The following is a 55391-nucleotide window of genomic DNA, read 5'->3' on the forward strand; positions in this document are numbered from 1 at the left end:
CCTCGATCCTTCGCGTGGTGCGTAGCCCGTCCTGAGTGGTTCGTCTGATTGTGTTCTTGACCTCGGTTGGGCGTGTTTCGTGGGCGCGTGTCGCTGCGTGCGCCGGTTCCGGCCGGGTCGTGCTGCCGCTCCTTCGGCGGGTCGTGGGGGCGTCGTTGTCCGGGTCAGGTCGTCAGCACGGCGAGCCGTTGCCAGGCGATCGCCACGGCGTGGGTGTGCGGGTGGTCGCGGTCGAAGCGGAGCCATCTTCGTCGGGCGTGGCGGGCCAGGCGGGCCGGGAGCCGGTAGACGAGCTCGCGCATCGTGACCGGTTCGGCCTTGGTTAGCAGGTCGTGGTCGTGGAAGCCGAGCAGGCGGGTCCAGCAGTCCAGGTCAGCAGCGGTCTGGGCGAGCAGGGTCCAGGCGACGTTGACTCGCCACGAGGCGGACGGCAGGTGCCCGAGTCCGGTCTGCTTGGCGACGCGGACACGGTCCTCGACCACGGCGTGGTGGCGGTGCAGGACGTCGAGCCACTGCGGGTGGTTCGTTCCTGGGATGCCGCGCATCCGTTGGATGTTCGTCGCGGTGATCGCGTATCTCCAGTCGGTCCGCAGCTCGAGGTCGGTGAGCTTGCCGGCCGCGCGATCGCGGTCGGTGATCGGGACGCGGCGGACGATCAGGCGGATGTCGTCGGGCCAGCCTTCGCGGCGGGGCAGGCCGGTGATCTCGGCGACGTGCCCGTAGCCGACCTCTTGTCCGTCGCCGGTGGTGATGGTGGCGGGTGTGCCGTCCTGGCGCAGGTAGGCGGTCCACACCTTCTCGGGCAGGGCCGCGATCGCGGCCTCCTCGACGTTGGTGATGGTCCAGCCGATGGTGAACGCGACCCGGCGCCGCTTGTGGTTGGCGGCGATGATCCTCTCGATCGTCTCGTGGCAGGCGCCTGCGCCGTCGATCCGCACGAGGATCTTGGAGTGCCGGCCGTGGTCGGGGATCTGGTCGAGCACCTCGTTCAGCACGGTGAGGTGGTCGGCGGCGGTGTTGGACCCGGCGTTGCCCGGGCGGGGCAGGATCGTCAGGGTCTCGCCGGTGTTCGCGACCCAGCCCCCGAGCGGGTGGTGGCCCCACCCGCCCTTGTAGGTGCCGGCTGCGTTCTCCTTGGCGGAGTGGGCCTCCACGAGGGTCGCGTCGAGGTCGACGACGATCCACCTGTCGAGCGTCTTGCCGCCGATCGTCAGCCACGGGAACCCGCCCGGCCGGGCCGCGATGAGCTGCCATGCCTTCTTCCTGGCGCGCTTGAGCCCGACCCGCAGTCTGCCAAGGCGCCGGTCGTCGACCGCGTCCAGGGTCCGCCACAACGTGGTGTCGCTGCCGCAGGGCCCGAGGGTGGCCGTGTGATGGGCGAGCAGCCGCTCGACCTGGGACAGGTTCCGTGCTCCGGCAGCGACCGCGGCAGCCGCCGAGGCCAGCACCGTGCCGCGGCAGATCCGTTCGACCCTGCCCGGGCCGAACGCCGCCGCGATGTGATCGGTCAAACCCACGACGTCAGCGGTCTTGCGCAGCAGCACCAGCCCCGCGTCCTTGACCAGCCCGCGACCGTCAGCGGTCACTTCCAAACGGTTGTCCCACGCGATACCCTCGCCCACCAGAAAGGTGCTCCGATCCTGCGCCCCGGATGCTGTCTCGACAACACCATCCTTGCAGGTCAGAGCACCTTTCCCATATCTTGGGTCACCTCACCGGCGAAGCATCGAGGCCAGCGGCACTTGTGGCGGAGTTGTCTAGTTCTGTGGCGAGTGCTGTCCAGGTCATTAACACACGCCAAGATCTGGTTGAGATCTTGATGAATAGGGCAGACGTTCGTCTTGGCGATATAAGAGTCTGGCTACCTCCGTCGACCTATCCCAATCGCTTGGTCCGTGCTCTCGCTATTGCGCAGGACCTGGGTCGAGACGACCTCGTTGAGAGGTTCGCTCGCTCGTCGACGACGCTCCTAGTGTTCGCGGCTTCGGAGGTCGTGCGCAACCAGGGCGTCAGGTGGTCGAGAGACTGGCGGGCAAACTCACGGTGCAACTGGGGCGGGCGATCCTCTGAGGGCGTCCCGGACCTGACTTCCGATCGCGTGTGGTGCTTTGGGGTTCACGCTCGTGGGCGCTGTCTCGGGGGCGATCGAGGGTGCGGTCACGAGCGTGGTCTCGCAGAAGCTGGCCAAGAACCCGGTCTCTTGGCGCAGTGTGGGGTCAGCGGCGGGCAAGGGCGCGGTCGCGGGTGCGATCGGTGGGCTGCTGGGTTGACCGCTGGCGGGCCGGCTCGGGTCCAAGGTTACGGGCTGGGCGGCCAGCGCGGGGCAGAAAATCGGTTCCAAAATCGGGCAGACCCTGGCCGCGTAGGCACTGGTCAGTGCCGTCAAGAAGATGACGGGAGACCAGTGCTCCTTCACCGGTGACACCCGCGTCCTGATGGGTGACGGGTCGAGCAGGCCGATCGAGGAGATCGTCCCGGGCGGCAAGGTGATCTCGACCGACCCCCAGACCGGGGAACGGGCCGAGAAGACCGTCGAGGCGACATGGGTGCACGACATCGTCGTGGACCTCGAGATCGACGGGCAGGTCATCCGGGCCGCGGTCCTCGTCCACAACTGCGGCGAGGGCTACGATCTTCGTGGTAAGGACCCGATGAGTGTCGTTCCCGACAATGCAAGTGTTCGGGAATTGACCCCACATTCGAATAGGGCTCCCAATACGGCCTGGAGCTCAAGTGGAAAAACGACTCAAATCAGACTGTTAGGCCCCGGATTCACGGGCCAGATGGCACCGCCCCGCCGGGATCAAACTCGGCGTCTGGCGAGACGTATCGCATTTCAATCGGGAAGAAGTATCAGGATGAGGCTGGAAACCTTTATCATCACCAGTTGCACAACCAGAACAGCCCAAACTACGACCCGGCCGCGGCAAACGACACGCATATTCCGTGGCCATCAAACTTTCCCGGGGCTATAGATGAGTGTTATGTCGGATGGGTTTGTGTCATTGCTTGTCAGGATCGTGTCCACATCCTCCGAGGTAAGGGAGGAGGGGGCTGAAATTGCAGCCGACTGGTCGGAGGCATTCTCTCGCGAGCAGGCGGATGTACTGACGCATCTACTTGCAAGTGTCGCTCTGCTCGAGAGTGAGGTTTCGGCGCGAGAGGCACAGTTGGGCGCGCTCGTGGAAGTGTTCGAACCCTACCGGATGAGTACACGCGCGGTGCGACTACTTCCTGCGCTGCGGCCGCGAGTCGATCCGCAGCAGAGGGCATATATCGACGAAGTTCTTGGCAGGATCTCCTGGTAACGTAGACGTACTGGAGAAATCAGTCAGGCTGTGGCGCAGTCACTTGAACGTACGATTCTGTATCTCCGGGAGTGGTCGTGGGCGCGGTCGAGGCGCTCAACGGCCTACGGCTGGAACCCATTCTATGGGCGTATCGCTGGCAGAGGCCTAAGCAAATATCTGACTGGACACCGGAACCGATCTAACGCGGCAGGAGGCTTCTGTGATTGACTTTCAGGTACGAAATGAACTCGGAGAGACGGTCGTGCACGGTCTCGTCGGTCTTGAGTGGTCCGAGGCGGTCAGCTCAATCGATATGAATAAGTTTCCGATGATAAAGGGTTTGCTTCCATATGCCGATACCATGTTTAACCATTATCAAGTAAACAGGTTGCGAGCCGAAATCTCCCACCCGACCGTGCGTGATGCCCTTGGTGAAGGTGTGGCTGCGGAAATTGAGCGACTCTGCATCGATGTTCAGCGCGGCACGCATCTTTACCTGTGGTTCCTCGGTGACTGAACCTCGTGCGAGGCGTTCGAGGGCGATGGAGCACAGAGTCATCAAGTCCAAACGCTGGATGCGCCCGCGGCTTGCGGGGTGCAAATGAAGTATGTGGAGCTGAGCGATGAGGATGGCGCCGTCGTGTTTGATGTCCTGCGCTACCTCAAAGCCCTGCCCGAGCTGGAGAAGCTTCTGCCGGAAGGGGCGCGGCGATTCGCCACGGACCCCGACCGCTACGACTTCTACAGCACGAGATGCGTGAAAGACCTCGTGATGGACCGGCAGACGTTCGACGCTGACTCGGGGACCTGCACGATCGTCTTCGCCCCCAACGTCCGCAAGCACGACCAAGGGCTTACGGTGACCTACACGGACGTCAGGTCAATCGAGGTTCGGATCAAGCCGTCGTCGGACCTTGTGCCGTGGCGTACCCACCTGATGCTCGACGAGATTCTCCCAGAGGCCGGCGGCGTCCAGCATGAGTACCAGTTGGGGAGTGGCACCGTGGTGATCCAGGCCGCTGACCTCGAAGCAAGGTGGGGCGCGATCGAACTGGAGTGATGCTGAGCAGGCCGATCACGGGCATCGTGACCCGCACGGCCCTACCGCCCGGCCCACGATGTCGGCGACGCCTGGGACAATGGTCCCGTGCCCCTGTACCGAGACGACGCGATCGTTCTGCGCACCCACAAGCTGGGTGAGGCAGACCGCATCGTCACGTTCCTCACGCGGGAGAACGGCAAGGTGCGGGCGGTCGGCAAGGGTGTGCGGCGCACGTCGTCCCGCTTCGGGGCGCGCCTCGAGCCGTTCATGGTGGTGGACGTCCAGCTCCACGTGGGCCGTAACCTCGACACCGTGACGCAGGTCGAGACCGTCGGGCCTTACGCGCGCGCCATCTGCGAGGACTACGGCCTGTACACCGCGGGCGCGGCCATGCTGGAGGCCGCCGACCGGCTGGTCGAGGCCGAGCGGGAGCCCGCCGTCCAGCAGTACTGGCTGCTCGCCGGTGGCCTGCGGGCGCTTGCCGAGCGGCACCACGACTCCGGCCTGGTCCTCGACTCGTACCTGCTGCGCGCGTTCTCGGTGGCCGGCTGGGCGCCCAGCTTCACCGACTGCGCCCGCTGCGGCGAGCCCGGACCGCACCGCGCCTTCAACGTGGCGCAGGGCGGCGCCGTCTGCCCGCGCTGCCGGCCCCCGGGCTCCACGGCGCCCGCCCCCGAGACCTTCGTCCTCCTCGCCGCGCTGCTGGCGGGGGAGTGGGACGTCGCCGACGCGTCCGACGCGCGGCACCGCAAGGAGGCGAGCGGACTCGTCGCCGCCTACAGCCAGTACTACCTGGAGAGAACGTTGCGATCACTGCGCATGGTCGAGCGGGACACGGCACCGGCCGTGACCGCCCCGGCTTCCGGTCCGGCGGCAGCATCCGCCGCCGCGGCATCCGCCGCCGCGGCACCCGCCGCCCCCGCGAGCACCCGCGAAGGCGAGGCGGTCTGAGGTGGCGACCACGTCGACGTCGGGCACCCGGACTCCCGTGCGGCCCTTTCCGCACCCCACGGGCGCCACGGCGCCCGCGATCCCGCTCGAGTTCGTGCCCAAGCACGTGGCCGTCGTCATGGACGGCAACGGGCGGTGGGCCAACGCGCGCGGCCTGCCGCGCACCGAGGGCCACAAGGCGGGCGAGGCGGCGCTCCTCGACGTGGTGGCGGGCTGCATCGAGGTGGGCGTCCAGAACATCTCCGCGTACGCGTTCAGCACGGAGAACTGGAAGCGGTCGCCGGACGAGGTCCGCTTCCTCATGCGCTTCACGCAGGACGTGATGCGCCGCCAGCTCGACACCATGGCCTCGTGGGGCGTGCGGGTCCGCTGGTCGGGGCGCCGGCCGAGGCTGTGGCAGTCGGTCATCCGCGTGCTGGAGCAGGCCGAGGTCGCCACGCGTGACAACGACGTCTGCACACTGACCATGTGCGTCAACTACGGCGGCCGGGCGGAGATCGCGGACGCGGCGGCGGCGATCGCCCGCGACGCGGCGGCCGGCACGCTCGACCCGCGCAAGGTCACGGAGCGCACCATCCAGAAGTACCTCTACGTGCCCGAGCTCCCCGACGTGGACCTGCTCATCCGCACCGGCGGCGAGCAGCGCACCTCCAACTTCCAGATGTGGGAGGCGGCGTACGCGGAGCTCGTGTTCCTGCAGGAGGCGTGGCCTGAGGTGGACCGGCGGCACCTGTGGCGTGCGGTCGAGGAGTACGCGCGCCGCGACCGCCGGTACGGCGGGGCGGTGGACGCGGTGGTGCCGAGCGTCTGACCGCCTGCCCGCCCGAGCGCCGCCCGCGGCGCATGCGGTTTTGGGGGGGGGGGGGGGGCTGCACCCAACACAACCAACGCATCACGGGCGACACGGGCCCGGCCGGCGCGCGGCCCGGGGGGGTTGGGTGGGGGGCGGGCCGTGCGCGCCGCCCCGCCCACAACCGCATGCTCGGCGGACGGCGCTCTCGGCGCCGTCGGGGTCTGCCTAGTCGGCGACGACCGCCGACAGGTCCTCCGCGAGCTTCGCGATGCCGTCCGGCCAGTCGTACGACAGGGCGGTGGGCGGCGAGACGGACGAGACGGGCACGTTGCCCACGACCTGCGCCACGTTGCCGGCGGCAACGGCCGGCAGGGCCTGGAGCGCGGGGCTGCTCGGCAGGGCGGCCGCGGCCTCCTCCGTGTACGTGTAGGCGACCACCACGTCGGCGTCGAGCTTGTCGAGCTCCTCGTAGGACAGCGTGTAGAAGAAGCCGCCGTCGGAGGTGTCGAGCTCGTCCACGGCCGGGGCCGTCGTGAAGCCGAGGGCCTCCAGGAAGGCGGCGCGCGGGTCGGCCGAGGTGTAGATGTAGATCAGGCCCTCGCTCGGCGAGTCGTTGATCGCGGCGATCGTCTTGCCCTCGAACTCCGGGTGCTCCTCAGCGATCCCACTCGTGAAGTCCTCGACGTCGGCGAGCACCTGCTCGCCGGCGGCGCTGCGGCCCAGGGCCTTCGCCGTCACGGTGATGGTCTCGTCCCACGGCGTGGTCCACGGAGCGTCGGCGTACGCGACGACGGGGGCGATCTCCGAGAGCAGGTCGTACTGCTCCTGGGTGATGCCGGAGTACGGGGCGACGATCAGGTCGGGGGCCGCCTCGACGAACTCCTCGTAGGGCACCGTGGCGCCGCCCTCGGGGTCGGTGAGCACGACGGGGTGCTCCACCCCGGCCTCGTCGTAGGCCTCCTCGACCCACGGCAGCAGGTTGCCCGCGCCGACGGTCCAGACCTGCTCGGCGACGGCAACCGGGAACACGCCCACGGCGACGGCGGCCTCGGTGGAGCCCCAGCCCCAGGTGGCGACGCGCTCGGGCTCGGCCTCGATCACGGTCTCGCCGAACGCGTGCTCGATCGTGATCGGGAACTCGTCGGTGGCGCCACCGGTGGCGGACTGCGAGGCCTCGGGCGCGGACTCGTCGGGGGACGAGCAGCCCGCGAGGGCGAGGGCGGTCGCGGCCACGAGGCCCGCGACCGCGGTGAGGGAACGGCGAGGACGCACGGGTTCTCCCAGCTAGAAGGTGTCAGGTGAGGAGAGCCTAACCTCAGCCCGAGCCCAATTACGTCACGACGGTGTTACGAAAATGCCACTGTGCTGCACGTCACGCGGAGTGGAACCGGCCTACCGGGACGACGAGGGGCGAACCGGACACCGGATCGGGGACGACCTGAGCCGTCAGGTCGAACGCCGACAGCACGACCTCGCTGGTCAGGACCTCCTTCGGGTTGCCTTCGGCAACGATCTTGCCCGCGCTCATCACCACGAGGTGGTCCGCGTAGCGGGCCGCGAGGTTGAGCTCGTGCAGCACCATGGCGACAGTGGTGCCGCGCGTCCGGTTCAGCTCCGTGAGCAGGTCCAGCAGGTCGAGCTGGTGGCGCACGTCGAGGAACGTGGTGGGCTCGTCGAGCAGCACCACGTCCGTCTGCTGGGCCAGCACCATCGCGATCCACACGCGCTGCCGCTGGCCGCCCGAGAGCTCCTGGACCGGGCGGTCGGCCAGGTCGCCAACGCCCGTGGACTCGAGCGCCGCGAGCACGACGGCGTCGTCGTCGGACGAGTGCCGCCCGAACCAGCCCTGGTGCGGGTAGCGCCCGCGGGCCACGAGCTCGGCGACGCGCACGCCGTCCGGCGCGATCGACGACTGCGGCAGCATGCCCACCCGTCGCGCGAGCTCGCGCCGCGGCATCCGCGAGACGTCCTCGTCGCCGAGCATCACCCGGCCCCCCTCGAGCGGGTGGAGCCGGGCGAGCCCGCGCAGCAGCGTGGACTTGCCGCACGCGTTGGGTCCCACGATCGCGGTCACCTTCCCGGGCGGCAGCGTGAGGTCGAGGCCGTCGATGACACGACGGCCGTCGTAGCCGAGCACGACCCCCTGCGCGCGGAGGGCCTCGCTCCGCGCGGCCCGGGGACCATCGCCGGCGGGCGTGGCGTCGGCGGGCGCGGCATCGCGGCCAGTCGTGGCGTCGGTGGCGGGGACGGCGGCGGTCATGCGCGGGACTTCCTCTCGTTCGTGGCGAGCAGCCACAGCAGGTACGGCGCACCGATGATGCCCGTCACGATGCCCACGGGGGCGGAGACGCCGAACAGGGCGTGCTGGCCCACCAGGTCGGCGGTGAGCACCAGCACGGCGCCCACCCCGGCCGACGCGAGCAGGGCGGCGCCGCCGTCGTTCAGCAGGCGGCGGGCGACCGCCGGGGCCACGAGCGCGACGAAGGCGACCGGGCCCGCGAAGGAGGTGGCGATCGCGACGAGCCCCACGGCGAGCAGCAGCGACCCCACGCGGGCGGCGTCGACGTGGACGCCGAGCGCCCGGGCGTTGTCGTCGCCGAGCGCGAGCGGGCCCTGGGTGCGGGCCACGAGCGCGACGGCGAAGGCCAGGACCGCCGCTACGGTGCCGAGCAGCGCGAGCTCCTCGCCGCGGATGTCGGACACCGAACCGACGGTCCAGAGCAGGGCGGACTGCGCCTCCCGCTCGTCCGCGTTCGCCAGGAGCCACGAGAGCAGGGAGGAGCACAGGTAGGCGAAGCCCACGCCGACCAGCACGAACCGGATCGAGTGAAGTCCCTGCCGCCAGGCGAAGAACCAGATCGCCACGGCGACGAGGAGCGCTCCGGCGAACGCCGCGCCTGCCACCGCGAGCCCGCTGAGCCCGGCGACGAGCAGCGCCCAGACGGCGCCGAGGCCAGCTCCGCTGGCGATGCCGAGGATGTCGGGCGAGGCGAGGGGGTTGCGCAGGGTCGACTGGAAGAGTGCCCCGGCGAGCGCGAAGCACGCCCCCACCACCATCGCCGCGACCACGCGCGGCAGCCGCAGCCGGTGGACGATGAACAGGTCCTTGGCGTCGCCCAGCCCGAACAGCGCGCCGAGTGCGCGGCCCGGCGGGAGGGAGGCCGCGCCGAGGGACAGGGCCAGGGTCGCCAGGGCGACCAGGAGCGCGGCGCAGACCACCAGGACCAGCACGAGGCGCCGGCGCCGGGCGGCACGGAGGTGCCGGACGGCGGAGCCCGCCGCCACCGCGTAGGTCGTCACCAGGTCGTTCGCCATCGTCACACCCCCGCCACGTTGCGGCCGCGGGCGACGGCGACGAGCACGGGAGCGCCGAGCAGCGCGGCGACGACGCCCGCCTCCAGCTCGGAGTGGGGCAGTACCAGCCGGCCGATGACGTCAGCGCCGAGCAGCATGACCGGGCCCAGGAGCGCGGCGAGCGCCATGACCCACCGGTAGTCGGTCCCGACGAGGCGGCGCGCGGCGTGCGGGACGGCGAGCCCGACGAGGGCGATGGGCCCGGCCAGCGCGGTGGCGGTGCCGGAGAGCAGCACCACGGCGACGCCCGTCATGGCCCGGGTGGTGCCGACGCTCTGGCCGAGGGCCTTCGCGACGTCGTCGCCCAGCGCGAGCATGTTGAGGCGGTGCGCGAGGATCGCCGCGAGGATGACCCCGAGCACGACGAACGGCCACAGGGTGGCCACGGTGTCGAGGCCGCGGCCTGTGAGCGAGCCGACCACCCAGAAGCGGTACAGGTTGAACGCCGTCACGTCGCGCAGCAGGACCAGCGTGATGAGCGGGGTGATCAGCGCGGTGACCGTGGCGCCGACGAGGGCGAGGCGGACGGGCTGGGCGGCGCCGATCGAGAAGACCAGCAGGGCCGCCGCCGCGGCGCCGAGGAACGCGAACCAGACGTAGCCGATCGGGGCGGTCACGCCGACGAGCCAGAACGCGCAGACCACGGCGAGCGACGCCCCGGAGTTGAGGCCGAGCAGGCCGGGATCGGCGATCGGGTTGCGGGTGACTCCCTGGACGAGCGTGCCGGCGAGGCCCAGGGCGACGCCCGCGGCGAGGCCCACGAGCGTGCGGGGCAGCCGCTGTTCCAGGACGACGCGGTGGTCCTGGTCGGAGGCCACGGGCGCCACGAGCGCGTTCCAGACGTCGGCCGGGGCGATGTCCCGCACGCCGAGCGCCAGGCTCGCGACGGCGATCAGCCCCAGAGCCACGAGGGCCGTGACCAGGGCCAGGGCTCGTCGTCGCGCGCGCCGGGCGACCGGGTTCGCGGCGTCGGCCGAGCGGGGACGAGTCACCTCACCCGAGGTCTCGCGTGGTGAGGTAAGCATTGCCTAAGTCTCGCACAGGGCGCGAGGTGCTAGGCGCGGCAGTCCGCGCAGGTGCCCCACAGCTCGACGGTGTGGTCGATGTCGGAGAAACCGTGCGTCGCTCCCACCGTCGACGCCCAGGACTCCACCGTGGGACCGTCGATCTCGACCGTGCGGCCGCACTCGCGGCACACCAGGTGGTGGTGGTGCTCGCGCCGCGCGCAGCGGCGGTAGAGGCTCTCGCCGTCCTCGTTGCGCAGGACGTCGACCTCCTGCGCGTCGGCCAGCGCCTGGAGCGTGCGGTAGACCGTGGCGAGACCGACGGAGTCGCCACGGGAGCGCAGCACCTCATGGAGCTGCTGGGCGGAGCGGAAGTCCGCCAGGTCGGCCAGGGCGTCCGCCACGGCGGTGCGCTGGCGGGTCATGCGGGGTGGTGCGTTCATCAGGCGCAGACCTCCTTCTCACCCGGACGGGTGGTGGCCGCGACCTCGACGTCGTCCGGGATGTCGGGGTGCGGGTCGGTGGCGGGCGCGCCCCGGGCCAGGAGAGGCCGGACGACGACCGCGACGACGTAGGCCGCGATGGCGAGCACCACGATCGTGGCGCCGGGGGAGACATTCTGCCAGTACGTGATCGTCAGGCCCGTCACGCAGACCACGACGCCCACCACGCTGGCGGTGAGCATGGTCCGCGTGAACGCGTGCGTGAGCTGTTGCGCCACCGCGACGGGCACGATCATGAGGGCGCTGACGAGCAGCAGGCCGACGACGCGCATGGCGACCGTCACGGTGAGGGCCGCCACCACCGCGACCGCGATGTTGAGCGCCCACACCGGCAGGCCCGAGGCCGTGGCGAACTCCTCGTCGTGGCTCACCGAGAAGAGCGCGGCCCGGAGGCCGATGCCCACGGAGAGCACCACCGCCGACAGCACCACCGTGAGCACCAGGTCGGTGCCGGACACCGTCGAGATGGACCCGAACAGGTACTGCATCAGGTTGCCCGACGTGCCGCCGGCCAGCCCGATGAGCAGGACACCGCCGGCGATGCCGCCGTAGAACATGATCGCGAGCGCCAGGTCGCCGGACGTCCGTCCGCGCCGGCGCACCACCTCGATCAGCACCGAGCCGGCGACCGCGGCGACGACCGCGCCGGGTACGGCCAGGACGTCGTCCTCGCGCAGGCCCATGGCCGCACCGACGAGCCAGCCCAGCGCGACGCCGGTGAGCGCCACGTGGCCGATGCCGTCACCCAGCAGGGCGAGCCGCTTCTGGACCAGGTAGGTGCCGACCACCGGGGCGCTGACGCCCACGAGGAGCGCGGCGATCAGCGCCCGCTGCATGAACGGGTCGGTGAGCATGTCGATCACGGCTGGACCTCCAGCTCGGTCAGGGGAGCGCGGCGCTGCTCCTCGTCGTCGTGCGGATGCACGTGCAGGTGCCCGACGGCGTCGTGGTCGCCCCGTGCGGCGGGCGGCGCCCCGTCGTGGACCACGCGTCCGTGACGCAGGACCACGGAGCGGGTGACGAGCGGTGCCAGCTCACCGAGCTCGTGGAGGACGACGAGGACCGTCAGGCCACCGTCGACCAGCGAGCGCATCGTGGCGGCGAAGGCCTCCTGACTCGGCCGGTCCACGCCCGAGACGGGCTCGTCGAGGATCAGCAGGTCCGGGCGGCGGACCAGCGCGCGGGCGATGTAGACCCGCTGCTGCTGGCCACCCGAGAGGACGTGCAGGGCGTCGTGGGCGCGGTCCGCGAGGTCCACCTGCTCCAGGGCGGCGCGCACCTCGGTGCGCCAGCCGCGCGGGAGCCGGAGGCGGCGGCCGTGCAGCAGGCCGGAGGCCACGACCTCCTCGGCGGTGGAGGGCACGCCCGAACGGGCGCCGACGCGCTGCGGTACGTACCCCACGCGCTCCCAGGGGACGGTGCGGCTGTCGCTCCCGCCGAGGACGCGCACCGTGCCCGCGCTGGGCGGGCTGACCCCGACCAGGGTCTTGACGAGCGTGGACTTGCCCGAGCCGTTGGCGCCGAGGAGCGCCACTACCTCACCCCGCCGGACCGTGAGGTCGATGCCGCGCAGGATGTGGCTCGCACCGGCCCGCACGTGCAGACCCGACACCTCGACGACGGTCTCGCCCGTCATCGGGTCGCGCGTCGCACGTTCTGAGGTCACGAGCACACCAGGCCTTCCTCCAGCGCTGCCAGGTTGGCGCGCATCACGGTCACGTAGTCGTCGCCGGCGGCCGTCGCCTCCTCGGACAGACCCTCCAGAGGGTCGAGCGTAGCGGTCCCGACCCCGAGGTCGGCGGCCAGGGTCTCCGCGACCTTGGGGCTCACGAGGGTCTCGGAGAAGATCGTGGTGACGCCGTGCTCGCGCACGATCGCGCCGATCTCGCGCAGGCGGGCGGGCGACGGCTCGGCCTCGGGGTCGAGCTCCGTGATGCCGTACTGCTCCAGCTCGTAGCGCTCGGCCAGGTAGCCGAACGCGGTGTGGCTCGTCACGAGGGTGGCGCCGGTGCAGGCGGCGAGCCCGTCGGCCAGCTCCTGGTCCAGGTCACCGAGCTGCTCCGCGAGCCGCTCCGCGCCCGCGGTGTACTCGTCGGCGTGCTCCGGGTCGGCGGCGGCCAGCTGCTCAGCGACCGCCTCGCCCACGACGGCGAGCCGGGTCGGGTCGAGCCAGAAGTGCGGGTCGAGGTTGCCGTGGCCGTGACCGTCGTCCTCGGTGTGCCCCTCCTCCTCGGCGTGCTCGTCCGCCGCCGCCTCGTCCGCCGCCGCCTCGTCCGCGTGGTCGGCGGCCTCCGCGCTGCCGGGGTGCTCCTCGAGCTCTGCCACCTCGGCGGCGTCCACGACGCGCTCCGGCTGCCGGGACTCGATGCCCTCGTCGACGGCGGTCTGGAAGCCGGACAGGTACACGACCACATCGGCCTCGCCGATGGAGCGGACCTGGGCGGGGGAGAGCTCGAGGTCGTGCGGCTCCGCGGCCGGGGGCGTGAGGTTCTGGACGGTGACGAGGTCGCCGCCCACCTGCTGCGCCACGTACTGGAGCGGGTAGAACGAGGCGAGCACCGTGACGCCGTCGTCCCCCGTACCGCCCTGGGCGTCGCCGTTCGAGCAGGCCGCGAGAGGCGCGACGACGAGGGCGAGGGCTGGGAGGGCAGCGCGGAGCGCGACAGGACGAGGCTTCATGAGAGTCATTCTCACTTCCGGTGAGAACCGTTGTCAAACCTGCGGTTCAGGGGCCTTCGCCGACCCGAGGGCGGCCGGGGGTAGACATGTGCCGCTCCAGCGCGGTCACCCAGAGTGACGTTGTGTACTCAGAGTGACAAGCGCAGGAGCAACTATGTTCTTCCCGGGCCGAGCCGGGCCGAGCCGGTCCCGCGGACCGGTGGAACGTGGGGTCCGCCGGCCCCGGCCGGGGCGTTGTCCACAGCCTGGCGCCCAGTCGCCGGGCGGCGGGGCTACGCACCCGGGACGATGGCGCGCATGGATGCGGCGGCACTCGTCCGGGCGGCGAGGGAGCAGAGCGGCGTGACCCAGCAGGACCTGGCGGACCGCGCGGGCCTCTCGCGCGCCATGGTGGCGATGGTCGAGACCGGCAGCCGTACGCCGTCGCTCGCCGTCCTGACCGGACTGCTGGCAGCGGCAGGGCTGCAGCTGCGGGTCGAGCTCGAGCCGCTGGACGAGGACGTGCGCCGCCTGCTCGGCGAGGTGGCGGACGGACCCGCGCCGGCCGAGCAGGTCGCGGTGCTGTGGAGCAAGTTCGCCGGACTCCCGGGAGTGGCCCATCGCGTCGAAGGGCTCGCCGCGGCGGCGCTCCTCGGCCTCCCGGTCCCCGTGCCTGTGTGCGAGATCGCGCTCGCCGACACGCCCGAGACGTTCGCGTGGCTCGCGGACGGGCTGGGAAAGGCGAGCTCCCGGTTCTGGTTCCGCCAGCCCTGGGACGACTGCCCGCGGCTCTTCGTCGAGTCGGAGGCACGGCTCCGACAGCTCGTGGACGAGTGCGACGAGGGCTGGTTCTGGCTCACCTACGTCTTCGACGAGGTCCGGGTGCGTCTCGCGCCCGCCGACGTGGTGGCGAGCCAGGTCACCGTGCTCACCGAGCGCGGACCCGTTCCCGTGCAACCGATGCACGAGATCTCGTGCGACGACCCGCGAGCCGAACGGATGCTCCGTGTCGCCCGCGCCGAGCTGGAAGGCCGATCCTCGGGGTGAGGGCAGCCCCCGGCTCGCGGGGCGACACGGAGCGACGCCGTCAGGCGTCAGGCGCCGACGAGGTACCCGCCGAGGTAGCTCACGACCTTGTCCAGAGCCACGCGCTCCTGCGTCATGGAGTCGCGGTGGCGGATCGTCACGGCCTGGTCCTCGAGCGTGTCGAAGTCCACGGTGACGCAGAACGGCGTGCCCACCTCGTCCTGGCGGCGGTAGCGGCGGCCGATCGCGCCGGCGTCGTCGAAGTCGACGTTCCAGAGCTTGCGGAGCTCCGCGGCGAGGTCGCGAGCCTTGGGCGAGAGCGCCTCGTTGCGGGACAACGGCAGCACGGCGGCCTTGACGGGCGCGAGGCGCGGGTCGAGCTTGAGCACCGTGCGCTCGTCCACGCCGCCCTTCGTGTTGGGCGCCTCGTCCACCGTGTAGGCCTCGACGAGGAACGCCATGAGGGACCGAGTGAGGCCGGCGGCCGGCTCGATGACGTACGGGTAGTACTTCTCGTTGGTCACCGGGTCCCGGTACATCAGGTCCTTGCCGGAGTGCTCCGCGTGCGTCTTCAGGTCGAAGTCGGTGCGGTTCGCGATGCCCTCGAGCTCGCCCCACTCGCTGCCCTGGAAACCGAAGCGGTACTCGATGTCCACGGTGCGGGTGGAGTAGTGCGAGAGCTTCTCCTTGGGGTGCTCGTAGTGCCGCAGGTTCTCGCGGGCGATGCCGAGGTCCGCGTACCAGTCGGTGCGGTAGTCGATCCAGTACTGGTGCCACTGCTCGTCCGTGCCCGGCTCGACGAAGAACTCCATCTCCATCTGCTCGAACTCGCGCGTGCGGAAGATGAAGTTGCCCGGCGTGATCTCGTTGCGGAACGACTTGCCGATCTGGCCGATGCCGAACGGCGGCTTCTTGCGGGCCGTGCCGGCCACGTTCGCGAAGTTCACGAAGATGCCCTGGGCGGTCTCGGGCCGCAGGTAGTGCAGGCCGGACTCGTCCTCGACCGGGCCGAGATACGTCTTGAGCATCATGTTGAAGTCGCGCGGCTCGGTCCACTTGCCACGCGTGCCGCAGCTGGGGCACGCGACCTCGGCCAGGCCGCCCTCAGGCGCGCGGCCCTTCTTCTCCTCGAACTCCTCGACGAGGTGGTCCTCGCGGAAGCGCTTGTGGCAGGAGAGGCACTCGGTCAGCGGGTCGGTGAACACGCCGACGTGGCCCGAAGCCACCCAGACCTGGCGCGGGAGGATCACCGACGAGTCGAGGCCGACGATGTCGTCACGGCCCGTGACCATCGACTTCCACCACTGGCGCTTGATGTTCTCCTTGAGCTCCACGCCGAGGGGGCCGTAGTCCCACGCCGATCGCGTCCCGCCGTAGATCTCACCCGACGGGAACACGAAACCTCGCCGCTTGGCGAGAGAGACGACGGCGTCGAGCTTGGCGGTCGCTGAAGGCGCACTGGCCACGTAGATCACTCCAGGTCGGGAACGGGCCCGCGCGTGGCGCCGGCATGCGCTCGCGAGGGTCGCGGGAAAGAATCAGGCCCAGCCTACCGGTCCGGCTCTCTTCGAACCTGCCCTTTCACCGGAGCGAGCTTTCCCGCGCCGCATCGGCTTCCAGCGGGCGAATTTGCGGTGAAGACCGCTTGTGACAGGCAAAGTTCCGGCGAAAGGCGCTGGGTGGACTCCCTTCGACCGCCCTCCCCGTGGCAGGATGCCGCCATGAGCACCTCGGCGCGGGCGAACGCGCGAAGCCGTGTCCCACTGCCCCGGCAGGCGGAGGTCGTCGTGGTCGGCGGCGGGGCGATGGGCACGTCCGTAGCCTTCCACCTCGCCGAGGACGGGGTGGACGTGCTGCTGATCGAGGCCGCCGACCTCGCGTCGGGCAGCTCCGGAAAGCCGGTCGGCGGCGTGCGCGCGCAGTTCTCCGACCCGGCCAACGTCGACCTCGGCAACCGCAGCCTGGAGCTCTACGAGGACTTCGCGCAACGTCCGGGCGCCGACATCGGGCTCCAGCAGCCCGGCTACCTCTTCCTCCTGCCCGACGACGCCGACGTGGCCCGGTTCACGGACGCCGTCGCCATGCAGAACTCGCGGGGCGTGGCGAGCCGCATGCTCACCACGGACCAGGCCTGGCACCTGAACCCCTACATCGACCCGGACCGGTTCGCCGGTGCCGCGTACGCCGCGCGCGACGGGTACGCCCTGCCCCACGCGGTCGTGGAGGGCTATGCCGCGGGCGCGGAGCGCTTCGGCGCGACGGTCCGCACGCAGTGCGCCCTGACCGACGTGGAGGTGCGTGGCGGCGAGGTGGCCGCCGTCTGGACGGAGGAGGGGCGCGTCCGGACCCGCGCGGTGGTGCTCTGCACGGGCGCGTGGACCCGCGAGGCCGGCCGGCGCGCGGGCCTGGACCTGCCCGTGGACCCGTACCGCCGCCAGATCGCGTTCACCCCGGCGCTCGACCCGGCACCCCCGCGCATCCCGTTCACGATCGACTACGGCTCCACCTTCTACTTCCACAACACCGAGCCGGACGGCCTGCTGCTGGGGATCGCCGACCCGGACACCCCCATCGCGTTCGACACCGAGTACGACCCGAGGTGGCTTCCGCTGCTCCAGGGCGCGGCCGAGCGGTGCGCGCCCGCCCTGGCCGACGTCGCCGTCGCCTGCGGCTGGGCCGGCCTGTACGAGATGACGCCCGACCGCAACGCCCTGATCGGCGAGGCGACGGACGCCCCCGGCCGCATCCTCTACGCCGCGGGCTTCTCGGGCCACGGGTTCCTCCAGGCCCCCGCGGTCGGCGAGGCCGTGCGCGACCTGTACCGCGGCCGCGAGCCACGGGTCGACGTGTCCGGCTTCTCGGCGGACCGCTTCAGCCGCGGCCTGACCACCACCGAGTCCCTCATCGTCTGAGACCCAGACGCCTGAGCCGAGAGAAGAGAGTGCCATGACGTTCCACGAGCCGTGGCGGCTGCGCGCGGCGTTCGCCCGCAGCCTGTCCGACATGTACGGCAACGAGGTTCCCGCCTACACCACGCTGCTGGAGGTGTCGCACGAGGTCAACGCCGACTTCGTCGCGGCGCACGGGGCCGACGCCGAGCGCCTGGGCTCCATCGACCGCGTGACCGCCGAGCGGCACGGCGCCATCCGGGTCGGCACCCCCACGGAGATCGCCCAGGTGGCGCGGATCTTCGGGGCCATGGGCATGCACCCGGTGGGCTTCTACGACCTGCGCGATGCGTCGTCGAGCTCCGTCCCCGTCATCTCGACGGCGTTCCGGCCGGTCGACCGCGCCGAGCTCGCCCGCAACCCGTTCCGCGTGTTCACGTCGATGCTCGTCACGGGCGACCGCCGGTTCTTCACCGCCGACCTGGAGCAGCGCCTCGAGCGGTTCCTCGGCGCCCGCACCCTCTTCGGCCCCGAGCTCCTGGCCCTCGCGGACCGCGCCGAGGCGGAGGGCGGGCTGGAGGACGACGACGCGCGGACGTTCCTCCGTCTCGCCACCGAGGCGTTCGAGCTCTCCCGCGAGCCCGTCGACCAGGCCTGGTACCGCGAGCTGGAGGCGGTCTCCGCCGTCGCCGCGGACATCGGCGGCGTCGCGTCCACGCACATCAACCACCTCACGCCGCGCGTCCTCGACATCGACGACCTGTACGCGCGCATGGAGGCCCGCGGCATCACGATGATCGACGCGATCCAGGGCCCGCCGCGCTGGGAGGGCCCGGACGTGCTGCTGCGCCAGACGTCGTTCCGTGCGCTCGCCGAGCCTCGCCGGTTCCGTACGCCGTCGGGAGAGGTCGTCGAGGACGCTCTCCGGGTCCGCTTCGGCGAGGTCGAGGCCCGGGGGATCGCCCTCACCCGTGCGGGCCGCGCCGCGTACGACGCCGCGGTGATCGAGGTCGACGAGCGCGCCGCGGGCCTGCCCGAGGCCGAGCGGCAGGAGGTCGCCCGAGACGTGTGGCGCTCGACCTTCCCGGCCACCGAGTCGGCGCTCGCCGACCAGGGCCTGGGCTACTTCACCTACGTGGTCGACGACAGCGGCGCCGTGTCCCGCGAGCCCGTGGTCTACGAGGACTTCCTGCCCCGCTCGGCGGCCGGCATCTTCCAGTCGAACCTCACCGAGGAGGGGTCGAAGGACGCCTCCCAGGAGGGCACCGACCGCGACGCCGACTGGATGTCGGGCGCGCTCGGCCGCGAGCTGAACGACCCCTTCGACCTGTATGCCCGCCAGGTCGAGGACTCCCTGTCGGCGGCCGCGCGTACGCTCGACGTCGACCCCCGGACCCTGACCGCAGCCACCACCACCCCCGGAGCGCTCGCATGACCAGCACCACCCAGCCCACCGACCTCGCCCCGTCCGCCTTGACGGCGGAGCTCCGTGACAGCGCCCTGGCGGCGCTGGAGCGCCTGGGCGCCACAGTGCCCGTGTCCGACGACGGGCAGCCGGGTCTTCCCGTCGTCTCACCGCTGTCGGGCGAGACTCTCCTGACGCTGCCTCGAGCCGGTGCGGCCGAGGTGGGCGCCGCCGTCGGGCGCGCCGCCGAGGCGTTCACGACGTGGCGCTCGGTGCCCGCTCCGGTGCGCGGCCAGGTGATCAAGCGCCTGGGCGAGCTGCTGACGGAGCACAAGGCCGACCTGGCCGAGCTCGTCACGCTCGAGGCCGGGAAGATCACGAGCGAGGCCCTGGGCGAGGTCCAGGAGATGATCGACATCTGCGACTTCGCGGTCGGCCTGTCGCGCCAGGTCGGCGGCCGCACCATGCCGTCCGAGCGGCCCGGCCACCGGCTCATGGAGACGTGGCACCCGCTCGGCGTCGTGGGCGTGATCAGCGCGTTCAACTTCCCCGTCGCGGTGTGGTCGTGGAACACGGCCGTCGCGCTGGTGTGCGGCGACGCCGTCGTGTGGAAGCCGTCGGAGAAGACGCTGCTGTCGGCGGTCGGCTCGGCCGCGCTGCTCGACCGGGCCCTTGCCGAGGCGGGGTTCCCGGCCGGGGTGTCCCAGCTCGTGCTCGGCGAGCGCGAGGCGGGCGAGGCCCTCGTGGCCGACCCGCGCGTCGCGCTCGTCTCCGCGACCGGCTCGGAGCGCATGGGCGCGCAGGTGGCGCCGGTCGTGGCGGCGCGCATGGGCCGCCTCCTGCTGGAGCTCGGTGGCAACAACGCGGCGATCGTGGCGCCGTCGGCCGACCTGGACCTCGCCACCCGCGGCATCGTGTTCTCCGCGGCGGGCACCGCGGGCCAGCGCTGCACCACGATGCGCCGGCTGATCGTGCACGAGTCGGTCGTGGACGAGGTCGTGTCCCGGCTGGTGCGCGCGTACGAGGGCCTGCCCGTGGGTGACCCCCGCACGGAGGGCACGCTCGTGGGCCCGCTCGTCGACACCGCGGCGCGCGAGCGCATGCTCGCCTCCCTGGAGGAGGCGGTGGCCGACGGCGGACAGGTCGTCGTGGGCGGCGCCGCGGTCGACGTGCCGGGCGCCGCGGGGGCCGCCTACGTGCACCCGGCCATCGTGCGGATGCCCGCGCAGACGGACGTGGTGCGCCGCGAGACGTTCGCGCCCATCCTCTACGTGCTGACGTACTCCACGCTGGCCGAGGCGATCGCGCTCCAGAACGACGTGCCGCAGGGCCTGTCGTCGTCGATCTTCACCATGGACGTGCGCGAGGCCGAGACGTTCCTCTCCGAGGCCGGCTCCGACTGCGGCATCGCGAACGTGAACATCGGCACGTCGGGCGCGGAGATCGGCGGGGCGTTCGGCGGCGAGAAGTCCACGGGCGGCGGGCGCGAGTCCGGTTCCGACGCGTGGAAGCAGTACATGCGCCGCGCCACCAACACCGTCAACTACTCGACGGAGCTCCCGCTCGCGCAGGGCGTGAACTTCGGCTGAGCGGCTGAGCGGCTGAGCAGGTCGAGCGGTGGCGGCCGCCGAGACCTGTGCCGCACCCGCGTGGTCACCCTGAGTACACAACGTCACTCAGGGTGACCACGCGGGAGGAGCAGGTGCCGCCCCGTCAGCCTCCGCTGACGCTCAGCTCCGCCTCCCGGAGCTTCGCCTCGAACTCCGCGTCGAGATCGCGCGACTCCAGCCAGCCGTACGGCAGGTGCGGCGTCTTGGGCGACCCGGCGCGCCCGCGCTGGCCCTCGGCGTCGGCGCCCGGGTACGGCTGGTCGAGGTCGAGGCCGTCGAGCAGGGTCCGCAGCTCCGCGAGGCTGGACACCATGGCCAGCGCCCGCCGCGCGTCGCCGCCCACGGCGTAGCCCTTGAGGTACCAGGCCATGTGCTTGCGCAGGTCGCGGACGCCCTTGTGCTCGTCGCCGTCGAAGTAGTCGATCATGAGCTCGCCGTGCCGGTAGATGGTCTCCGCCACGTGCCGCAGCCCAGGCCGCACGCGTTCGCCCGACCCGTTGAACGCTGCCGCGAGATCGGCGAACAGCCACGGGCGACCCTGGCAGCCGCGGCCGACCACGACGCCGTCGGCGCCCGTCTCGCGGACCATGCGCAGCGCGTCCTCCGCCGACCAGATGTCGCCGTTGCCGAGCACAGGCACTGTCCGCACGGCCTCCTTCAGCCGCGCGATCGCGGTCCAGTCGGCCTCGCCGGAGTAGTAGTCGGCCGCGGTGCGGGCGTGCAGCGCCACGGCGGCGACGCCGAGCGACTCCGCGATGCGCCCCGCCTCCAGGTAGGTGAGGTGCTCCGGGTCGATGCCCTTGCGCATCTTGACCGTCACGGGGATGCCGTACGGCTCCGCGGCGTCCACGGCGGCCTTCACGATGTCGGTGAAGAGCTGCTTCTTCCAGGGCAGGGCCGCACCGCCACCCTTGCGCGTCACCTTGGGCACGGGACAGCCGAAGTTCAGGTCCACGTGGTCGGCCCGGTCCTCGCCCGCGATGATCTTCACGGCGGCGCCGACCGTCGCGGGGTCCACGCCGTAGACCTGCGCCGACCGCGGCGACTCGTCCGCGCCGAACGTCACGATCCGGAGGGACTCGACGTTGCGCTCCACGAGCGCGCGCGACGTCACCATCTCGGCCACGTACAGGCCGGGGTCGAAGCCGCCCGAGGCCCCGGCCTCGCGGCACAGGGTGCGGAACGCCCGGTTGGTCACCCCGGCCATGGGCGCGAGCACCACGGGGGTCGTCACGGTGAGGGGTCCGATCCGGAGCGGGGGCAGCACGGGAATCACGCCTCCCATTGTCACAGACGGCCTCCCCGCGACGCCGCGGGGTGCGTCACACTGTGCTCATGCAGCGCAGACTCGTCCCTGTCCTGGCCGTCTCCACCATCCTCGCCCTCGCCTCCTGCTCGGGAGGCTCGAACGGCACGGACGACGCGAACGCCACCGGCCACGTCACGGAGGGCAAGCTGACGATCGCCACCGGCGAGCCCGCCTACTCACCGTGGGTCGAGAACGACGACCCGGCGTCGGGGGAGGGCTTCGAGGCCGCCGTGGCGTACGCGGTCGCCGAGGAGCTCGGCTTCGCCGCGGAGGACGTCGAGTGGGTCCGCACCACGTTCGACCAGGCGATCGCGCCCGGCCCCAAGGACTTCGACCTGAACCTCCAGCAGTTCTCGATCACCGACGAGCGCCGCCAGGCCGTGGACTTCTCCTCGCCGTACTACGTGACCACGCAGGTGGTGATCACCGTCGAGGGGTCGCCCGCCGCGGACGCCGCCACCCTGGCCGACCTGAAGCCGCTCCTCGTGGGTGCCGCCACCGGCACCACGAGCTTCGAGGCTGCCGAGGAGTCCATCGCCCCCGACGCGGGCGTGCAGGTCTTCAGCTCCAACGACGACGCCAAGCTCGCGCTCCAGAACGGGACCGTCGACGCGATCGTCGTCGACCTGCCCACCGGCTTCTACCTCACGGCGGCCGAGCTGGACGGCGGCGTCATCGTCGGCCAGCTCCCTGGCTCGGAGGGCGGGGACGAGTTCGGCATCGTGCTCCCCCAGGGCTCGCCGCTGACCGACGACGTCACGGCCGCCGTGGACAGCCTGCGCGAGGACGGCACCCTCGAGGAGCTCGCCGCGGAGTGGCTCGGCGGCGACACCGCGCCCGTCCTGGAGTGACCCCCGAGGTGCACGAGCCCAGCGACCTCGAGCTGGACCGCCGTGCCTACCGCCGGCGGCAGACCGCGCGCTCGGTGCTCGTGAGCCTGGCCAGCACCGTCGTCTTCGCGGCGGTGCTGGTCCTCGCTCTCCGGTCGAGCCCCGGCTGGTCGCGGGTGCAGGAGTCGTTCCTCGACCCGGTCGTGGCGTGGGAGTCGCTGCCGCGCGTGCTCGACGGGCTCTGGCTCAACCTGCGGGTCCTGGTCGTCGCCGTCGTGGGAGTGCTGGTGCTCGGCCTGGTCCTGGCCACGCTGCGGACCCTTCGCGGCCCGGTCTTCTTCCCTCTGCGGGCGCTCGCCGCCGGGTACACGGACCTGTTCCGGGGCACGCCGCTCATCATCGTGCTGTACGTGGTGGGCTTCGGCGTGCCCGGCCTGGAGCTGTTCGGGCGCATGGACGCGGCATTCTGGGGCACCGTCGCGCTGGTGCTGACCTACTCGGCGTACGTCTCGGAGGTGTTCCGGGCCGGCATCGAGGCGGTGCACCCGTCGCAGCGGCTCGCCGCCCGGTCCCTGGGGCTCACGCACGGCCAGACGATGCGGCGCGTGGTGCTGCCCCAGGCCGTCCGCAAGGTGACGCCCGCCCTCATGAACGACTTCGTGGCCATGCAGAAGGACGTGGGCCTCATCTCGGTCCTCGGCGCCGTCGACGCGGTACGGGCCGCGCAGATCGAGGTGGCGCACCACTACGACTTCACGCCCTACGTCGTGGCCGGGCTGCTGTTCGTGGCGATGGCGCTCCCGGTCATCCGCCTCACCGACTGGTACACGGCGCGCCTGCGGGCTCGCGAGCAGATGAGGAGCCTCGTATGAGCCACGGCACCGCCCCCGTCCTGGAGGTGCGCGACGTGCGTTGCGCCTTCGGCGACCACGAGGTGCTCCGCGGCGTGTCCCTGACGGTGCGGCGGCACGAGGTGGTTGCCCTGATCGGCGCGTCAGGCTCCGGGAAGTCCACGCTGCTGCGCACCGTGAACCTGCTCGAGCACATCGACGACGGGCAGATCCTGCTCGCCGGCCAGGACATCAGCGACCCGCGCGTGGACCGCGACCGTGTCCGGGCGCGGATCGGGACGGTCTTCCAGGCGTACAACCTGTTCCCGCACCTCAGCGTGCTCGACAACGTGACGCTCGCTGCCCGCCTCGTCCACAAGGTGCCGCGGGCGACGGCAGAGGCGCGCGCCCTCGACCTGCTCGCCACCATCGGCCTCGGCTCCAAGGCGAAGGCCTACCCCGACACGCTGTCCGGCGGGCAGCAGCAGCGGGTCGCCATCGTCCGCGCCGTCGTGACCGAGCCCGAGCTCCTCCTCCTCGACGAGATCACGAGCGCTCTCGACCCCGAGCTCGTGGGCGAGGTCCTCGACCTGGTCCGCCGGCTCAAGGACGACGGCGCGACGATCCTCATGGCCACGCACGAGATGGCTTTCGCGCGTGAGGTCGCCGACCGGGTCGTCTTCCTCGACGCCGGCCGTATCTGCGAGGAGGGCCCGGCCCGCGAGGTGCTGGCCGATCCGCGGGAGCCGCGCACCCGGGAGTTCCTGGCTCGCGTCTTGCCCTGACCAGGGGAGATGTCCCCATCGCCGACCAGGTGCCGCCGCTGCTACGGTCGCCCAGGGTGGCAGACCGCCCGAGACGGACCTGAACGGGGAGGGGACCCATGCCAGGGACACGTGTCCTGCGCCTGGACGCGCAGGAGTGGAACGAGGTCGTGGCGCAGGCCCGCCAGGGCGGCGGCGACAGCGCTGTGTCGGCGGCGCTCGCCGAGCACCTGGGTGCACCCGTCAAGGCCACGATGATCAGCACGGCCGGCAGCCGGGGCACGACGACGCGCCTCACCATGGTGGGCGACCGCGTGCTGCTCGTGACGCAGCGCATGGCCGAGGGCGACGGCGGGGCGACGCTGCGCGAGCCCGGGGCCGAGCTCATCTTCGTGATGGTGGACGACCTGTGGCCGGCGATCGCCCGTACCCTCCCGCCCGTCGACGCGCTCCGCGCCCCCGCCTCCGCCGCGGGTGGCACGCACGAGGACCGGACGCTGGACCTCACCGAGGACGAGGCGAAGGCCCTCCTGGCACGCGAGGACGCCAACCTCCAGGTCAGCGTCGAGGCGTGGCGCGGGGGCGAGGCGCCGGCGGTGGTCTGGGCCCGTCTCTGGTCGGTCGTGGACGACCGTCTGCTCGACGTCCGCACGCACGACGGCGCGCTCCGCCTCACGGAGCGGACGCACGGCGCCGTCGCACGGGAGCTTCGCTGGGCCCTCGTCGGCGCGATCGACGCGACGACGCCTGAGGCAGGCGGCGGCACCGGCGACGACGACGGCACCGGCACCGGCGGCTCCGGCGAGGGGGCGACCCGATGACGCAGGAGATGTGGGGCCTCGATGTCGAGCAGGTCAAGAACCTCGCGCGGATCCTCGACCGGGCCGCAGGCCAGCTCGAGGACGTGCGCCGCGACACCAACCAGACGGTCGCCCACGTGCGCGGTGCCGGGCCGAACATCGACCGGTTCAAGTCCCGCTGGCTGAGCGACCTCGGTCCCGCCGTCGGTACGGCCGCCGAGGCGCTGCGTTCCGCCGGCAAGAAGGCGGCGAAGAACGCCGAGATGCAGGCGGGCACGTCCGAGAACTACTCCGGCAGCGGCGGTGGCGGCGGTGGGGGCGGCGGCCCGCTGGGCTGGCTCAAGAACGCGCGGGCGACCTGTGGGACGCCGGGAAGAAGGGCGTGGACTGGGTCGGCGACACCGTCAAGGACGGCGTCGACACGGTGACGGACACCGTCAAGGACGGCGCGAGCTGGGTCGGCGACAAGGTGACCGACATCGGTGGCTGGTTCGGCGACCGCGCCGAGGACGTGGCGGACGGCGTGAAGGAGGGCGTGGACTGGGCCGGAGACCGGGTGTCCGACGCGGGCGACTGGCTGGGCGACCGCGCGTCCGACCTGGGCGGCTGGTTCGCCGACCGCGGTGAGGGCATCGTGGAGTCGGCCGACGAGTGGGAGAACGTGCTCGACGCGGGCGGCCAGCTCTGGGACGCGACGGGCGGCTCGATCCTCGACGGGCGCTGGCCGCGCACCACCGAGGTCGTGGCCTCCGGCCTGCTGGTGACCGGCGCGTTCGGCGCGGCGGGGTTCTCGACCGTGACCGGCAAGGAGACCAGCTTCTTCGACGACGGCGACCCGTACGCGGGCCAGCCGCGCCCGGTCGGCGAGGCGACCGTGCCCGACAGCCTGGACGACCTGACCAGGAGCGTCACCGACGCCTACGGCAACGACGGGACGGTCCGCGTCACGACGGTCGAGGGGCCGAACGGCCCGCGCGTCATCGTGAGCGTCCCGGGCACGGAGGAGTGGGTCAAGACCGGGGACAACCCCATGGACCTCACCGGCAACCTCGTCACGGCGGGCGGCGGCCACTCGACGATGACCCAGGCCGTCGAGCTGGCGATGGCGAACGCGAACATCCCGCCCGGCGCGGAGGTCCTCATGGTCGGCCACTCGCAGGGCGGCATGACGGTCGCCGACCTGGCCTCGAACCCCGACTTCGTGTCCGAGTACAACGTGACGAACGCGGTCACGTTCGGGTCCCCGATCGACAGCGAGCACATCGACCCCCGGGTGAACGTCCTGGAGATGCAGCACCAGACCGACGTCGTGCCGCGGCTCGACATGGGGGACTCGCTCTACGTGCCCAGCCTGAACCCGCTCGCGCCGCTCGCCCCCATGATGCCCGGGCTGCCGAGCGGTTACGAGCAGTCGGGCCCCGGCCACACGACGGTCACCCTGCCGAACCCGGAAGGTGTGTCGTGGACGGACCCCGCAGGCGCCCACGATCACCGGAACTACAGCAACTCGATCAGCGGCAGCAAGGACCCCGCCCTGGCGCAGTACGAGCAGCAGCTCCGCGACAGCGGGTTCCTGCTGCCGGAGGCGAGCACAGACACGGAGCGCGCACGGAACGACGCCGCGAGCTCGACCGTGGAGATCAGCGTCGGACGGAGACAGTGACCATGACCAGCAACATCCTCACGCGGACGGCCTCCGTGACTCTCGCGCTCCTGTGTGCGGCGACCCTCGCGGCCTGCACGAGCGGCGGGGGCGCGGACGACCGGTGCGCGGCCCTGGAGGGCGCCGCGACGTCGGTCGCCGGGGTCGTCGGCGCCGAGCTGGAGTGCGGCGACTCGTTCGGCAACCCGTCGGAGAGGGGGACGGTCACGCTCGACGCGATCACCGAGGACGAGGCGCTCGCCACCCTCGACGGGGTGCTCCAGGCCTTTGCCGCGTCCGACCTCAGGGACTCGGTGACGCCATACCTCGACTACGTGTCGGAGGACGGCTCGATCACCGTCCACCCGTCGGACCTGAGCTTCAACGGCACGCCCAGCCTGGGCCAGCTGCGCGAGCACTACGGCATCACCCCCTGACCGCGACCCCGCTCCGTTGTGGGGGTTGGGGTGGGGGGGGGGGGGGGGGGGGGGGGGCGCGCCCCCCCGCCCCCCCCCCCCCACCCCCAAACCCCACAACGAACCCGGGGGCGAGGGCGTCAGATCGCGCGCAGCCAGACCGTCGTGTCGAGCGGCAGCGTCACGCCGCCGTCGGCCGTGTCGGAGCCCAGCGGGCCCGAGGCGACCAGCACCTCGGCGTCGGCGGGCAGGACGACGGGCGACTCGCCCAGGTTGGCGATCACGACGACATCAGCCACCTGGAAGGCGAGCACGTCGGCCGAGTCCGCGTAGGCCTCGACCCAGGCGAGGCGGCCCCGGCCGAGCTCGTGGGCGTGGCGCACCTCGAGGGCGGCGCGGTACATCTCGAACGTGGAGCCGGGGACGCCGTACTGCTGGTCCGCGGCATAGCGGGCGTACGACGCGGGCTGCGGCAGCCACGTGGCCTCCGTCGGGCCGAAGCCGAACCCGGCGTCGTCGGCGGACCAGGGGATCGGGACCCGGCAGCCGTCGCGGCCCGCCTCGGCACCCTCGGTGCGGAAGAACGCCGGGTCCTGGCGCACCTCGGCGGGCAGCGCGGTGTGGTCGGGCAGGCCGAGCTCCTCGCCCTGGTACAGGTACGCCGAGCCGGGCAGGCCGAGCATGAGCAGCGACGCGGCCCGGGCGCGGCGCAGGCCGAGCTCCTCGTCGGGCTGCGGGTCGTGGGCGGCGATGCCGTTCAGCGGGCCCGCGGACGCCTCGGCGGACAGCCCGAGCCGGGACGCGTGGCGCACCACGTCGTGGTTGGAGAGCACCCAGGTGCTGGGCGCGCCCACCTCGTCCATCGCGGCGAGCGAGACGTTGACGGTCGTGCGCAGCGCGGGGGCGTTCCACGGCGTGGTGAGGAACGCGAAGTTGAAGGCCTGCTGCATCTCGTCGGCCCGCACGTAGTTGGCCAGGCGGGACAGCGGCTCCACCCAGGCCTCGGCCACGAGGCAGCGGTCGCCGTCGTACTCGGCGAGGACCGTGTGCCAGGCACGGTAGATGTCGTGGACGCCGTCCTGGTCGAACATGGGGCCGTTGTTGCCCGCGCCCGTGGCGCCGTCCTCCGGCGCGCCGGGGTCGGTCCCTTCGACCATGGCGACCTTGCCGGCCCAGTCGGGCAGGCCGGGGGCCTTGATCATGCCGTGGGCCACGTCGATGCGGAACCCGTCCACGCCCTTGTCGAGCCAGAACCGGAGCACGTCCTCGAACTCCGCGCGGACCTCGGGGTTCTCCCAGTTGAGGTCGGGCTGCGACGAGTCGAAGAGGTGCAGGTACCACTGGGGGCCCTTCACGCCGTCGTCCTCGCGCGGGGCGAGGCGGGTCCAGGCAGGGCCGCCGAAGATCGACTGCCAGTTGTTCGGCGGCTCGTCGCCGGCGGGGCCGCGCCCGTCGCGGAACATGTACCGCTCGCGCTCCGGCGAGCCGGGGGCGGCGGCCAGGGCGGCCTGGAACCAGACGTGCTGGTCCGAGGTGTGGTTGGGCACCACGTCGACGATGACGCGCATGCCGCGCTCGTGGGCGCCGGCCAGCATGGCGTCGAAGTCCTCGAGGGTGCCGAACAGCGGGTCCACGTCGCGGTAGTCGGAGACGTCGTAGCCGGCGTCCTTCTGCGGCGAGCGGTAGAACGGGCTGAGCCACACGGCGTCGACGCCGAGCTGCTTCAGGTGGTCGAGCCGGCTCGTGATGCCGGGCAGGTCGCCCACGCCGTCGCCGTTGCCGTCCGCGAAGGAGCGCGGGTAGACCTGGTAGATCACCGCGTGACGCCACCACTCCGCGCCGGGGGCGGGAGAGTGGACGGGCGCGCCTGCGATGAGGGGAACGACTGTCGGTGCAGACATGGAGCGGTGCGATCCTCACGGTCGGGGGGTGCTTGCAAAGATTGCAGCAAGCGTACGGCAGTCGGCCCCTGGTCCGGAACGTCCGACCGGCCGCCGGCTACTGCGGGGCGGCCCCCGTGGACCCGCGGACCACCAGCTCCGGCGCGAACAGCAGCTCCGAGCGGGGCGCCCGCTCGCCGTGGATCTCGGCGAGGAGCGCGCTGACGGCGGCGCGGGCCATCTCCGTCACGGGTTGGCGCACGGTGGTCAGGGGCGGGTCCGTGAAGGCCACGAGCGGCGAGTCGTCGTACCCGACCACCGAGACGTCGTCGGGCACCCGGCGGCCGCGCGAGCGGGCGGCGCGGATGGCGCCCAGCGCCATCAGGTCGGAGCCGCAGACGATGGCGGTGTGGCCGGAGTCGAGGAGCTCGCCCGCTGCAGCCTGCCCGCCCTCGAGCGTGTAGAGGGTGATGACGGCGTGCTCGCGCGCCTCCTTCTCGGAGGCCGCGAGACCGTGCCGCACGAGCTGGTCCGCGAATGCCGCGAGCTTGCGCCCGGCGGGCACGAACCGGTCCGGGCCGATCGCCATGCCGATGCGGCGGTGGCCGAGCGAGACGAGGTGGCGCACGGCGAGCTCGACGCTCGCGCTGTCGTCGGGCGACACGAACGGGGCGTCGATGCCCGGCGCGTAGCCGTTGACCAGCACGATCGGCAGCCCGCGGCCGCGCAGGCGCTGATAGCGCTCGATGCTGGCGCGCGAGTCCGCGTGCTTTCCGGAGACGAACACGATGCCGTCGACGGCGTGGTCGATCAGCGTCTCGACGTACTCGTCCTCCGTGGTGCCGCCCGGCGACTGGGTGCACAGCAGGGGCGTGTAGCCGTGCTCGGCAAGCTGCGACTCGATCGCCTGCGCGAACGCGGGGAACACCGGGTTGGTCAGCTCGGGGACGATGAGCCCCACCAGGCCCGCCGACCGGGAGCGCAGGGTCGAGGGTCGCTCGTAGCCGAGGACGTCGAGGGCCGCGAGGACCGCCTGCCGCGTCTCCCCGGCGACCCCCGGCTTGCCGTTGAGCACGCGCGAGACCGTCGCGGTGGAGACGCCCGCCTGGGCGGCGAGGTCGGACAGTCGGGTACGCACGCCCGGAAGCCTAGGTGACACGGGACCTCCTCGTCCTGCAAGTCCGGCAGCAGGAGGTGGGCGTGTCGGCGCCACTGCCTGCAAACGATGCTGAAACTTTATCGCAACGACTTGCAAGGTGCCGTCCGCCAGCCTTACGGTCAGGGCACGGGCCCGAGGACGAACACCCGCCCCGGGCCGCCCACCAACCATTGGGAGTGACTACCGATGCGACGGAGCATCCTTCTCGCCGCCGCGCTGACGACGACCCTCGGGCTGTCCGCCTGCGCCGGCGGATCCGAAGAGCCTGCCGACAACGAGTCCTCGGCCGCCGCGGCCGGCGACAGCCTCACGATCTGGGTCGACGAGACCCGCCAGGCCGCGGTCGAGGCTGCCGCCGCGTCGTTCGAGGAGGAGACCGGCACGGACGTCGAGCTCGTCCTGAAGAACTTCGAGGACATCCGGCCCGACTTCCTGGCCCAGGTCCCCACCGGTGAGGGCCCCGACATCACCGTCGGCGCGCACGACTGGCTCGGCGAGCTCCTCTCCGCCGGCGTCGTGTCCCCGATCGAGCTCGGCGACCTCGCCGACGCGTTCGAGCCCGTCTCGGTCCAGGCGTTCACCCAGGACGGCCAGGTCTACGGCCTGCCCTACGCGGTCGAGAACATCGCCCTGATCCGCAACACGGCGCTGGCGCCGTCGGCCCCCGCCACCTGGGCCGACGCCGTGGCCGCCGGCCAGGCCGCGGGCGCGAAGTACCCGATCCTGATCCAGACGGGCACCGAGGGCGACCCGTACACGTACTACCCGCTGCAGACGTCGTTCGGCGCCCCGGTCTTCGCGCAGAACGAGGACGGCTCGTACAAGCCCGAGCTCACGCTCGGCGGCGAGAACGGCACCGCGTTCGCGACCTGGCTGGCCGAGCAGGGCAAGGCCGGCGTGCTGAGCACGGACATCACCTACGACATCGCCGTCGAGGCGTTCAAGAACGGCGAGTCGCCGTACATCGTGGGCGGCCCGTGGATGCTCGAGCAGTTCGAGGGCCTCGAGCTCGCGATCGACCCGATCCCGGCCGCAGGCTCGCAGCCTGCCCAGCCGTTCGTCGGCGTGCAGGGCTTCTACGTCTCCGCGCAGAGCGAGAACGCCGTGTCGGCCACCGACTTCCTGGTGAACTTCATGGCCACCGAGGAGGCGCAGCTCGCCCTGTACGAGGCCGGCAACCGCCCGCCGGCCCTGACGGCCGCCGCGGACACCGCGTCGTCCGACCCGGTCACCGCCGGCTTCCGCACCGTCGGTGCCGAGGCCGTCCCGATGCCGTCCATCGCCGAGATGGGTTCGGTGTGGGCCTTCTGGGGCGTCACCGAGGCCCAGATCATCTCGGGCGCGGCCGAGCCGGCCGCCGCCTGGGAGAAGATGGTGTCCGACATCCAGGGCGCGATCGGCTGATGTCAGCACCCCTGTCCCGGGGCTCCACCCTTGTGAAGGGGTGGGGCCCCGGGTTCCTGGCCAAGCTCGTCCTCATGGCGATCGTCGACGCCCTCGGCGTCTTCGCGGTCCTCGCCGCGTGGGGCGAGGAGTCGTACGGGATCCTCGCGGCGATGGTCGCGCTGCTGGTCGTCGCCAACTGGGCGTACTTCTCCAAGCGCGCGCTGCCGCTCAAGTACATCCTGCCCGGACTGGCGTTCCTGCTGGTCTTCCAGGTCTACGTGGTCGCGTACACGGGCTACGTCGCCTTCACGAACTACGGCGACGGGCACAACTCCACCAAGGAGCACGCCGTCGCCGCGCTCCTTGCGCAGAACGAGCGTCGCGTCGAGGGTTCGTCCGCGTCGCCGCTCACCGTCGTCGCCCAGGGCGACGCGCTCGGCTTCGCGATCGTGTCCGACGACGGCGACGTGCTCGCCGGCACCGCCGACCAGCCGCTCGAGGAGGTCGACGACGCGACCGTCGACGGCGACCGCGCCACCGAGGTGCCCGGGTACGAGGTGCTCGACCGCGCCACCGTGCTGGAGCGCCAGCAGGAGGTCACCGCCCTGCGCGTCCCGGTCTCCGACGACCCGAACGACGGCTCGCTGCGCACGCAGGACGCCCGCACGGGGTACGTCTTCCTGCCCTCGCTGGTGTACGACGAGGCGGCCGACACCCTGACGGACACGGCCGACGGCACCGTCTACACGCCGAACGACAACGGCCTGTTCGAGGCCGAGGACGGCACCACGCTGGACGTGGGCTGGCGCGTCGTCGTCGGCTTCGAGAACTTCGTCACCGCGTTCGGCGACGACCGCTACGCGACGCCGTTCCTGAAGATCCTGCTCTGGACGTTCGCGTTCGCGGTGCTCTCCGTCGCGACCACGTTCCTCCTGGGCCTCTTCCTGGCGATCACGTTCAACGACGTGCGCCTGCGCGGCCGCAAGATCTACCGCACGCTCCTCATCCTCCCGTACGCGATCCCGGGGTTCCTCGCGGCGCTCCTCTGGTCGGGCCTGCTCAACAAGAGCTTCGGGTTCATCAACCAGGTGCTCCTCGGTGGCGCGGCGATCCCGTGGCTCACCGACCCCTGGCTCGCCAAGCTGGCGGTCCTGGGCGTGAACCTGTGGCTCGGCTTCCCGTACATGTTCCTCATCTGCACGGGCGCGCTGCAGTCCCTGCCCGGTGACGTGCTGGAGGCCGCGAAGATCGACGGCGCGGGCCGCTGGCGCACGTGGCGGTCCATCACGCTGCCGCTCCTGCTCGTGTCGACGGCGCCGCTGCTCATCTCCAGCTTCGCCTTCAACTTCAACAACTTCACCCTGATCTACATGCTCACGAACGGCGGGCCGCGGTTCACGGACGCCTCCGTGCCCCTCGGGCACACCGACATCCTGATCTCGATGGTCTACTCGATCAGCGGCATCGACGGCTCGGCGCCCAAGAACTACGGCCTGGCCAGCGCTCTGTCGATCGTCATCTTCGTCATCGTGGCGACCATCTCCGCCCTCGCCTTCCGGCGTACCCGTTCTCTCGAGGAGATCGCCTGATGACCGCCGTGACGTCAGAGCCGAGGATGTCCCAGGGCAGGTGGATGCGCGAGCTCGGCTGGCGGCACCTGGTCGGCGTGGTGGGTGTGGTGTACGCGGGCTTCCCGCTCGTGTACGTGCTGTCGGCGTCGCTGTCCGACGGCGGCACGCTCACCGGCTCCAACCGGCTGTTCGCCGACGTGAGCACCGCCAACTACGAGCAGCTCGGCGACACGTACTTCTGGACGTGGATGCTCAACACGCTCCAGGTCGCGATCGCGACGTCGGTGGGCACGGTGCTCATGGGCGCCGCTGCCGCCTACGCGTTCTCGCGGTTCCGCTTCCGCGGGCGGCGGGCCGGGCTCACCGCCCTGCTCATCATCCAGATGTTCCCGCAGATGCTCGCGTTCGTCGCGATCTTCCTGCTGCTCGTGGGGCTCGGCAACGTGATCCCGGAGCTGGGCCTCAACTCGAAGCTCGGGCTCATCTGCGTGTACCTGGGCGGCGCGCTCGGCGTGAACACGTTCCTCATGTACGGGTTCTTCAACACCGTGCCCAAGGAGCTCGACGAGGCCGCCAAGATCGACGGTGCCACGCACTCGCAGATCTACTGGACGATCATCCTGCGGCTGGTCTCGCCGATCCTCGCGGTGGTGGGCCTGCTGTCGTTCATCAGCACGTTCGGCGAGTTCATCATCGCGCGCGTGCTGCTGCAGTCGGAGAGCAACTGGACGCTGGCCGTGGGGCTCTACGGCTGGGTGTCGTCGCTGCTCGAGGCGAACTGGGGCCTGTTCGCCGCGGGCGCCGTCATCTCGGCGATCCCCGTCCTGGCGCTGTTCCTCTTCCTCCAGAAGTACATCGTGGGTGGCCTGACGGCGGGATCCGTCAAGGGCTAGCGTGTGTCCCCTAGTGCATACCGGCATATAGGGGACACACGGAGGATGGTCATGACGGAGAACCTGCGTCACGAGGAGTCGTTCCGCAAGGCGTCGGTCGAGCAGGGTCTCGAGGTGATCGACCGGATCGGCTCGCCGGGCGTGCGGAACCTCGTGGCGGCCCTGGAGGGCGTCGCGCCGGAGCTCGGCTACCAGATCCTCGCGTGGGGCTACGGCGAGCTGTACGAGAGCGAGCACGTGACGCCCCGGGACCGCCAGCTCGTGACGATCGGCATGCTGGGCGCCATGGGCGGGTGCGAGCCGGAGCTGCGGCTCCACATCGACACCGCGCTCAACGTGGGGGTCACCAAGGAGCAGATCGCCGACATCGTGATCCAGGTCGCCGGCTACGCGGGCATCCCGCGGGCCGTCAACCTGGCCATGGTGGCCAAGGAGGTCTACGCGGCACGCGACGCCGCGGCGGACGCGGCCGAGTCGTCCGGCGCGGCCGGGGAGTAGCTCAGGTCCCCGGCCGCACCAGGCGGGCGTGGAGCTGCATCGCCGACACGTCGGTGAGCGACGCGACCTGGTCGACGACGACGCGGAGCCGCGCGGCGTCGTCGGCCGCCGCGGCCCAGTCCGCCGCGAACGGCGTCTCCAGGGCCACGGGCGCGCGGTCGGCCAGGACCTTCACCAGGTCGGCGATGATCTCGCGCTGCCGCAGGTAGAGCGGCTCCCGCTCCCGCGGCGCCATGACGTAGGTGACCGCGATGCCCTTGAGGGCGAGAATCTCGGCGACCGTCTCGTCGGGGACCACGAGCATGGCCGCGTAACGGGTGAAGGGCCCGTCGCCGTACTCCGCCCGCGTCGCGTCGAGCGCCGCCCCGATGAACCGGCCGATGAGCTGGCTCGTGGCGTCCTTGAGCGCGGCGAGCGCGCGCCGGGAGCCGTCGAACTCCGTGACCAGGTACCCGGTGTCCTTGAGGCGGCAGATCGCGGCGTCGAGCGCGTCGGCGTCGTTCCACGAGCCGTACCAGCTGCGGACGTACTCGACGACGCGGGCCCGCTCCTCGGCGTCGTCCATCCGGGCCAGGTCGAGGCGGCCGCCCACCACGCCGTCCTCGACGTCGTGCACGGAGTAGCTGATGTCGTCCGCGAGGTCCATGACCTGCGCCTCGAGGCACTTGACACCCTCGGGCGCGCCGTCGCGCAGCCAGGTGAAGACCGGGAGGTCGTCCTCGTAGACGCCGAACTTCCGCGTGGGCCGTCCGTCGGCTCGCAGGGGGCCGGCGCCGTGCGCCCACGGGTACTTGACGCTCGCGTCGAGGCTCGCGCGGGTGAGGTTGAGGCCCACGGGCGTGCCGTCGGGCGCGAAGACCTTGGGCTCCAGCCGGGTCAGCAGGCGGAGCGTCTGGGCGTTGCCCTCGAAGCCACCGATGCCGGCCGCGAGCTCCGCGAGCGCGCTCTCCCCGTTGTGCCCGAACGGCGGGTGCCCCAGGTCGTGCGTGAGGCACGCCGCGTCGACGACGTCGGGGTCGCAGCCGAGCGCGCGCCCCATCTCGCGCCCCACCTGGGCCACCTCGAGGGAGTGGGTGAGCCGGGTGCGGACGAAGTCGTCGCTCCCCGGCCCGAGGACCTGCGTCTTGGCACCGAGGCGGCGGAGCGCCGACGAGTGGACCACGCGGGCACGGTCACGCTCGAACGGCGTCCGTGCGCTCGACTTGGGCGGTTCGGTGAGCCACCGCTCCGCGTCGGTCTCCGTGTACGACGACGGAGCTCGCCTCCCGTACTCGTCCTCCTGGTGCACGACACCACTCTAGCCACGCGGGGGCCGGCTCCCGGCCACCCGCGTGCGATGCCGGGCTGCTAGCTCTGGCGCCAGGAGAAGGCGCCGGGCAGGTCCACGCTGTGCTTCTTGGTCTTCGAGTTCCACGACCAGGGGCCGACCTTCACGCTCCAGGACGAGAAGCCCTTCTGCGTGAAGTTGAACTTCATCGGACCGAACGACATCCGCTTGCGGAACTTGATTCCAGACAGGAGACCCATGGTGCTTCCTCGATCGCTGGGACGTGGCTGGACAAAGGGTACCGAAGCGCCGAGACCCGGCGAACCACCGTCCTGCGTGTCCGGCGGGGGGAGTTGCCCGGGTCAGCCCTTGCCGGCCGTCCAGGCGTCGCTCGCACGCTGCACGTCGGCGGCTGTGACCGACTCCGCGATCGTCACGAAGTACCAGCGGTGCCCGTAGGGGCAGCGCACGGCCGCCTGCCGGAAGCCCTCGAACCAGTCGGCGGGCTCGACCAGGCTCGTGGCACCGGCAGCCATGGCGCGGGCGTACGCCCCGTCGGTGTCCTCGACCGGGATCGTGAGGCTGGCGTGCGTGGGGCCGCCGTCGGGCGCGACGGAGTCCGGCGGGAACGCCTCGGCCACCGTGAAGGTGGACTCGCCGGCCGGCCCGCGGAGGAGCAGGTCGGAGTGGATGATCGCGTCCCCGGCGGTGACGGAGTCCACGAGCTCGGCGCCGAGCGCCGCCTCGTAGAAGGCGATCGCCTCGCGGGCGCCGGAGACGGTGAGGTTCGGGTGCAGGGATGACATCTTCATGAGGTCCACCCTGGCCTGGCGGTGAGTCTGAGGTCTTGGAAGAATGCGACACGTGTTCGATCCCGAGGTGCCGCCCCGCAGCACGCTCGGCATCGTCGACCCCGGGGCGGCGCGGCAGCACTTCAGCCTGACGCGGCTGGCCCCCGTGGCGGACCTGGCGGACCTGGTCGAGTGGCACTGGGTCATCACGTGGGACCTCCCGCCGGGCGTCGCGTTCACGCAGGTGGTGGTGCCGCACCCGTGCGCCAACGTGGTGGCGGAGGCCCAGGTCTTCGCCGCCCACGCCATGCCGGCGGGTCTCTTCGAACGCACGCTGACCGGGGCCGGCGGGGTGGTGGGCACCAAGCTCCGGCCCGGCGCGCTGCGCGTCCTCGCCGGGCTCCCGGACGCCGGGCGGCGGGGCGAGGTGATCCCGGCGGAACGGTTCCTGGGGGCGCGGCCGCCGGGGGTGGCGGCGGCGTCGGTGCCGGTGCGGGCGTCGGCGGCGGGGGCGGCGGGGGCGTCGGTGCGGGTGTCGGCGGCGGCCGGGCGGGTGTCGGCGGCCGGGCGGGAGCCTGAGCCGACGCTGGCACTGGTGTCGGTTCAGGCGGTTGCCGAGGCGGCGGCCGGGCGGGCGGAGGCCGCCGTCGGGCACCTGACACCGTTGTTCCGGGAGGCCGCCGAGCGGAACCGGACCCCGGCCGGGGTCGCGGCGCTCGCCCGGGTGACGGAGGCGTTCGCGGCGCTCCGCTCGCTGGGGCCGGCGGAGCCGGTCGCGGGGCTGGCCGCCGCCCTCGGGACCACGCCGCGGTCCCTGCAGCGGCTGTTCGCCGACTGGGTCGGCGTGGGCCCCAAGTGGGTGCTGCAGCGCCACCGTGTGCACCTCGCCGCCGACCTCCTCGCCCGCGACCCTGCCCGCGACCTGGCGGAGCTGGCCGCGGAGGTGGGGTACTACGACCAGGCGCACTTCTGCACGGACTTCGCCCGGGCGACGGGCCACACCCCGGCGGCGTACGCCCGCCGCTGCGGGGCGTCGCTGACGCCGGCCTGAGGGCGGCTGGGCTGCCGGCGGGTGTGCTGACGCCGGCTGTGCCTGCCGGCGGCTGTGCGCGTGATCGGCAATTCGGTGCGTGTTCGGCAGTTCGAACTGCCGAACACGCACCGAATTGCCGAACACGCGGGCGGCGCCCCCGGCCGCTGATGCGGGCCGCTCCGGGCCTGCCTACGGTCGAGGGGAACGGCGCCGCGCAGGGCGGCGCCCGGCGGAGGGACGACCATGACGGACGACCAGAGCACGCCCACCCGTGACGACCTGCCGCTGCCCGACTACGACCACCTGAACGTGGGAACGCTCGCCCACCGCGTCCGTTCCCTCGATGCTCCCGCGATCGAGCGGATCCTCGAGTACGAGCGGGCTCACGGCGACCGCCTGCCGGTCGTGACGGTGCTGGAGCAGCGGCTCAGCGAGCTGCGCTCCGGTGCGGTGCCGTCCGAGGGCGACCCGGCCGCGCCCGCCCCGGGGCGGGAGGGTGTGCCGGGCGGCAGCACCGTGTCGCCGGAGACCCAGGGCCCGCCGGTGGTGCCCCCGCCGCACGGGGTCCCGCGGGGCGGCACCCCCGAGCGCTGAACGTTCCACAGGTCACGGCCGTGGAGGCGTCCGCGCGGCCCGCCGACGCCTAGACTCACCCACGTGGCAGGACTGATTCGGCGCGAGGACGTGGACACCGTCCGCGAGCGCGCGCGGATCGAGGAGATCGTGTCCGCTCATGTCACGCTCAAGCCCGCGGGCGTGGGCGCCCTGGTGGGGCTGTGCCCGTTCCACGACGAGCGGAGCCCCAGCTTCAACGTCCGTCCCAGCGTGGGCAGGTACCACTGCTTCGGCTGCGGCGAGGGCGGCGACGTCATCTCGTTCGTCATGAAGATCGACGGGATGGGCTTCACCGAGGCGGTGGAGCATCTCGCGGGCAAGGCTGGCGTACAGCTCCGCTACGAGGACGACGGCGGGCCGCAGCGCCCCCGCGAGGAGCCCGGCAAGCGCCAGCGCCTGCTCGACGCGCACCGCGTGGCCGCCGAGTTCTACGCCGAGCAGCTCATGGGTCCGGGCGCGGCCGCAGCGCGGACGTTCCTGGCGGAGCGCAGCTTCGAGCGCACGGACGCCGAGCGGTTCGGCGTGGGGTTCGCGCCCAAGGGCTGGGACTCCCTGCAGAAGCACCTGCTGGGTCGCGGGTTCTCGCAGGCGGAGCTGGTGGCGTCGGGCCTGATGAGCCAGGGGCAGCGCGGCTCGTACGACCGCTTCCGCGGCCGTCTCGTGTGGCCCATCCGGGACGTGACGGGTGCGGTGATCGGCTTCGGCGCCCGCCGCCTCTTCGAGGACGACCAGGGCCCCAAGTACCTGAACACGCCCGAGACCACCCTGTACAAGAAGTCGCAGGTGCTCTATGGGATCGACCTTGCCAAGCGCGACATCGCACGCGACAAGCGCATCGTCGTGGTCGAGGGCTACACCGACGTGATGGCCGCGCACCTGAGCGGGGTCACGACGGCGGTGGCCACGTGCGGTACGGCGTTCGGCCCGGACCACGCCAAGGTGGTGCGCCGCCTGCTCGGCGACACGGCGTCGGGGGGTGGTCTGCAGCTGCGGTCGGGCACGTCCCTGGGCGGAGAGATCATCTTCACCTTCGACGGCGACGCGGCCGGTCAGAAGGCCGCCGTGCGCGCGTTCGGCGAGGACCAGCGCTTCTTCGCGCAGACGTTCGTCGCCGTCGAGCCCAGCGGCATGGACCCGTGCGACCTCCGCATGGCGAAGGGCCCGGAGGGTGTCCGTGCCCTGGTGGACGGCCGTGTGCCGCTCTTCGAGTTCGTCATCCGCACCACCCTCGCGGGCTTCGACCTCGACACGGCCGAGGGCCGCGTGGGCGCCCTGCGCGCGGCCGCCCCGGTCATCGCGGGCATCCGTGACTCCGCGCTGCGCCCGGAGTACGCGCGCCTCCTCGCGGGCTGGATCGGCACCGACGAGAGGGCGGTGGTCCGGGAGGTGCAGCGGGCGTCGGCCACGCCGGTCCGGGTGGCGGACGGCGGCAGGCCGGGACGCGACGGCGGTCGGCCGGGCGCGGGGCGCGAGAGCGGGTACGACGGCGGTGCGGCCGGCCGGGCGTCGACGCCCCCCGGGCGTGGGGCGGGCCCGGGGCGAGAGCGTGACGGTGGCGCTGCCGACCGGTGGGACGACCGAGGTGAGAGGGTGCGCCCGGGCGAGCGGCCGGCGTCGGGCCCCGGCCTCGCGGAAACGGGCGGGGGACCTGGGACGGGTCTGCCGCGGCCCGACCTGCGCGACCCCGTGACGAGCGCCGAGCGCCTGGCGCTCGTGGCGGTGCTGCAGTTCCCGCAGCATGTGCCGGAGGTGTTCGACACGCTGGACGACACCGCGTTCCACGTGCCCGCCTGGCGGGCCGTGCATGCCGCGATCCGGGCGGCCGGGGGAGCGACGGCGGGGCGCGCGGTGGGCGGTGCGCAGTGGGTGGCCGCGGTGTCGGAGGAGGCACCCGAGACGGTGCGCGACCTCGTGACGGAGCTGTCGGTGGTCCCGCTGCCCGAGGACCGGGAGGCCGCGATCCCCGGGTTCGTGGCGGGGATCGTCCGAAGGGTGGTCGACCTGGGGCTCACGCGCCGCATCGCCGACGCGCGGAGCCGGCTGCAGCGGCTGGACCCGGCCGACCTCGAGGCGTACCAGGCGGCGTTCGCCGACCTGCTGGCGATCGAGAACGAGCGGCGGACGCTGCGCGAGAGCGCGTAGACGCACGCGCCAGACTGCTTCCAGGTCCGCGTAACGGGTGTCAGGCGGCCCTGGAAGCAGTCTGGCGGGGACACCGGCAGCGGTTACGTCAGGTCGTGGTCCCGGCTCAGCAGCGCGCCGTCCGCCGACACGGCGGCGACGAGGCCCGACGCCGCCGCCGTGAGCACGGACGCCATCGGCATCGGCGTGGCCGGGGTGTGTGCCATGTCGCCGGCGGCGAAGACGCCCGGCACGCTCGTGCGGCCCATGACGTCCACCTCGACACAGCCCGAGGGCAGCAGGGACAGCCCGAGCTGCTCCGCGAACGGTGCGCGCTGCGCGAAGGTCCCCGCGACGAACAGCCCGCCCACCTCCTCGTCGGGGCCGTCCTCGAACGAGACGGTCGCGCCGGTCGCGCTGCGGTACACGCCCTTGACGGGCTCGTGCCGCACGGCCACCCCGGCACGTTCCAGGACTGCGCGGGTCGCGGGCTCGAGCTCGCCGCCGTCGGTGAGGACCGTGCGGCGGCTCGCGATGCGCTCCACCAGCAGGGCCACGCGGGCAACGTGCGGACCGCTGCCGAGGACCGCCACGTGCGTGCCGGAGAACTCGTGGCCGTGGCAGTACGGGCATGTGGCGGCCACGGTGCCGAAGAGGGGTGCGAGCCCGGGAAGGTCGGGCAGGGTGTCCGCCACGCCGGTCGCCAGGACGAGGGTCCGGGACGCGACGACCGTGCCGTCGCCGAGGTCGATGCGGAAGCCGTCGCCGTCCTGGGCGACGGCGGTCGCGGGGGTGTCGCGGAGCTCGACGGTGTCGTAGGCCGCGAGGTCGGCCCGGGCGGCGGCCCGGAACTCGGCGGGCGGCGTCCCGTCCTGGGTCGCGAAGTTGTGCAGGTGCTCGGCGGGGGCGTTCCGGTACTCGCCGGAGTCGAGCAGCAGCGCGCTGCGGTGCATGCGGCCGAGGGTCAGCGCCGCCTGCAGGCCGGCGGGGCCGCCGCCGATCACGACGGTGTCGTAGGTGGTCATGGGCATCGGTGGTCTCCGATCGTGGGGGCGTGCTTGCGTCACCCCGCCAGCATGTGACTTCATGTTGACATGAAGTCAAGCGATCCGTACCAGCCGCGCTGGTCCGTGGGCGAGACGGCCCGCCGGTTCGGTCTCGAGACCCACGTGCTGCGGTACTGGGAGGACGAGGGCCTCCTCCAGCCCGCGCGCGACGCCGCCGGCCGGCGCCGCTACAGCCCGGACGACGCGGTGCGCGTCGGCGTCATCCTGCGGAGCAAGGCCGCGGGCATGAGCCTCGAGCAGATCCGCGTGATGCTCGACGCCGGAGCCGCCGACCGGCACCAGGTCCTCCAGGCGCACGTCGACGATCTCGACCGGCGCATGGCCGAGATGGCCCTCTCGCGCGAGATGACCCTCCATGCGCTGCAGTGCCGGGCCCACGACATCGCGACGTGCCCGGGCTTTCGCGCGCACGTCCAGGACCTGATCGACGGCACGACGACGTTCGCCCACGTACGCGAGCGGCTGCCCTCGGGCTCCCTCTGAGCCCTGGGCGCGTGGCTCCCGCCCGCCGAGAACAACATTGCGCAGGCAACCGGACCTGGTTGCCTGCGCAATGTTGTTCTCGGGGAAGCCGGCCCTCAGGCGGCCGCGCGGTCCGGTACCGTCCCCGCCGCCGGAGCGTCCACGGGCCGGTCCCGCGGCATGAGCGCGACCGCGCCCAGCAGCACGACGGCGCTGATGAGCACCCCCCAGAAGACGAGGTGCATCGCGTGGGCCATCCCAGGGCCCTCCGGGGTGCCGTCGGCGCCGATGACCGTGTGGGCGTTGACGATCGCGCCGAACACCGCGACGCCCACCGCCGACCCGAGCGAGCGCGCGAACATGTTGGTGCTGGTGACGGCCCCGCGCTCGCCCCAGGCGGCGCTGGTCTGGGCGGCGATGAGGGTGGGCACGGCGGTGAGGCCCATCCCGGCGCCGATCACGAAGCAGAACACGGCCACGTGCCAGATCTCGGAGCCCGTCCCGAGGAGGAGGGTGAGGGCCGCGCCCGTGATGACGATCGTGGAGCCGATGAGGGCGGTCGAGCGGAAGCCGATCCTCAGGTAGACCCGCCCGGCGAACGACGCCGTCAGCGGCCAGCCGAGCGTGAGGGCGGCCAGCGCGAACCCGGCGACGAGCGCGCCGACGCCGAGCACCTCCTGCGCGTAGACGGGCACGTAGGTGGACAGCCCCAGGGTCACGACCCCGATCACGAGCGATCCCGCGGTGGTCGCGGCGACGAGACGTCGCCGCAGGAGCGACAGGTCGAAGATCGGGTGGCTCACCCGGCGTGCGACGAGCACGAACGCCGTGAGCAGCACCGCCGAGCCGGCGAAGATCCCGACCGACGCGGGCGAGGCCCAGGCCCAGGCGCTGCCGCCTTCCAGCAGGCCGAGCACGAGGAGCGTGCTGCCCCCGGTCAGCAGGACGGCGCCGACGACGTCGATCGGCTCCCGCGCGCCCTCGCGCCGGGCCTCCTGGAACCGGACCCACAGCATGCCGGCGGCCAGGAGGCACAGGGGGATGTTGATCCAGAAGATCCACCGCCAGCTCACGAACTGCGAGAAGACGCCACCGAGCGTGGGCCCGACCACCGCGGACATCGCCCACACCGAGGCCAGGTACCCCTGCGTGCGGGCCCGCTCCTCCAGCGAGAAGACGTCGCTCGTGATCGTCATGGACATGGGGAGCACGGCGCCCGCGCCCAGGCCCTGGACCACGCGCGCGAGGATCAGCGCGGTCATGGACCACGCGGCCCCGCACAGGATCGAGCCGACGAGGAACAGCCCGATGCCGACGAGCATCATGCGCTTGCGCCCCAGCACGTCGGCGAGGCGCCCGTAGATCGGCACCGAGACCGCCTGCGCCAGCATGTAGGCGGAGAACAGCCAGGGCACCTGCGCGAACCCGCCGAGGTCCCGCGCGATCGCCGTCGACGCCGTGGCGATGATCGTCGAGTCGAGGGCCACCAGGGAGGTGGCGAGCATCAGGGAGACGAGGATCTGGCCGCGCTCGGAGCGCAGGCCGATCCCGGACCGTGGTTCGTGAGGCACGTCACCTACAAGATTGCCCAGGGCATCACATATTCCGGAACCGCCTAAACGTTACACAGCGTTGTGGGTCCGCGGCCCCGGATCCCACCATCGAGGCGCCCCCGATCTCTCCGACGAAGGAGTTGGACGTGTTCCTCGCCAAGACCCTCAAAGCGGCCCGGACGGTGGCGGTCCTCGCCGCTGCCGGGCTCCTGGCCGCGGTGGCGCTGGTCGTCACCCAGCCCGAACCAGAAGCCGCCTACGCGCACGGCGCCATGACGTTCCCCGCGACCCGCACCTACGCGTGCTACGTCGACGGTGTGCAGAACGGCACGGGCGGCGGGCTCAACCCGCAGAACCCGATGTGCCAGGCCATGCTGGCCGAGAACGGCAACTACCCGTTCTACAACTGGTTCGGCAACCTGCTCAGCAACGCCGGCGGTCGCCACCGCGAAGTGGTCCCCGACGGCAACCTCTGCGGTCCGCTGGAGACCTTCTCGGGCGCTCGCCGCGCCAGCACGCAGTGGCCGACGACGACGCTCACCCCGGGCTCGACCGTCACCTTCCAGTACAACGCCTGGGCGAAGCACCCGGGCCGCTGGGACCAGTACGTGACCCGCGACGGCTGGGACCCCACGCAGCCGCTGAAGTGGAGCGACCTCGAGCCCGCGCCGTTCAACTCCGTGACGAACCCGCCGCTGCGGAGCGGCGGACCGCAGGGCGACGAGTACTACTGGAACGTCACCCTGCCGAACAAGTCGGGGCGCCACATCATCTACTCGGTCTGGACCCGGTCGGACAGCCCCGAGGCGTTCTACAACTGCTCCGACGTGATCTTCGGGCAGGGCGGCGGGCAGCCGACGCCGACCCCCACCCCGACGCCCACCCCGACGCCGACGCCGACCCCGACCCCGACCCCCACGCCGACGCCCACCCCGACACCGACGCCGACCCCCACCCCCACGCCGACCCCCACCCCGGCACCGGGTCAGTGCTCCGTCGACTACACCCTGTCCACCACCTGGAACGGCGGCTTCACGGCGGCGGTGACGATCCACAACGACTCGATGAGCCCCGTGAACAACTGGCAGCTCCGCTGGCAGTTCGCCAACGGTGAGACGGTCGCCCAGTCGTGGAACAGCACGTATGCCCAGTCCGGTTCCACGGCGACGTTCTCGGCCGCGGCCTGGAACGGGACGATCGCCCACCACGGCACGGCCTCGTTCGGCTTCAACGGCAACGGCGTGCCGCGCACGCCCACGGGCGCCACGCTGAACGGGACGCCCTGCACCATCGGCTGATCCTGGCCTGACGCCACAGAGTCGCAGAAGAGAGCGCCGAGGGAGTGCGCTCGTCCGGCCGGGCCCCGCAGCAGCTGCGGGGACCGACCGGACGAGCTCACTCCCTCGGCGTCGTCGTGCCGTACCTCGGCGTCGCGGCCTAGTCGAAGGGCACCGTGACCGGCGTGCCGTCCGACGGCACGGCGTCGGACAGCTTCGCCAGGGTGGCGCGCAGGGCGGCGAGCTCGTCCGCGCCGACCGCCCGCCGCAGGTCCTGCTCGAACTCGAGCGCCGTGGCGCGCAGCACCTGGAAGAGGGCCTCGCCCTCGGGTGTGACGGTGATGAGCTGGACGCGCCGGTTCCCCGGGTCGCGGTGCCGCGTGATGATGCCGCGGTCCTCCAGAGCCCGGAGGTGGTGGGTGAGCGTCGCCTCGCGCAGGCCTACCGCCGACGCCAGCTCGCGCTGCGTCGCGGTGGCGCCGGAGTGCAGGGCGACGAGGATGAACCACACGGGACGGCTCCCGCCGTGCTCGGCGAGGGCCTTGTCGAAGGCGCGCGTGATGCGCTGCACCGTGTGCCACAGCACGGCTGCCACGGGGAGGTTCGCGCCCGGTTCCATGATCCGAGCGTACGTGCTGAGCCTCAACCGTAGACATCTAACGATTAGACGCCTAAGGTTTCGGGCGGAGCCACAACTCACACTGGAGGCAGGGATGAGCACGATCGACCAGGCAGCCCGCGAGCTGGAGAAGACCTTCGGGGAGCGGCTGCACGTCGCGGGCAGCGAGGACTTCGAAGGCCGCGCGGCCGTGACGTTCGTGGGGCCCGCTCGCACCCCGGCCGCCGTCGTGCGGCCCGTCGACGCGGGCGAGGTCGCCGCGGCGCTCGCGGTCGCCGCCGAGCACGGCCTGCCGGTCGGGGTCCGGGCGGGCGGGCACAGCTATGCCCGGCACGGCGTCGTCGACGGCGGCCTCGTGCTCGACCTGCGCCTCATGGACGCCGTCGCGATCGACCCGGCCGCCGGGGTCGGGTCGGCCCAGGGCGGGGTGCTGGCCGGGGCCTACACCGATGCCGCCGGCGCGCACGGGCTCGCCACGCCCTTCGGTGACACGGGCTCGGTCGGCATCGCCGGCCTCGTGCTCGGTGGCGGCATCGGCTTCCTCGGGCGTCGCGACGGGCTCACCATCGACAACCTGCTCGCGGCCGAGGTGGTCCTCGCCGACGGGACGCAGGTCCGGGCCGACGCCGAGGAGCACCCCGACCTGTTCTGGGCGCTGCGCGGAGGCGGCGGCAACTTCGGCGTCGTCACGAGGCTCGAGCTGCGGCTCCGGGAGACTCCGGTGATCACCGGAGGGATGCTCGCCTTCGCCGCCACGCCCGCCGTCGTCGCAGGGGCGCTCGCTGCGGCGTCGTCGGCGCCCGACGAGCTGAGCGGCATGGTCAACGTGATGAAGGCACCGCCCCTGCCGTTCCTCCCGGCGGAGGTGCACGGGCGGCTGGTCGTGATGCTGCTGCTCTGCCACTCGGGCGCGCCCGCCGGTGCCGAGGCGGCCCTGGCGCCGTTCCGGGCCCTCGGTACGCCGGTCGTGGACACCGTGGCGGGGCAGCCGTACCCCGCGCTGTTCACCGGAGGGCCCCAGCTCGCGGGCCTGCACGCGGCGACCCGCACGGGCTTCGTCGGCACGCCGGACGAGGAGTGGGCCGCCGCGGCGCTCGCGCGGGTGGAGCAGGCGCCGCCCGCCCCGGCGGTGCTCAACCTCCGGACCATGGGTGGCGCGATCGCGCGTGTGCCGTCCGACGCGACGGCGTTCGCCCACCGGGGATACGAGCACATGCTGACCATCGCCTCGACGGCGCCGGACGCGGCCACCGCATCGCTCGGGCGGGTCTGGGTCGAGGAGACGGCCAGGGATCTCGGTCTCGGGGACGCCGGCTACGTGAACTTCATGTCGGGGGCCGACGACGCGGACATCCGCGCCGCGTACCCGGCGGCCACGCTCGCCCGGCTCGCCCGGGTCAAGCGGGACTACGACCCGGGGAACGTGTTCCGCTCCAACCACAACGTGCTGCCGGGGTGACGACAAGGACCGCAGCGGGCGGGTCGATGTTGCGCAAACTCTCAGCCTGAGTCACGCAACAGGATCTCGCCCGCTGAGGGTCCAATTTCACCCGCATTCTGGACAACGTTCGGTGTGCCACATGCGTCAATATCGTCGTGAGCAGCCACCTCCCCCCAGGTCTCGTGCCTGGCCAGACCCCAGTCCACGCCATCATCCTCGGTGGCGACTCCGGCGCGTACAGCCTCGCCCGGGCGTTCCACGAGGCGTACGGCGTCAGGTCGTCGGTCGTGACGATCCGGCCCACCCGGAACGTGCAGTTCTCCACCATCCTCACGAACGTGGTCGAGCCGGGGCTCGACGACCCCGACGTGATGGTGGCGACGATCCGCCGCCTCGCCCAGGCGGGCTCCGGTCCGGCCATCGTCGTGACCTGCGTCGACTGGTACGTCCGGGCGCTGTCCGAGCACCGTGCCCGGCTCGAGGACCTCGTCGTGGTGCCCTACACCACCGTGGACCTCCTCGACCGCGTGATGGACAAGCAGCGGTTCTCGGAGCTGTGTGCCGAGATCGGCGTCCCGCACCCCAGGACGGCGACCCGCCTGGGCGGCGAACCTGTGGGCGACCTGGACCTGCAGTTCCCCGTCATCGCCAAGCCGGGCGACAACGTGGCGTGGCACCACACCCAGTTCGCGGGCAAGCGCAAGGTGCACCTGCTCACCGAGCGCAGCCAGCTCGAGTGGCTGCTGTCCGCGGCAGGGGCCGCCGGGTACGGCGGTGTGTTCATCGTCCAGGAGTACGTGCCCGGGGACGACTCCCAGATGCGCATCATGACCACGTACTCGGACCGGGCCGGCCAGGTGCAGATGGCGTGGGGCGGGCAGGTGCTCCTCGAGGAGCACACGCCCGGCACGCTCGGCAACCCGGCGGCGATCCTGACCCGTGCGCTGCCCCAGGTGGAGGCGGACGCGCGCCGGCTGGTGGAGCACCTCGGCTGGACGGGCTTCGCCAACTTCGACATCAAGGTGGACCCGCGGACCGGCGTGGGCTACTTCTTCGAGCTCAACCCGCGGACCGGCCGCTCGAACTACTACCTGACCGGGAGCGGCATCAACCCCGCGATGTTCTGGGTGGGGGAGCACCTCCAGGGCGGGGCCTACCCCGCGGTGGAGCCCATGTCGGTGCTGTACCGGATCGTGCCGTCCTTCCTCCTCGACCAGTACGTGAGCAGCCCGGCGGACCGTGCCGCGCTCAAGATGGTCCGCAAGGTGGTCCACCCGCTCAAGTACGACCGGGACCGCTCGCCCAAGCGTGACGTCTGGGTCCGGGCGGCCGAGCTCAACCAGGTGCGGACGTTCGCGCAGCACTACCCGCAGGCGGCCGAGGCGGCCAGTGCCTGACGCGTCCGTCCTCAGGGCGGCGGGCGGCGCCGATCCGGCCGGCGGTCTGGTGGAGATGCCGCCCGTCGGTGTGATCGGGGGGGTAGGGCCGCTCGCCACCGCCTACTTCCTCGAGCTCGTGGTGCGCCTCACCGAGGCCGAGCGTGACCAGGACCACGTGGACCTCGTGGTCCTCAACCACGCGACGATCCCGGACCGGACGGACTTCGTGCTCGGCCGTTCCGCCGTGGACCCCGGCCCGGTGCTCGCACGGGACGCCCGGCGGCTGGAGGCGTTCGGCGTGTCGTTCCTCGTGATGCCGTGCAACACGGCCCACTACTTCACACGGCACGTGACCGACGCCGTCTCGGTCGCGTTCGTCTCGATCGTCGAGGCGGTCGTCGCCGCGGCCTGCGACCGGGTGCCCGGGCTGACCACGGTGGGGGTGCTCGCGACGGAGGGCACGGTGTCCTCGGGGGTGTACGCCGACGCGTTCGCCCGGCACCGGGTGAAGGTCCTGGAGCCGGACGTCGCCGACCAGGAGATCGTCTCGGCGGTCATCTACGACCAGGTCAAGGCCGGCAGGCCGGTGGACGTGGAGGCCCTGCGGGGGGTCGCCGAGCGCCTGGCGGACCGCGGCGCCGCCGTGGTGGTCCTCGGCTGCACCGAGCTCTCGGTGGTCGCCGCGGACCACGGGCTGCTCGACGACCCGCTCTACCTGGACTCGCTCGACGTGCTGGCGCGCGAGACGATCACGCGGGCAGGGCGGCGGGTTCGGGCTCGGGTTCCGGCCGCGGTTCCGGCTGGGGCTCCGACGGCGCCCCGTCCTGTCGTGCCGCTCGCCGCAGGGCGCTGAACGCGGCCCAGGTGACGGCCGAGAGCGGCACGGCCACGACCGCGCCGAGCAGGCCGAAGAGCACCGTCCCCGTGGTCACCACGAGCGCCATCACCACGGGGTGCAGGGACACCTGCTTGCCGGTGATGAGCGGCTGGAGCACGTTCGCGTCGAGCTGGGCGATCACGACCATCCCGATCGCGACGATCAGCGCGGTCCCGGGCCCGTTCGCCGCGAGCGCCACGACGGAGCTGATCACGATCGCGGCGACCGGGCCCACCATGGGTACGAACGCCGCCATGAAGACGACCACCGACAGGGGCAGGGCGAGCGGCACGCCCACGATGGTGAGGAAGATGCCTGCCAGCACGGCGTCGGTCAGGGCGACGAACGAGATGCCGCGCGTGTAGCCGGAGAACGTGGCCCATCCGGCGCGGCCCGCGGTCTGCCAGCGGTCGCGGACCGTGGCCGGGAGCTGGTCCAGGAACCACCGCCACATCGTGCTGCCGGTGGACAGGAAGAACACGGTGCAGAAGACGGCGAGGACCACGGCGGTGACCCCCTCCGTGACCGAGCCCGCGCTCGCCAGGGCGCTGCCCATGAGCGTGTCGCTGTTCTCCTGGACCCAGGCGCCGCCGTTGGACAGCCAGTCCTGGGGGTCGCCGAGCCGTTCGGCGAACGGGAGGCCCTGCACGAGCGGGACGAGCTCCTCGATGCCTGACCCCAGCTCGTCCACGAGCTCGTCCCAGCGGCCCACGATCGAGGTGACCACGTAGGTGCCCAGGCCGCCCACGGCGACGACGGCGGTCAGCAGCGACGCGAGCGTGGCGAGCCCGCGGGGCATCGCCCGGTCGTAGAGGTTGCCCAGAGGCATGAGGACGGCGGTCAGCATGAAGGCCAGGAACACGGCGACGAAGACCAGCCGCACCATCCCCACGGCGTAGAAGATCACGGCGATCACCGCGATGATGCCCAGGAGCCTCCAGGCCAGGTCTCCGGTCGTCCGGAGCCATGCCGTGCTGTTCCCGGGTGTCGGCGAGTCAGTCGCCATGCCCCACTCCCCACGCTGGTCTACCGCCTCCTTGGCGGACCGGACCCTAGCGGTAGCGAGCGTCTGCCACAAACGGGGTCCGACCTGCGGCGTCGGAGGGCTCGGCCGCGCGCCGCGGCGTGCGGGCGCGCTTACGCCATCGCCGCCGAGGCGTCGAACTCTGCCCGGGCGCGGGCGATCTCCTGCTGGTGCGCCTCGGTCCACCCCACGAGCGACTCGATGGTGCCGAGCAGGGTGCCGCCCAGCGGCGACAGCCGGTACTCGACGCGCGGCGGGACCTCGGGGTGGACGGTGCGGCGGACCAGGCCGTCGCGCTCGAGGTTGCGCAGCGTCACGGTCAGCATCCGCTGGCTGATCCCGTCGATCTCGCGGCGCAGCTCGTTGAATCGCATCGTGCGGTCCTTGAGCAGGGAGATCACCAGGAGCGACCACTTGTCGGCGACCCGGTCCAGGATCTGGCGCACCTCGCAGCCCTCCCGGACCTCCCACTGGTAGGCGTCCCACCGGTCCACGGGGCATTCCTCGGCGGTTCCCCCGGGCTCACCTGGTGACTTTGAAGTGCCTTCTTCCGCCATGCGTCCATCGTGCCCAAGGATCGGGATGGTTACAAGAAGTAACTGGCAGCCACCTCATCTCGGGAGACACCGTGACGACCACCGTCCCGCACGCGACCACCCCCGCCTCCGCGGCCACCTCCTGGGCCCTGCTCCTGGTGCTCTGCGGCGCGCTGTTCCTGGAGGGCATCGACATCGCGATGCTCAACGTCGCCGTGCCGGCGATCAGCGCGGACGTGGGACTCGCCCTGAACCACGGGCACTGGGTCATCAGCGCGTACGCGCTGGGCTACGCCGGCTTCATGCTCCTCGGCGGGCGCGTGGCGGACCTGGTCGGACGACGACGGGTGTTCCTGACCGCGCTCGTGGCGTTCATCGGCTTGTCGGCCGTGGGTGGCGTGACGAGCGAGCCGTGGCTCCTGGTCGGTGCTCGCTTCCTGACCGGCGTCGCGGCGGCCTTCATGACCCCTGCCGGGTTCAGCATCCTCACCTCCAGCTTTCCGGAAGGAGCCGCCCGGAACCGCGCCCTGGCGATCTACGGCGCTGTGGGAGCCGCCGGGTTCACCCTCGGGATGGTCGTCGGCGGGCTCCTGACGAGCGTGAGCTGGCGCTGGGTGTTCTTCGCACCGGTCCTGCTCGGCCTGGTCCTCCTGCCTCTCGCGCACCGGCTCGTCCGGCGCGACGAGCCGCGCGACGCACCCCGTGCCGCTTTCGACGTGCTCGGTTCGCTCACCGTGACCGCCGGGATGGTGACGCTGGTGCTCGGGCTCGTGAGCGGCGGGGAGCGCGGCATCACCGCGACGGGCGTGGGTCTCCTGGTGGTCGCGACGGTCCTCCTCGCCTGCTTCGTCGTCGTCGAGCGCCGTGCCGCCGACCCGCTCGTGCGCCTGCGGCTCCTGCGCGAGGGAACCCTCGCTCACGCGAGCCTCGCCGGGCTCCTGTTCATGGGGGCGTTCTTCGGCTTCCAGTACGTCTTCACGCTGTACCTCCAGGAGCTCCGGGGCTGGACGCCGCTCGAGGTCGGGCTCACGTTCGCGATCATGGGTGCCGACCTGGTCCTCGCCCCGCTCCTCGCACCGCGCCTCGTCCAGCGGTTCGGCAACGTCGTCGTCATGACCGCCGGGTTCGCTGCCGCCACGGCGTCGTACCTGCTGGCGCTACGGCTCGACGGCGACTGGGCCTACCTCGACCTCCTGCCCTCGCTCCTCCTGGTCGCTGTGGCGTTCGCCCTCGTGTACGGGCCGCTCACCGCCGCGGCCACCGACGGCCTCGACGAGTCGGAGCACGGTGTCGCGGGCGGCGTCGTGTACACCGCGTTCCAGTTCGGGGGAGCGCTCGGCCTGTCCGCCGTGACGACGGTCCTGGTCAGCGGCGCCGCCGGGGACGTGACCCTCGCGGACTACCAGCGGGCGCTCGTCGTGCCCGCCGCGGCAGCGGTGCTCGCGGTGCTGACCGGCGGGGCTGCCTGGATCCGGGGGCGCCGTGCGGCTGCTCGCGGGGCGTGGTAGCTGCCGCGTAGGTCGGTTCTGCTGGGCCGGCTCGCGGGGTCGGTTCAACGTCCTCGACAGGAGAGCGGGCTCAGTCGTGCCGCGCGAACAGCATCCCGGCCAGGGCCAGCCCGACGGCTCCGCCGACCACCTGCGCAGCGACGAACGGGACGACGGACGCCGGGGCGATCCCTGCGAACGTGTCCGAGAAGACCCTCCCGACCGTGACGGCCGGGTTGGCGAACGAGGTCGACGAGGTGAACCAGTACGCCGCGCCGATATAGGCCCCCACAGCCGGGGCGGCGAGTGCGGCCCGGCCGGTGCGTACCAGGCCGAGGACCACGACGACGAGCCCGGCGGTCGCGACCACCTCGGCGAGCAGCGTGCCGGGGGTGGCACGCTCGGTGGTGGCGAGCGACGTCGGTGCGGCGAACATGGCGTTCGCCAGGACCGCGCCGCCGATCGCGCCGAGCGCCTGGGCGCCGACGTACGCGGCAGCGTCCACCGGCAGGGGGCGGGCGAGGTCGCGGCGCCGGGCCAGGAGCGAGTCGGTGAGGTCGACGAGCGTCACGACCGGGTTGAGGTGGGCGCCGCTCACCGGCCCGAGCACCGCGATCAGGACCGCCAGGCCCAGCGTGGTCGCGAGGCTGTTCTCCAGCAGCTGCAGCCCGACGTCGCCGGGGGAGAGCCGCTGGGCGGCGATGCCCGAGCCGACGACGATCGCGACCAGGAGGCCGGTACCCAGAGCCTCGGCCACGGCCCGGCGCCAGAGGGCCGGGCGGGCGGGGGCGGCCGTCGTCGGGCCGACGACGGCCGCCGGTGCGCTCGCACTCATCAGGCGACCGGCTGCACGCCGAGCTCGGCGAGGAGGGCGCGGACGCGCTTCTCGATCTCGTCGCGGATGGGGCGGACGGCCTCGATGCCCTGGCCGGCCGGGTCCGCCAGGGCCCAGTCCTCGTAGCGCTTGCCGGGGAAGATGGGGCAGGCGTCGCCGCAGCCCATGGTGATCACCACGTCGGACGCCTGGACCGCTTCGGTGGTCAGCACCTTGGGCTGCTCGCCGCGGATGTCGATGCCCTTCTCGAGCATCGCCTCGACGGCCGTGGGGTTGACCTGCTCGGCGGGCATGGACCCGGCAGAGCGCACCTCGACGGCGCCGCCCGACAGCTCGCGCAGGAAACCGGCGGCCATCTGGGAGCGGCCCGCGTTGTGGACGCAGACGAACAGGGCGGACGGGGTGGTGCTCATGGTTCTCCTCGGGTCGGTCAGGGCTGGTTCTGGGCGGGCAGCAGGTCGGCCAGCAGAGCGCGGACCCGGGTGTCGAGCTCGTCGCGGATCGCCGCGACGCCGGCGGGGGAGGCGAGGGCCGGGTCGCCGACCGCCCAGTCCTCGTAGCGCTTGCCCGGCAGCACGGGGCAGGCGTCGCCGCAGCCCATGGTCACGACGACGTCGGCCGCGCGGACCGCGTCGTCGGTGACCGGCTTGGGGTAGAAGCGGGTCACGTCGTCGACCAGGTCGGCGGCGCCGGGGTCGCCGACCTGCTCGAGGATCGCGCGCACGCTCGCGTGGATCTCCGCGGCGGGCGCGGAGCCCGCCGAACGGACCACCACCCGGTCGCCCGCGTAGTGCTGCAGCAGGGCAGCGGCCAGCTGCGACCGTCCCGCGTTCGCCACGCACACGAACAGGACCTGCGGCTTGTGGTCAACCGGGTCGCCGCCGGTCTCCAGCGCCGCGGCCTTGGCGGCGTCGACGATGCGCTGGCGGGCGAAGTGCTCGGTCAGCGCCACGAGATACGTCTCCGAGCCGCCGCGCCGGGTGAGCGCCGTGTACGACTCGCGCACGACCCGCAGGCACTCGGCCTCCGGCGTCCCGGCGAACCGTTCCGCCAGCGACGAGGCGAGCCGCCGGAGCGCGGGCTCGACGTTCGACAGGCCGGTGGTCCGGGGCGCCTGGTGCACGTCCACGGCCGCCGGTGCGAACCGCTCGAGCAGCGTGGTCACCGCGCCCCGGTACGCCGGGTCGATGCGGTACCAGACCCACGTGCCGCGACGGTCCGCGGTGAGCAGGCCGATCTCGCGAAGCACCCGCAGGTGGTGGGAGACGGTGGGCTGTGAGACGTCCGTCAGGGTCGCGAGCTCGCCCACCGTCGACTCGCCGCTCGAGCTGGAGGCGATCGCGGACAGCATGCGGAGGCGGAGGGGGTCGGCCAGGGCCTTCAGGGTCGCGGCGATGGTCGCTGCGGCGTCCTGGCCGATCGCGTGGGACTCGGCCGACGAGACGCCGGCCTGCGAGGGCTCCTGTATCGACATGGATCTATGTTGACACATGTCGATGCAGCGCGCCTACCCAGCCGGGTGGTGATCCCGTCGCAGGGGACTGACGTCGCACGTCACGCCTGCTAGCCTCGCCGCATGCCCGCGCCCAGGATGCCTCGGCACCACGCGGTCCGGCCTGCCCCGGTGCGGGGCCGGGCTCGGCACGCGGCCGATCCGCCGTCGGACGGCGGGGCGCGGCACGCCCGGTCGCTCCCGCGAGCGTCAGCCGGTGCGATCGCCGTCTCCGCCCTCCTCCTCAGCCTTCCCACCGGCGCCTCGGTCGCCGCCCTCACCGGCGGTATCACGCCGGAGCAGGCGGGCCCGTTCGGTCCCGTGGTCGCCGCTCTGCCGGTGTTCGGGGACGGTGGGATCGTCGGCATCAGCCTGCGCGAGCGGCCCGGACCCGAGCGGGAGCCGGGCGTCGTGGGCGCCGAGGGCCCCGCGGAGGAGGTGGTGCCCGACGCCGTGGCCGGCCCCGCGTCGGTCGACGAAGCGGCCGACTTCGCCGGCGAGGTGGGTGCCCCGGTGGTGGCGGTGCCGGCCGCGCCCTCGCCCAGCCCGAGCGCTTCCGCGTCACCGGAGCCCACCGTGCCGCCCGAGCCCGGCTCGCCGCGACCCGGCCCGTCGCCGACGGCATCGCCGCCTGCGGGCGAGGTCGGTCCGGGGGTCCTCACGGCCGCGGCCGCGGCCGTCGTCGAGCTGACGAACGCGGAGCGTGCGGCGGCCGGCTGCCCGGCGCTGACCGTCGACGACAGGCTCACCGCCGCTGCGCACCTGCACAGCGAGGACATGGCGGCGCAGGACTACTTCGACCACACGAGCCTCGACGGGCGGTCGCCGTGGGACCGGGCCAAGGCCCAGGGCTACACGAACCCGTCGGGCGAGAACATCGCCGCCGGCCAGCGCGACGCCGAGGCGGTCGTCAAGGCGTGGATGGACTCGCCGGGACACCGGGCGAACATCTTGAACTGCGACTTCCGCGAGATCGGCGTCGGCGAGGTGGACCTCGTCTGGACCCAGATGTT

55 protein-coding genes (1 of these 55 running past the window's edge) are annotated in these 55391 nt (G+C 72.2%); 31 read left to right on the forward strand and 24 right to left on the reverse strand.

All coding sequences use genetic code 11. The features are described 5' to 3' along the window. Positions 1-164: 164 nt before the first annotated feature. Positions 165-1586 carry an IS1380 family transposase gene (locus AC060K_RS19960; RefSeq protein ID WP_483767098.1) on the reverse strand — a complete coding sequence of 474 codons (1422 nt, stop codon included), beginning with the start codon at positions 1584-1586 and terminating at the stop codon, positions 165-167. Positions 1587-2123: 537 nt separating this feature from the next. Between AC060K_RS19960 and AC060K_RS19965 the strand changes: the two genes are divergently transcribed. The 6 genes from AC060K_RS19965 to AC060K_RS19990 all read left to right on the forward strand — a co-directional run bounded on the left by AC060K_RS19965 (position 2124) and on the right by AC060K_RS19990 (position 6094). Continuing rightward, positions 2124-2270: a hypothetical protein gene (locus tag AC060K_RS19965; RefSeq protein WP_483767099.1), complete on the forward strand. Its 147-nt coding sequence runs from the start codon at positions 2124-2126 to the stop codon at positions 2268-2270. Positions 2271-2722: 452 nt separating this feature from the next. Continuing rightward, the gene (locus tag AC060K_RS19970; protein WP_483767153.1) at positions 2723-3058 is read left to right on the forward strand and encodes a polymorphic toxin type 30 domain-containing protein; all 336 of its coding nucleotides are present in this window, start codon (positions 2723-2725) and stop codon (positions 3056-3058) included. Positions 3059-3510: 452 nt separating this feature from the next. Next, positions 3511-3807 carry a hypothetical protein gene (locus tag AC060K_RS19975; protein WP_483767100.1) on the forward strand — a complete coding sequence of 99 codons (297 nt, stop codon included), beginning with the start codon at positions 3511-3513 and terminating at the stop codon, positions 3805-3807. Between the two features lie 84 nt (positions 3808-3891). Further along, on the forward strand, positions 3892-4350 hold the full coding sequence (locus AC060K_RS19980) for a hypothetical protein (RefSeq protein ID WP_483767101.1): 459 nt from the start codon (positions 3892-3894) through the stop codon (positions 4348-4350). A gap of 87 nt (positions 4351-4437) precedes the next feature. Beyond that, positions 4438-5283 carry a DNA repair protein RecO gene (recO, locus tag AC060K_RS19985; protein WP_483767102.1) on the forward strand — a complete coding sequence of 282 codons (846 nt, stop codon included), beginning with the start codon at positions 4438-4440 and terminating at the stop codon, positions 5281-5283. Between the two features lies 1 nt (position 5284). Then, positions 5285-6094: an isoprenyl transferase gene (locus tag AC060K_RS19990; RefSeq protein ID WP_483767103.1), complete on the forward strand. Its 810-nt coding sequence runs from the start codon at positions 5285-5287 to the stop codon at positions 6092-6094. A gap of 207 nt (positions 6095-6301) precedes the next feature. On the opposite strand, the gene AC060K_RS19995 is transcribed toward AC060K_RS19990, so the two are convergent. The 8 genes from AC060K_RS19995 to AC060K_RS20030 form a co-directional block, all read right to left on the reverse strand. Then, entirely contained in the window at positions 6302-7348 is a 1047-nt protein-coding gene (locus AC060K_RS19995) for an iron-siderophore ABC transporter substrate-binding protein (RefSeq protein WP_483767104.1), read from the reverse strand. A gap of 100 nt (positions 7349-7448) precedes the next feature. Next, a complete protein-coding gene (locus AC060K_RS20000; protein ID WP_483767105.1) occupies positions 7449-8336 on the reverse strand; it encodes an ABC transporter ATP-binding protein in 888 nt (295 codons plus the stop codon). Beyond that, the gene (locus tag AC060K_RS20005) at positions 8333-9391 is read right to left on the reverse strand and encodes a FecCD family ABC transporter permease (protein ID WP_483767106.1); all 1059 of its coding nucleotides are present in this window, start codon (positions 9389-9391) and stop codon (positions 8333-8335) included. The genes AC060K_RS20000 and AC060K_RS20005 overlap by 4 nt, the downstream gene beginning before the upstream one ends. 2 nt (positions 9392-9393) lie before the next feature. Continuing rightward, positions 9394-10455: a FecCD family ABC transporter permease gene (locus AC060K_RS20010; RefSeq protein WP_483767107.1), complete on the reverse strand. Its 1062-nt coding sequence runs from the start codon at positions 10453-10455 to the stop codon at positions 9394-9396. A gap of 29 nt (positions 10456-10484) precedes the next feature. Next, positions 10485-10877 carry a Fur family transcriptional regulator gene (locus tag AC060K_RS20015; RefSeq protein WP_483767108.1) on the reverse strand — a complete coding sequence of 131 codons (393 nt, stop codon included), beginning with the start codon at positions 10875-10877 and terminating at the stop codon, positions 10485-10487. Further along, the gene (locus AC060K_RS20020) at positions 10877-11791 is read right to left on the reverse strand and encodes a metal ABC transporter permease (RefSeq protein ID WP_483767154.1); all 915 of its coding nucleotides are present in this window, start codon (positions 11789-11791) and stop codon (positions 10877-10879) included. The genes AC060K_RS20015 and AC060K_RS20020 overlap by 1 nt, the downstream gene beginning before the upstream one ends. A gap of 5 nt (positions 11792-11796) precedes the next feature. Next, positions 11797-12573 carry a metal ABC transporter ATP-binding protein gene (locus AC060K_RS20025; RefSeq protein WP_483767155.1) on the reverse strand — a complete coding sequence of 259 codons (777 nt, stop codon included), beginning with the start codon at positions 12571-12573 and terminating at the stop codon, positions 11797-11799. Positions 12574-12599: 26 nt separating this feature from the next. Then, entirely contained in the window at positions 12600-13616 is a 1017-nt protein-coding gene (locus AC060K_RS20030) for a metal ABC transporter substrate-binding protein (RefSeq protein WP_483767109.1), read from the reverse strand. A 297-nt stretch (positions 13617-13913) separates the two neighbouring features. Here AC060K_RS20030 and AC060K_RS20035 point away from each other — a divergent pair, with 297 nt between their 5' ends. Further along, entirely contained in the window at positions 13914-14642 is a 729-nt protein-coding gene (locus tag AC060K_RS20035) for a helix-turn-helix domain-containing protein (protein WP_483767110.1), read from the forward strand. Positions 14643-14689: 47 nt separating this feature from the next. Here the strand turns inward: AC060K_RS20035 and AC060K_RS20040 are convergent, their stop codons facing one another. Next, positions 14690-16087, reverse strand: coding sequence for a glycine--tRNA ligase (locus AC060K_RS20040; protein ID WP_483767111.1), 1398 nt, complete (start codon positions 16085-16087; stop codon positions 14690-14692). 255 nt (positions 16088-16342) lie between these two features. Between AC060K_RS20040 and AC060K_RS20045 the strand changes: the two genes are divergently transcribed. The 3 genes from AC060K_RS20045 to amaB are packed head-to-tail and all read left to right on the forward strand — an operon-like array spanning position 16343 to position 20503. After that, complete coding sequence (locus AC060K_RS20045; RefSeq protein WP_483767112.1) at positions 16343-17533, forward strand: NAD(P)/FAD-dependent oxidoreductase; 1191 nt, start codon at positions 16343-16345, stop codon at positions 17531-17533. A gap of 34 nt (positions 17534-17567) precedes the next feature. Continuing rightward, the gene (hglS, locus tag AC060K_RS20050) at positions 17568-18944 is read left to right on the forward strand and encodes a 2-oxoadipate dioxygenase/decarboxylase (protein ID WP_483767113.1); all 1377 of its coding nucleotides are present in this window, start codon (positions 17568-17570) and stop codon (positions 18942-18944) included. Continuing rightward, positions 18941-20503 (forward strand): L-piperidine-6-carboxylate dehydrogenase, encoded by a 1563-nt coding sequence (gene amaB / locus AC060K_RS20055; RefSeq protein WP_483767114.1) that lies wholly within the window; start codon positions 18941-18943, stop codon positions 20501-20503. The genes hglS and amaB overlap by 4 nt, the downstream gene beginning before the upstream one ends. A gap of 124 nt (positions 20504-20627) precedes the next feature. Here the strand turns inward: amaB and dusB are convergent, their stop codons facing one another. Further along, entirely contained in the window at positions 20628-21809 is a 1182-nt protein-coding gene (gene dusB, locus AC060K_RS20060) for a tRNA dihydrouridine synthase DusB (protein WP_483767156.1), read from the reverse strand. Positions 21810-21859: 50 nt separating this feature from the next. Between dusB and AC060K_RS20065 the strand changes: the two genes are divergently transcribed. The 7 genes from AC060K_RS20065 (at position 21860) to AC060K_RS20095 (ending at position 27136) form a co-directional block, all read left to right on the forward strand. Beyond that, positions 21860-22684 carry an ABC transporter substrate-binding protein gene (locus tag AC060K_RS20065; protein ID WP_483767115.1) on the forward strand — a complete coding sequence of 275 codons (825 nt, stop codon included), beginning with the start codon at positions 21860-21862 and terminating at the stop codon, positions 22682-22684. After that, complete coding sequence (locus AC060K_RS20070) at positions 22681-23535, forward strand: amino acid ABC transporter permease (protein WP_483767116.1); 855 nt, start codon at positions 22681-22683, stop codon at positions 23533-23535. Before AC060K_RS20065 ends, AC060K_RS20070 begins: the two co-directional genes overlap by 4 nt. Further along, entirely contained in the window at positions 23532-24278 is a 747-nt protein-coding gene (locus tag AC060K_RS20075; RefSeq protein WP_483767117.1) for an amino acid ABC transporter ATP-binding protein, read from the forward strand. The genes AC060K_RS20070 and AC060K_RS20075 overlap by 4 nt, the downstream gene beginning before the upstream one ends. 98 nt (positions 24279-24376) lie before the next feature. After that, complete coding sequence (locus AC060K_RS20080) at positions 24377-25078, forward strand: hypothetical protein (protein ID WP_483767118.1); 702 nt, start codon at positions 24377-24379, stop codon at positions 25076-25078. Then, entirely contained in the window at positions 25075-25485 is a 411-nt protein-coding gene (locus AC060K_RS20085; protein WP_483767119.1) for a hypothetical protein, read from the forward strand. Before AC060K_RS20080 ends, AC060K_RS20085 begins: the two co-directional genes overlap by 4 nt. Next, a complete protein-coding gene (locus AC060K_RS20090; protein ID WP_483767120.1) occupies positions 25440-26720 on the forward strand; it encodes an alpha/beta hydrolase family protein in 1281 nt (426 codons plus the stop codon). The genes AC060K_RS20085 and AC060K_RS20090 overlap by 46 nt, the downstream gene beginning before the upstream one ends. Positions 26721-26722: 2 nt before the next feature. Next, entirely contained in the window at positions 26723-27136 is a 414-nt protein-coding gene (locus AC060K_RS20095; RefSeq protein ID WP_483767121.1) for a hypothetical protein, read from the forward strand. Positions 27137-27255: 119 nt separating this feature from the next. Here AC060K_RS20095 and AC060K_RS20100 read toward each other — a convergent pair whose 3' ends face one another. Beyond that, positions 27256-29016, reverse strand: coding sequence for a glycoside hydrolase family 13 protein (locus AC060K_RS20100; RefSeq protein ID WP_483767122.1), 1761 nt, complete (start codon positions 29014-29016; stop codon positions 27256-27258). Between the two features lie 97 nt (positions 29017-29113). Next, a complete protein-coding gene (locus tag AC060K_RS20105; protein ID WP_483767123.1) occupies positions 29114-30133 on the reverse strand; it encodes a LacI family DNA-binding transcriptional regulator in 1020 nt (339 codons plus the stop codon). 207 nt (positions 30134-30340) lie between these two features. Between AC060K_RS20105 and AC060K_RS20110 the strand changes: the two genes are divergently transcribed. The 4 genes from AC060K_RS20110 to AC060K_RS20125 are packed head-to-tail and all read left to right on the forward strand — an operon-like array spanning position 30341 to position 34502. Continuing rightward, positions 30341-31558 carry a sugar ABC transporter substrate-binding protein gene (locus AC060K_RS20110; protein WP_483767124.1) on the forward strand — a complete coding sequence of 406 codons (1218 nt, stop codon included), beginning with the start codon at positions 30341-30343 and terminating at the stop codon, positions 31556-31558. Beyond that, positions 31558-33129 carry an ABC transporter permease subunit gene (locus AC060K_RS20115; protein WP_483767125.1) on the forward strand — a complete coding sequence of 524 codons (1572 nt, stop codon included), beginning with the start codon at positions 31558-31560 and terminating at the stop codon, positions 33127-33129. The genes AC060K_RS20110 and AC060K_RS20115 overlap by 1 nt, the downstream gene beginning before the upstream one ends. Continuing rightward, positions 33129-34004, forward strand: a complete 876-nt coding sequence (locus tag AC060K_RS20120; RefSeq protein ID WP_483767126.1) for a sugar ABC transporter permease — start codon at positions 33129-33131, stop codon at positions 34002-34004. Before AC060K_RS20115 ends, AC060K_RS20120 begins: the two co-directional genes overlap by 1 nt. A gap of 51 nt (positions 34005-34055) precedes the next feature. Further along, on the forward strand, positions 34056-34502 hold the full coding sequence (locus tag AC060K_RS20125; RefSeq protein ID WP_483767127.1) for a carboxymuconolactone decarboxylase family protein: 447 nt from the start codon (positions 34056-34058) through the stop codon (positions 34500-34502). Between the two features lies 1 nt (position 34503). Here the strand turns inward: AC060K_RS20125 and AC060K_RS20130 are convergent, their stop codons facing one another. The 3 genes from AC060K_RS20130 to AC060K_RS20140 form a co-directional block, all read right to left on the reverse strand. Further along, positions 34504-35790 carry a deoxyguanosinetriphosphate triphosphohydrolase gene (locus AC060K_RS20130; RefSeq protein WP_483767128.1) on the reverse strand — a complete coding sequence of 429 codons (1287 nt, stop codon included), beginning with the start codon at positions 35788-35790 and terminating at the stop codon, positions 34504-34506. Positions 35791-35849: 59 nt separating this feature from the next. Further along, positions 35850-36029: a DUF4236 domain-containing protein gene (locus tag AC060K_RS20135; RefSeq protein ID WP_483767129.1), complete on the reverse strand. Its 180-nt coding sequence runs from the start codon at positions 36027-36029 to the stop codon at positions 35850-35852. A 102-nt stretch (positions 36030-36131) separates the two neighbouring features. Then, the gene (locus AC060K_RS20140; protein WP_483767130.1) at positions 36132-36581 is read right to left on the reverse strand and encodes a VOC family protein; all 450 of its coding nucleotides are present in this window, start codon (positions 36579-36581) and stop codon (positions 36132-36134) included. A 52-nt stretch (positions 36582-36633) separates the two neighbouring features. Here AC060K_RS20140 and AC060K_RS20145 point away from each other — a divergent pair, with 52 nt between their 5' ends. The 3 genes from AC060K_RS20145 (at position 36634) to dnaG (ending at position 40350) form a co-directional block, all read left to right on the forward strand. Continuing rightward, positions 36634-37611 carry a helix-turn-helix domain-containing protein gene (locus tag AC060K_RS20145; protein WP_483767131.1) on the forward strand — a complete coding sequence of 326 codons (978 nt, stop codon included), beginning with the start codon at positions 36634-36636 and terminating at the stop codon, positions 37609-37611. A gap of 225 nt (positions 37612-37836) precedes the next feature. Further along, the gene (locus AC060K_RS20150) at positions 37837-38187 is read left to right on the forward strand and encodes a DUF8129 domain-containing protein (RefSeq protein WP_483767132.1); all 351 of its coding nucleotides are present in this window, start codon (positions 37837-37839) and stop codon (positions 38185-38187) included. 63 nt (positions 38188-38250) lie between these two features. Further along, entirely contained in the window at positions 38251-40350 is a 2100-nt protein-coding gene (dnaG, locus tag AC060K_RS20155; protein ID WP_483767133.1) for a DNA primase, read from the forward strand. Between the two features lie 83 nt (positions 40351-40433). On the opposite strand, the gene AC060K_RS20160 is transcribed toward dnaG, so the two are convergent. Next, complete coding sequence (locus AC060K_RS20160) at positions 40434-41360, reverse strand: NAD(P)/FAD-dependent oxidoreductase (protein WP_483767134.1); 927 nt, start codon at positions 41358-41360, stop codon at positions 40434-40436. 63 nt (positions 41361-41423) lie between these two features. Here AC060K_RS20160 and AC060K_RS20165 point away from each other — a divergent pair, with 63 nt between their 5' ends. Next, complete coding sequence (locus tag AC060K_RS20165) at positions 41424-41879, forward strand: helix-turn-helix domain-containing protein (RefSeq protein WP_483767135.1); 456 nt, start codon at positions 41424-41426, stop codon at positions 41877-41879. A gap of 95 nt (positions 41880-41974) precedes the next feature. On the opposite strand, the gene AC060K_RS20170 is transcribed toward AC060K_RS20165, so the two are convergent. After that, a complete protein-coding gene (locus AC060K_RS20170; RefSeq protein WP_483767157.1) occupies positions 41975-43363 on the reverse strand; it encodes an MDR family MFS transporter in 1389 nt (462 codons plus the stop codon). Between the two features lie 194 nt (positions 43364-43557). On the opposite strand from AC060K_RS20170, the gene AC060K_RS20175 reads away from it, so the two are divergent. Continuing rightward, positions 43558-44709, forward strand: coding sequence for a lytic polysaccharide monooxygenase (locus tag AC060K_RS20175; protein WP_483767136.1), 1152 nt, complete (start codon positions 43558-43560; stop codon positions 44707-44709). A 139-nt stretch (positions 44710-44848) separates the two neighbouring features. Here the strand turns inward: AC060K_RS20175 and AC060K_RS20180 are convergent, their stop codons facing one another. Further along, positions 44849-45307 carry a MarR family winged helix-turn-helix transcriptional regulator gene (locus AC060K_RS20180; protein WP_483767137.1) on the reverse strand — a complete coding sequence of 153 codons (459 nt, stop codon included), beginning with the start codon at positions 45305-45307 and terminating at the stop codon, positions 44849-44851. 94 nt (positions 45308-45401) lie between these two features. On the opposite strand from AC060K_RS20180, the gene AC060K_RS20185 reads away from it, so the two are divergent. From AC060K_RS20185 to cuyB, 3 genes are all read left to right on the forward strand, one after another. After that, a complete protein-coding gene (locus AC060K_RS20185; protein ID WP_483767138.1) occupies positions 45402-46766 on the forward strand; it encodes an FAD-binding oxidoreductase in 1365 nt (454 codons plus the stop codon). A gap of 137 nt (positions 46767-46903) precedes the next feature. Next, positions 46904-48145: a carboxylate--amine ligase gene (locus tag AC060K_RS20190; protein WP_483767139.1), complete on the forward strand. Its 1242-nt coding sequence runs from the start codon at positions 46904-46906 to the stop codon at positions 48143-48145. Next, positions 48138-48980: a cysteate racemase gene (cuyB, locus tag AC060K_RS20195; RefSeq protein WP_483767140.1), complete on the forward strand. Its 843-nt coding sequence runs from the start codon at positions 48138-48140 to the stop codon at positions 48978-48980. The genes AC060K_RS20190 and cuyB overlap by 8 nt, the downstream gene beginning before the upstream one ends. On the opposite strand, the gene AC060K_RS20200 is transcribed toward cuyB, so the two are convergent. Both AC060K_RS20200 and AC060K_RS20205 read right to left on the reverse strand, forming a co-directional pair. Continuing rightward, complete coding sequence (locus tag AC060K_RS20200) at positions 48877-50010, reverse strand: AI-2E family transporter (protein WP_483767141.1); 1134 nt, start codon at positions 50008-50010, stop codon at positions 48877-48879. The genes cuyB and AC060K_RS20200 overlap by 104 nt on opposite strands. A gap of 131 nt (positions 50011-50141) precedes the next feature. Next, positions 50142-50522, reverse strand: a complete 381-nt coding sequence (locus AC060K_RS20205) for a winged helix-turn-helix transcriptional regulator (protein ID WP_483767142.1) — start codon at positions 50520-50522, stop codon at positions 50142-50144. A 134-nt stretch (positions 50523-50656) separates the two neighbouring features. On the opposite strand from AC060K_RS20205, the gene AC060K_RS20210 reads away from it, so the two are divergent. Continuing rightward, positions 50657-52072: an MFS transporter gene (locus AC060K_RS20210; RefSeq protein WP_483767143.1), complete on the forward strand. Its 1416-nt coding sequence runs from the start codon at positions 50657-50659 to the stop codon at positions 52070-52072. Between the two features lie 70 nt (positions 52073-52142). Here AC060K_RS20210 and AC060K_RS20215 read toward each other — a convergent pair whose 3' ends face one another. Genes AC060K_RS20215 through AC060K_RS20225 form a run of 3 tightly spaced genes read right to left on the reverse strand, consistent with a single transcriptional unit; the run spans position 52143 to position 54360 of the window. Beyond that, positions 52143-52886: an aquaporin gene (locus AC060K_RS20215; protein ID WP_483767144.1), complete on the reverse strand. Its 744-nt coding sequence runs from the start codon at positions 52884-52886 to the stop codon at positions 52143-52145. After that, positions 52886-53299, reverse strand: a complete 414-nt coding sequence (locus AC060K_RS20220; protein ID WP_483767145.1) for an arsenate reductase ArsC — start codon at positions 53297-53299, stop codon at positions 52886-52888. The genes AC060K_RS20215 and AC060K_RS20220 overlap by 1 nt, the downstream gene beginning before the upstream one ends. Before the next feature lie 17 nt (positions 53300-53316). Continuing rightward, positions 53317-54360: a metalloregulator ArsR/SmtB family transcription factor gene (locus AC060K_RS20225; protein ID WP_483767146.1), complete on the reverse strand. Its 1044-nt coding sequence runs from the start codon at positions 54358-54360 to the stop codon at positions 53317-53319. 102 nt (positions 54361-54462) lie between these two features. Between AC060K_RS20225 and AC060K_RS20230 the strand changes: the two genes are divergently transcribed. Continuing rightward, positions 54463-55391, forward strand: the 5' portion of a protein-coding gene (locus tag AC060K_RS20230; RefSeq protein ID WP_483767147.1) for a CAP domain-containing protein. It continues 13 nt past the right edge of the window; only the first 929 of its 942 coding nucleotides appear in the window; the start codon lies at positions 54463-54465; its stop codon lies off the right edge, out of view.

It is taken from the genome of Antribacter sp. NEAU-D49, from assembly GCF_057158775.1.

What these genes read in the sequence shown, in the direction of transcription:
- AC060K_RS20125 (WP_483767127.1), top strand. Translation starts at nt 34,056, where the DNA reads ATGACGGAGAACCTGCGTCACGAGGAGTCGTTCCGCAAGGCGTCGGTC.
- AC060K_RS20150 (WP_483767132.1), top strand. Translation starts at nt 37,837, where the DNA reads ATGACGGACGACCAGAGCACGCCCACCCGTGACGACCTGCCGCTGCCC.
- AC060K_RS20215 (WP_483767144.1), bottom strand. Translation starts at nt 52,886, where the DNA reads ATGAGTGCGAGCGCACCGGCGGCCGTCGTCGGCCCGACGACGGCCGCC.
- AC060K_RS20135 (WP_483767129.1), bottom strand. Translation starts at nt 36,029, where the DNA reads ATGGGTCTCCTGTCTGGAATCAAGTTCCGCAAGCGGATGTCGTTCGGT.
- AC060K_RS20140 (WP_483767130.1), bottom strand. Translation starts at nt 36,581, where the DNA reads ATGAAGATGTCATCCCTGCACCCGAACCTCACCGTCTCCGGCGCCCGC.
- AC060K_RS20080 (WP_483767118.1), top strand. Translation starts at nt 24,377, where the DNA reads ATGCCAGGGACACGTGTCCTGCGCCTGGACGCGCAGGAGTGGAACGAG.
- AC060K_RS20075 (WP_483767117.1), top strand. Translation starts at nt 23,532, where the DNA reads ATGAGCCACGGCACCGCCCCCGTCCTGGAGGTGCGCGACGTGCGTTGC.
- AC060K_RS20020 (WP_483767154.1), bottom strand. Translation starts at nt 11,791, where the DNA reads ATGCTCACCGACCCGTTCATGCAGCGGGCGCTGATCGCCGCGCTCCTC.
- dusB (WP_483767156.1), bottom strand. Translation starts at nt 21,809, where the DNA reads ATGGGAGGCGTGATTCCCGTGCTGCCCCCGCTCCGGATCGGACCCCTC.
- AC060K_RS20225 (WP_483767146.1), bottom strand. Translation starts at nt 54,360, where the DNA reads ATGTCGATACAGGAGCCCTCGCAGGCCGGCGTCTCGTCGGCCGAGTCC.
- AC060K_RS20000 (WP_483767105.1), bottom strand. Translation starts at nt 8,336, where the DNA reads ATGACCGCCGCCGTCCCCGCCACCGACGCCACGACTGGCCGCGATGCC.
- AC060K_RS20200 (WP_483767141.1), bottom strand. Translation starts at nt 50,010, where the DNA reads ATGGCGACTGACTCGCCGACACCCGGGAACAGCACGGCATGGCTCCGG.
- AC060K_RS20085 (WP_483767119.1), top strand. Translation starts at nt 25,075, where the DNA reads ATGACGCAGGAGATGTGGGGCCTCGATGTCGAGCAGGTCAAGAACCTC.
- AC060K_RS20120 (WP_483767126.1), top strand. Translation starts at nt 33,129, where the DNA reads ATGACCGCCGTGACGTCAGAGCCGAGGATGTCCCAGGGCAGGTGGATG.
- AC060K_RS20045 (WP_483767112.1), top strand. Translation starts at nt 16,343, where the DNA reads ATGAGCACCTCGGCGCGGGCGAACGCGCGAAGCCGTGTCCCACTGCCC.
- AC060K_RS20035 (WP_483767110.1), top strand. Translation starts at nt 13,914, where the DNA reads ATGGATGCGGCGGCACTCGTCCGGGCGGCGAGGGAGCAGAGCGGCGTG.
- hglS (WP_483767113.1), top strand. Translation starts at nt 17,568, where the DNA reads ATGACGTTCCACGAGCCGTGGCGGCTGCGCGCGGCGTTCGCCCGCAGC.
- amaB (WP_483767114.1), top strand. Translation starts at nt 18,941, where the DNA reads ATGACCAGCACCACCCAGCCCACCGACCTCGCCCCGTCCGCCTTGACG.
- AC060K_RS20010 (WP_483767107.1), bottom strand. Translation starts at nt 10,455, where the DNA reads ATGCTTACCTCACCACGCGAGACCTCGGGTGAGGTGACTCGTCCCCGC.
- AC060K_RS20180 (WP_483767137.1), bottom strand. Translation starts at nt 45,307, where the DNA reads ATGGAACCGGGCGCGAACCTCCCCGTGGCAGCCGTGCTGTGGCACACG.
- AC060K_RS20110 (WP_483767124.1), top strand. Translation starts at nt 30,341, where the DNA reads ATGCGACGGAGCATCCTTCTCGCCGCCGCGCTGACGACGACCCTCGGG.
- AC060K_RS20095 (WP_483767121.1), top strand. Translation starts at nt 26,723, where the DNA reads ATGACCAGCAACATCCTCACGCGGACGGCCTCCGTGACTCTCGCGCTC.
- AC060K_RS20220 (WP_483767145.1), bottom strand. Translation starts at nt 53,299, where the DNA reads ATGAGCACCACCCCGTCCGCCCTGTTCGTCTGCGTCCACAACGCGGGC.
- AC060K_RS20005 (WP_483767106.1), bottom strand. Translation starts at nt 9,391, where the DNA reads ATGGCGAACGACCTGGTGACGACCTACGCGGTGGCGGCGGGCTCCGCC.
- AC060K_RS20160 (WP_483767134.1), bottom strand. Translation starts at nt 41,360, where the DNA reads ATGCCCATGACCACCTACGACACCGTCGTGATCGGCGGCGGCCCCGCC.
- AC060K_RS20165 (WP_483767135.1), top strand. Translation starts at nt 41,424, where the DNA reads ATGAAGTCAAGCGATCCGTACCAGCCGCGCTGGTCCGTGGGCGAGACG.
- AC060K_RS20100 (WP_483767122.1), bottom strand. Translation starts at nt 29,016, where the DNA reads ATGTCTGCACCGACAGTCGTTCCCCTCATCGCAGGCGCGCCCGTCCAC.
- AC060K_RS19980 (WP_483767101.1), top strand. Translation starts at nt 3,892, where the DNA reads ATGAAGTATGTGGAGCTGAGCGATGAGGATGGCGCCGTCGTGTTTGAT.
- AC060K_RS20065 (WP_483767115.1), top strand. Translation starts at nt 21,860, where the DNA reads ATGCAGCGCAGACTCGTCCCTGTCCTGGCCGTCTCCACCATCCTCGCC.
- AC060K_RS20115 (WP_483767125.1), top strand. Translation starts at nt 31,558, where the DNA reads ATGTCAGCACCCCTGTCCCGGGGCTCCACCCTTGTGAAGGGGTGGGGC.
- AC060K_RS20015 (WP_483767108.1), bottom strand. Translation starts at nt 10,877, where the DNA reads ATGAACGCACCACCCCGCATGACCCGCCAGCGCACCGCCGTGGCGGAC.
- AC060K_RS20030 (WP_483767109.1), bottom strand. Translation starts at nt 13,616, where the DNA reads ATGAAGCCTCGTCCTGTCGCGCTCCGCGCTGCCCTCCCAGCCCTCGCC.
- AC060K_RS20025 (WP_483767155.1), bottom strand. Translation starts at nt 12,573, where the DNA reads ATGACGGGCGAGACCGTCGTCGAGGTGTCGGGTCTGCACGTGCGGGCC.
- AC060K_RS20185 (WP_483767138.1), top strand. Translation starts at nt 45,402, where the DNA reads ATGAGCACGATCGACCAGGCAGCCCGCGAGCTGGAGAAGACCTTCGGG.
- AC060K_RS20170 (WP_483767157.1), bottom strand. Translation starts at nt 43,363, where the DNA reads ATGCTCGCCACCTCCCTGGTGGCCCTCGACTCGACGATCATCGCCACG.